Genomic DNA, 57671 nt, shown 5'->3' on the forward strand with positions numbered 1-57671 from the left:
GTGGAGGCAGTTTATAAGTACGGTTTTAAAAAACTTGTTGAAAGTAATTTTATTGGTGTTGGCTTTGGAAATTTCTCTAGTAGATCAGGCCAGATTTTTGAATCTGAAGTAACAGAAAACATACCAAAACAATTAATTAAATTTTGGTTGCCCTTGTTTGAGACTAAAGCTCCTTACGGGCTATCAAGCCTCTATGTTTTGATAGTAGAACTAGGTGTTTTTGCCCTTATCCCAATTTTTGTTTTATTACGCTGGTTAAACTCTATTTATCATAAAAGCAATTACCATATAAGGGTTATGATAGTGTTTATGTTTTTAATCATAAACTATAACCCTACATTTTTTGAATTTAACGAATGTGTTCTTTATCTGTTAACACTTGTAATTGCCCATAAATTAACTAGTATTGAAAAAACAAAAAATCTACATATCGCTACCAGCTAATATAAATTTTTCTGTTTTTGAGGCTACAAAGCTACACGGAGATTTGTTTGCATCTGTCGATGCGGAAGTGGTCTATCTGTCTAGAAATAAAACTATTGTTACTGAGGGAATAGTTTATTTTAATAACACATTTGCACTGTTAAATTATTTGCGAAAGTGTGACGAATCTATATTTTATGCCATAACGGTTTTTGAAGTTTTAATAGGTTTTATTGCATCCAGGCTTAACAGAAAATTGAAATTATATTTCTGGGTGCAAGGATTGATAGATGAAGAAGATTACCATTCTAATGAAAGTAAATTAAGATATATTGTATTTAATAAGTTGCTAAAGTTTTCTGTTAAGGTATCCTCAAAAATAGTTGTAGTAACAAATCATATGTTTAATGTTTTAATTGCAAACTATGGTTGCAAACCAAATAAGGATTATTTACTAGTAAACTGCAAGTCTAGGGTTCATTATAATCAAGCCGAGAAGATTCCATTTAGCTTATGTTATATTGGAGGCTTATCTAAATGGCAGAACGTAGATCAGGCTCTTCAGTTTTTTAATACTCTTTGCGAAGAAACAAATAATTACAAATTTTATCTTGCAACGTTCAATCATGAAGAAGCAAAAACTTTAATTGAAAATAATGTCCATTCTTCTTTCAGGGAGAGAATAGAACTTATAAGCGTTAAGGAGACCAACGAGGTTGAGGATTTTCTAAGCAAGATGGAGTTTGGTTTTTTAATTAGAGATAACATTTTATTAAACAATGTAGCCTCACCAATAAAATTGGCAGAATACTTGTCTTGTGGAATAAACCCAATTATTAGTTCAAGTTTGTTAGACTATATAAAGCCAATTAACAAAAACAATGCAGGCATTATTTTGTCAAATAATCAATCGGAAGATGTAGAATCCTTATTAAAACACAAACATTCTACTAAGAATGCAATAAAAACATATAATGAATGTTTTGGTGATATAATTACTAACGAAAAGTTGATATCTTTTCTTTCATAGCCAAATGAAGAATAATAGAATAGTTATAATATTGTTTGCCATAATAGTTTTGGTCAATACGATTTCAGTATTTGCCGACAAAGACCTTTTCAATGATTTTAAGGATTTAAATTTAAAGCGGGCAGAAATGTTGTCTACTATTGACATATATCAAGTTTTTTCTAATTCCTTTTTTTTTATAACGGAAAAACCAATAAAAAAAATAGACACCAGCTATACCTACAGGTTAGATAACAAAAATACAGGAGAGCTTATTTACTTTAAAGTAAAAACAGTAAAGTTTAAGGATTCATTGTTTTTCTTTCAGCATATAGACTGGTTAACTAAAAAAAATAGAAAAATAGAGGAGGGAAACTATAGCTTAAATAAAATTTTGAGCGATGATTAAAAACCTTGAAGAGAACACAAAAACGCAAATAATTGGCTATTTAGTCTTTATGACATTAGGCTCTCTATTACTGAGAGGCAGTTTTTTTTCCGCATTGTTTAATGGTATACTTATAGTAACACTGTTAGTTTTTTTAAAATGGAAAATCAACAAAATTGATTTCAAGGAATTTGTTTTACTATCAATTCTATTTTTGCCCACATTAATCGGTTTTCTATATTCAGAAGACAGACTAAAGGCAATAGAGTTTGTTTACAGGTCTGCACCCTTAATTTTAATCCCATATTTATATCTAAAAACCGATACCAAAGCAATACTAAATGGGTTTAGCTTTATTGAGAAATACCTACCGTTATTGACTGTTTCGGTCTTTTTAGGCTATATAATTATTGGTTACTATTATTTCCGTACCGGACTAGGAGATTTTTTGTATTACTCTAATTTTTCTAGATTAACGGATATACACCCAACTTATGCAGGATGCATAGTTAATTTAGCATTGATTTTTTGGCTTAAAAATTACAAAACACACACACATGTTATTTATAGAGCCGTTGTAGTACTTTCTTTTATATTAATTTTGTTTGTTATAGGTTCTAAGGCTACCATTTTTATCGCCCTTATAATTACGGGCTGGTTTACATTTACATCTAAAATAAGTCTATTTACGAGGCTATTTTTAATAGCTACACCATTTTTTTTACTGATTTTGTTTAAGACTAATATTGAGAATCGACTTTCAGACAAAAAATTAGAGTCTAATGAAAATATAAATACCATTGAGTTGCTTAACAACTTATATGATAACGACATTAAGCCAAGAGTTTTGCTTTGGAAAAGTAATATAGCTACCGTATCTGGATTAGAAATAATTTTTGGTAAAGGCACTATAGCCAATGAGGAGGACAGATTGAAACAGTATAAGAAAAATGGTCTCACATATGCCACAGAAAACAAATATAACGCCCATAATCAATATGTTGAAATTTATTACCACTATGGTCTGTTTGGCGTTCTCGCGTTTCTAGTACATTGCATATTTATGATAAGGATTATAATAGCTTCTAAAGAATCCTATTATCTGTTGATTTTCTCCTCATTTTTGTTTTATTTTTTGTTTGAATCATTACTTGTAAGGAGTTTTGGAATTATAGTATATGCATTTGCTATAAGCTATATTTATATTAAAGTAAAGAATGCAAAAAACCTCCCTACATAAAATTGTATTGTTTGCATCACTTGTTCTGATTTTATTATCAGTTCCGCTTGGGTTGATTGTCTTTGAATTAGGTCAAAACATAAAGGCAATCGGTTTAATTCTTATAGTGCTTGGCATAGTTTATTCTAACCGAACAAATGTTTTTTTTTATGCGCTTATTTTATTGATATTTTATATCGTTTTCTTAGGTTTTTATAGAGAAATTCATATTAATCAATTATTTGAATCTGGTATAAGGTACTGTTTGCCCATAATCGCATTGCTTTATGGTCTCCAACTTAGAACTTATAAGAAACCAATATTAACAATACTAATTACTTTCATTGTTCTTAATGATGTTTATCAACTTTTAAATTGGCTAATTTCTCCAATCTTCAATAATACTTTCTCGTATCATTTAGAAAGAGCTTCGGGATTTGTTGGTTTTTTTGATTTTTTTGGATTTATAAACATGATAGGATTGGTTCTAATAAATCATACTAACGAATTAAATTTCAAAAAGAAAACAAAACTGACATTAAGCATTTTCTTTACCCTTTTTGTTATCTGGTCTTTATCCTTAAAAATGATTGTAATTCTGGTATTTTACATTTTATTTTTTCAACGAAGATTATTGTTTTTAGCTATACCAACAATACCGCTTATCATTATATTTCATGGACGTTTAAAAGATGCTATATCAATTAGGTTAAATAGATACATTATCAAGCCATCATCTGCAAGAAGCGAATCTTATCGTGTCCTAAAAGATTATTATGAGGATTTTATCACGTTTGGGCAAGGACCAGGTACTTTTGGAGGTCCAGTATCAACGAAGTACAACAGTTTACTTTATGAAAAATATAACTTTAATTGGTTCGGAGAACAAGCAATGGCAACAACTGACACTTATTATCCGCATTTATTTGTAGAATTAGGGTTATTTTTCGGAGTTTTCTATTTATTCATTTGTTTAATATTGCCAATAATAAGTCTAAAAAAGAAGATGTTGGCTTTTTTAATCTTATCAATATTAGCGATTAATAGCGTATTTAGTTTTGCTTTCAATTCCTTACCATATTGTTTGTTCAGCTTTATGCTTATTTATTTAATAAACGAGGTAAATTTTGACCTAAATGCACTTAAATTTTATAAAGGAAAAAAAAATAAATAATGAACCTCTTGTAAGTTTAGAATTTAACTAAAGAAATAGCATATTTTTCAGTGGAACAACAGAAGATTAGAGTACTATTTATAGGCAACAAAACATCAAACAACAATAAGTCAATTGGTGGCGCTAATACTTATACAGAAGCCTTACACTTTCATTTAAGTAATAATGAGGAGATTGAGGTTTACTTTCTCGAGATTAGAAAAAGGTGGTACAAAGGAGGCCAAATACTCGATTACATAACTTTTCCGTTTAAGTTCTTGAGCGTTTTTCACAAATTTGATGTTATAAGTATTCATGCAACCTGGGATTTTCATATCACCCTAGGCCCTTTATTAGTATTAATTAGTAAGCTCTTTAAGAAAAAGATAATCTATCATTTCTTTGGTGGCCAATTTCACAAGCTATATAATTCTTTTCCTTCCTTATTGAGAAAATGGTTAGACAAAACAATTCTAGCATCAAACTTTAAGCTTATGGAAACAAAACGAATGATACGATTTTTTTCTGACCTTAATTTTAAAAACTTTGTTTGGTTTCCTAATAGTCGAATGCCACAATCAGTTAATCTGAGTTTAAAGGAGTATTCGAAAAAATTTGTTTTTATTTCTAGAGTTTCACCAACAAAAGGTATTAATGAGATTATAAATGTAGCAGGAAGATTAGACTCAAGTTTTACAATTGATATATACGGACCTTTAGATCAAAGTTACAATAGAGATAGTTTTGCAGAAGCAAATTATAGAGGTGTGCTAAAGCCAGAAGATGTAGTTGCCACACTAAGAAAGTATGATGTTTTGCTTTTGCCTACATTTCATGATGGTGAAGGATACCCGGGAATTTTTATAGAAGCTATGTCTATTGGAATGCCAATAATTACAACGAAGTGGAATGCGCTCGATGAATTGGTGGAAGATAATTTTAATGGTAAATTAATCAAACCAAAATCAGCTGACGAACTGTACGATGCAATATTATCTATTAATCAAAGTAATTTTAAAAAGTATTTAAATAATGCCTTAGAAAAATTTGATGAATTCAATATTGAATTAGTCGTAGCACAACTGGTAAAACTATATAAATCATGATAAACGCTTATTATTTCTATAAAATAGCTCACAAATTATACTTATGGAAAGTACCTTTATTGCCTAGCTTGATAAAACTCAGTATTTTTTTGTTGTTTAATTCCAATATACCATTTCAATGTATTATTGGCAAGGGCACTAAATTTGGCTATGGAGGCATAGGCGTTGTAATACACAAGCGATGCGAAATTGGAAGAAATTGTTCAATTGGTACAAACGTTACAATAGGAGGCAAATCACCACATTATGATGTTCCCAAAATTGGAAATAATGTTTATATGGCTACTGGTTCAAAAATTTTAGGTCCCATTACGGTTGGTGATAATGTTATTATAGGCGCAAATGCAGTAGTGGTAAAGAATATACCAGATAATTGCACCGTTGCAGGTGTACCTGCAAAAATTATAAAAAACGGTTAAAACTAATCAAGAGAAATGCATCATATAAAATCACTTATTGAGTTTAATCTAAAACATAATTCCTTACTAGATCGCAAGATTAGTGAGATTGACACATTCTATCAAAATGAAAATATTGAGGAGCAAAAAAACCAAAAATTATTACAACTGATAAATAAAACATCAAAGAACAAGTTCTACAAGGATTTTTACAAAAGTCATGATGTTGATATTACAAAAATTAAAGATTTTAGAGACCTGGGCAAATTGCCCATAATTACAAAGAATGACGTTAAAAATAATGCTGACTTAATAAAACAAAAACCATTCTTAATAAAAGGCTACACAAGTGGTACGACAGGGAGTCCACTCGTTGTGTACAGAGATTTAAAGTCTATAGTTGCAGAAAACGCATATGTCTGGTGGTATCGACTACAATATGGGCTTTCACCAAAGGACAAAAAGATTTCGATAAGAGGAGATTTGGGGAAGAATAAATTGTTTTATTACGATTCTGCATCAAAAACTCTTCATATATCTAGTTTTAACATTAATAGTAATACATTTAAACAAATTGAAACTAAAATAAAAGAGTTAAAACCAAAGGCCTTATTAGGCTATCCGAGCTCACTCTTAACCTTAGCATCAATTTATAAACAGAATAATCAATATATTAAAATACCTCTGGTTTTTACCAGTTCAGAAACCCTTTATGGCTATCAAGAAGATTTAATTTGTGAAGTTTTTAGTAGTAAAATTGCAGATTGGTACGGAAATTCAGAAAGAACAATTGCGCTTTATAGAGATGGTAAAAAATACTATGAGCCTTTATTATACTCCATAAATGAATATAGGTCTAATTCTATTTTAACAACATCTCTTATTAATGATGCTTTTCCGTTAATAAACTATATTGTTAATGACACTGTAAAAACAGATTTAAAATATTCTGAAAGAAATAAATCAATTGTCATTGACGGTATTTTAGGGAGATCAGAAAGTTCAATAACTTTAGAGGACGGCAGTAAAATAGGGGCGGCAGCTTTAAGCCTAATTTTTAAAGATATGGATATTTTAAATTCTCAAATAATTCAAAAATCTCCAAATTCATTTACTTTTAATATTGTAATCGGAACCAGTTTTAAAAGTAAAAAAGAATTGTACAAGAAAATAATACAGAAGTTAGGAACTGAAGTAAATATTGAAATCAAAATCGTCACAGAGGAAGAAATTGTTTACACAGACTCTGGCAAGTATAGTCTGGTAATGAATTCTCAAGAATAACCGTTATGTCATCGTGATTATATTGCGAATAGAAATTCAATTTACATATCTTTGTCAAGCTACTTGAAAACAAGAAAAATTAAAGAAATGATTTGAATCATATATTTCTTTTACTTTAAAAAAATTAATGGTTAGAGCTTCTTTTGATAAATTAAAATCCTTTTGCGAAAACGAGGGTTTTAAAGGATGGGATCCTTACGATGGATTAAATAGTTGTGTAATACAAAAAACACCATTAGGAAAATCTCGATTTCTAAGACTAGTCTGGATTCAGCTTTTTAAACGTAGCCCAATTAATTTAAGAAATCTTTTTTTTGTTAAAAAAGATTACAACCCTAAAGGTTTGGGTCTATTCCTGATTGGCTATTGCAATCTTTACAAGAAAGAAAAAGACCCTAAATTATTAGAAACAATAGATTTTTTAGCTTCAGAGATTATGAAGTTAAGAACCAAATCATATAAACATTATTGTTGGGGCTACAATTTTGACTGGCAAGCTAGGGCATTTTTTCAACCAAAATATACGCCAACCGTAGTTGCAACAACATTTATATCGGAAGCACTGATTGAGGCCTACAGAATCACCAATAATCGAAAATATTTAGAGGCTACCATTAGCGCATCTAAATTTATTCAAGCCGACCTAAATAGGTCTTTTGACAGCGATGGAGATTTTACATTCTCATATTCACCGCTCGATAAAACGCAAGTGTATAATGCTGGACTTCTAGGCGCTAAGCAATTATCTATGGTTTATAGTTTTATCAAAGACGAAAACTTATTAAAAATTGCCAAATCCGTTATTAATTATGTTTGTAAAAAACAAAATAAGGACGGATCGTGGGCTTATGGTACTTTACCCTACCACCAATGGGTAGATAATTTTCATACCGGATACAACTTAGAATGTATTAAAATATACCAAGACATATCAGGTGACTTAAGTTATAAACACAATTTACTCAAGGGTATGTCCTACTATCTAAATACTTTTTTTACCGAAGAGGGACTTTCAAAATATTATAATAACCAAACATATCCAATAGATATACATTCTCCAGCCCAACTTGTTGTTACTCTTTATAAGAATGAAAATTTGACTTCAAATAAAAAGTTGGTGGATAATGTTTTAAATTGGACTATTGACAACATGCAAACTAAAAAAGGGTATTTTATTTATCAAAAACGGAAGTTTTTTTCATCTAGAATACCCTACATTAGATGGGCCCAAGCATGGATGTTTTATGCGTTGAGCTATTATTTATTGGACGATGAATAGAGTAAAATTACTAAATACAGTAGTAGATAATCTCACCGTTGATGAGACTATAGCTTTGATTACCGATTCTGTTAAATTAAATAAACAAATTCACCATGTTGTAGTTAATGCTGGGAAAATAGTTGCAATGCAAAAAGATCTACAGCTTAGAGAAAGTGTTAACAATAGTGATCTAATAAATGCAGATGGGCAGGCTGTTGTTTGGGCTTCAAAAATTTTGGGAAAGCCATTAAAAGAAAGAGTCGCAGGTATTGATTTAATGGAAAAACTCGTTGATTTAGCCCATCGCGAAGGCTTTAAGATATTTTTCTTAGGAGCAAAAGAAGATATTGTAAAGTCTGTCGTAGAGAAATATACCAATAGATATTCTCCGTCAATTATTGCTGGTTATAGAAATGGATATTTTAAAAAAGAAGACGAACAAAGCATAGCAAAACAAATTTCTGAAAGTGATGCTAATATATTATTTGTAGCTATAAGCTCACCTACAAAGGAAAACTTCTTGTATCAAAATAAAAAGGCTCTAAAAAATGTAAATTTTATAATGGGAGTTGGTGGAAGTTTTGATGTGGTTGCCGGCAAGGTAAAAAGAGCACCTGTTTGGATGCAAAAATCTGGTTTAGAGTGGTTTTATAGATTCAGTCAAGAACCGCAGCGAATGTGGAAAAGATATTTAATAGGGAATTCAAAATTTATTTTTTTAGTTTTTAAAGCAAAATTTCGCCTAAGTAAGAAAAATTAGATACAGAAATATTTAAAAAAATTATCCCTTTCTCCAGCTTATTTATTCGACTTTGATATTTTTGTTAAACAGTCAAGCAGGTAATCTTTAAGATTACGCTTTCACATTAATTCAAAGCAATAACATTAAAAATTGAGTTTATTTAACCAAGGAAGATTCTCAGGGTTTTTAAGGCCTATTTCTTACTTAATAGATTTAAGCATTATTAATGTTTTGGGGACTTACTACCTGTTACAAGATAAAGATCCTCTAATTTTTACATTGTTCATTTCAATTGGCTGGGTGTTGCTTTCAATTTATTCAAAGTTCTACGAAGTTTACAGATATACAAGACCTGTCAATATTTTTGCATTGATCTTAAGGCAATCCATCTTGTTTCTATTGTTCGTTTTCGCGTTTTCAGGACTTTATCATGAATTTAAAATTTACCCAAGACCTATAGTATATTATACCCTCTTATGTTTTTTACTTATCACAATAGCAAAGTTTACAATTTATTATTTATTGCAGCGCTATCGTGTTTCATTTGGGGGGAACTATAGAAAAACTGTTATTCTTGGGTTTAACAAAAAAACACTTTCCTTAGAAAGTTTTTTTAACAAAAAACCCGAGTATGGTTATTCCCACCAAAAAACATTCGATATAAAAAAAGATAATATTTCTCTTAAGGAATGCTTTAAATTTATTTTAGATGAAGGAATTGATGAAATCTACTGTTCAATTTCGGAATTGTCTAATGGACAGATTGCAGACATAGTTGATTTTGCAGATAATAATCTTAAAATCTTAAAATTTATTCCGGACAGTAAGGAAATCTACTCAAAGAGATTGAAATATGAATACTACGATTATATACCAATTTTAACCCTTAGAACAATCCCTTTAGAGGATCATTTTAATATGATAATTAAAAGAGGTTTTGATATTGTTTTTTCTAGTATTGTTATTGTGTTTGTGCTTTCTTGGCTTACACCGATATTAGCTATATTAATTAAGTTAGAATCCAAAGGTCCAGTATTTTTTAAACAGTCTAGAAATGGATTTAATTACAAAGAATTTGATTGTTATAAATTTCGTTCTATGACTCCCAATAAAGTTGCTAATTTACATCAAGCTACCAGAGGGGATCAAAGGGTAACGAAAGTTGGTAAATTTATAAGGAAGACGAGTATCGATGAACTTCCACAGTTTTTCAATGTGCTTTTTGGTGATATGTCAGTAGTAGGACCAAGGCCTCACATGGTAAGCCACACTAACATGTATGCAAAAAAAATTGATAAGTTTATGGTAAGACACTTCGTAAAACCTGGAATAACAGGTTTGGCACAAACCAGTGGTTTTAGAGGCGAGGTTGAGACGGATAAAGATATAATTGGACGGGTTAGATATGATATATTTTATATTGAAAACTGGTCCTTGCTTTTAGACCTTAAGATTGTCTTTCAGACTTTTATAAATGCCGTTAAAGGAGAAGAAAAGGCATATTAGTCGCTTGTGTGAATCCAATAGTATCCATAATAACTCCCATTTACAATAAGGCTTCGGTTGTTAACCAAACCATAGAGAGTGTTTTAAATCAAAGTTATCAAAATTGGGAGCTTCTTTTGATTAATGATGCTTCGTTGGACAATTCTAAATCGATAATTAAGCCGTTTATTGATCAAGACAGCAGGATAAAATATTTTGAGTTTACCAAAAATAAAGGAGCCGCCGAAGCAAGAAATTATGGCACTAAAATGGCTAAAGGGGATTACATAGCATTTTTGGATGCTGATGATTTATGGCACAAAAACAAATTAAAGATTCAACTTGTAAAAATGACCGAGGAGACTATTGATGTTTGTTTTGGAAGCTATGAAATGATTAACGCAAAGAGTGAACCTATAAATATTAAAGTGAATGCCCTGCCTATACTACACTATAAAAAATTACTTAAAGCAAATTACATAGGCAATTTAACGGGTATCTACAATTGTAAAAAGCTAGGAAAAATTTACACTAAAGATCTGAAAAAGCGACAAGATTGGTTGTTATGGATAGAGGCTTTAAAAAGAAGCACAAAACCCGCAAAAGGAATTACAGAGACAATCGCATATTACAGAAAAATTGAGGGTTCACTGTCAGCTAATAAGTATAAATTGATTCAGCACAATTACAATGTGTACAGAAAAGGTCTAGGGTTTAGTATAGTTAAGTCTTGCGCCTATTTATTGCTGTTTTTTTATGAGCATTTCTTTGTGAAAAGCAAATTAGTAAAAACTATAAGCTAGATATAAATTGCTTCAATTTCCCGGCCTTAGTGCGTTTTAACACATCAACCCTTTTAAAGGTAATACTTAAATTAGGTTCTAAATATTTTTCGATCTCTTTTGTAATTACTGATTTTTTTTGATCTGTTAGAGGTGTTTTACTTGCGTAAGTAATTATAAATTGATCTAATGTCGCTTGTTCAATTACAAATTCAGAAATATTCGAATCATTTTCAATAACACTTTTCGTAATGTAGTAAAAAGTAAGACCAGCCGCTTTCTTACCACTTGGTAAAATAACTATGTCGTTCGTTCTTCCAAGAAGACTATTTAATTTTGGAAGTCTTTCAGAACTATCTAGGGTTAACGAACCAATATCCCCAATATCATATCTGATGAAAGGATGAGCTTTGTTGTAAAGAGATGTAATAATTACTCTGCCTTCTTCGCCATAAGGCAATACTTTATCTTTTTCATCAATAATTTCGATATAGAGCGTATCACTATTAACACGCCAATCGCCATTTGGTGTTTCAAAAGCAATTAAATCCAATTCAGAAGCACCGTATTCGTTCACAATTGGTACACCAAACTGCGATTTTATGAGCTTTCTATCCAAATCAAAGAGCATTTCAGAAGTTACAATACAAACTTTTAAACTTGGACAAATTTCTTTTAGTACAATGTTTTTTCGTTTTAAGAATTTCGCAAATTGAACAATGGGACTTGTATAGCCATTGATAAACTCAAAAGATATAGCTTTAAACTTATAAAGCACTTTATCAAAAGCATCATCACTAAGATTAAATACCGAAAATCGATATCTATTGCTAAATAGATCCTTTATACGTTCTTTGGTATAGCCTTTTCTGTCGAGCGGAATACCATAAAACCTCGCTTGCTTAGAGGAGTTAAAATCAATATTGTACCAAGAGAAACGATCCATTATTTGAGCCCACGTCATTGCATGACACCATTTGTCCTTTGCAAATATGAAGGGATCACCTGAACTGCCAGAAGTTTTATTGATATAAACGTTATTTGTGCTATACCCTTGAGAAAGTCGCTTTTCAATGGGTTGCTGTAAGTGGCGCTTTGTCATTATAGGAATAGAGTTCCAATTTTCTATATCAATGGCTTTTCCAAATGTTTTATAAAACGGATTGTAATTTAAATGATGCTGTAAGATGAGTTTTTTTTGTTCTTCAATGTAATCCTTAAAATCACTTTCTGTTTTTCCTTGAATATCGGCTAAGACCTTTTTGGCTTTATCGATTTCAAAACCATTTAATTTCAAAGAAAAGTCAAATAATCTCAAGCTGTATTGGGCTGTTTAAGGTTTACGTAAATTAATTGCTTTTTAATCTTAAAACCAATTATTTTTGCCCAAAGAAAAATACATCATGAACATCTTAGTACTTGGGTCGGGTGGAAGAGAACATACATTTGCCTGGAAAATTGCACAAAGTAAACATTGTAAAAACGTATTCGTTGCCCCTGGAAATTCGGGGACATCAGCACTAGGAAAGAACCTGGATTTAAATGTCAATGATTTTGAAAACATAAAAAAGGCTGTTTTAAAACATCAGATTGACATGGTCATTGTCGGCCCAGAAGACCCTCTAGTAAATGGGATACACGATTTTTTTCTGAATGACGAAGAGCTTAAGCAAATACATGTTATTGGACCTCAAAAAGAAGCCGCACAACTAGAAGGCAGTAAAGAATTTGCCAAAGAATTTATGTACAGGCACAATATACCAACCGCGAAGTATCAAAGTTTTACAAAAGATAACTTGGACCAAGGCATCATGTTTTTGGATACTTTAGAGCCACCCTATGTATTAAAAGCGGATGGATTAGCAGCCGGCAAAGGAGTTTTAATTTTGGAGGATTTAGATGAAGCTAAGTCCGAACTGAAAAATATGCTCTTAGATGCTAAATTTGGTCAAGCTAGCTCCAAAGTGGTGGTTGAAGAATTTTTGGATGGAATAGAACTGAGTTGTTTTGTTCTTACAGATGGAAAGAATTATAAAATACTTCCAACCGCAAAAGATTATAAAAGAATTGGCGAAGGTGATACAGGATTAAACACCGGAGGAATGGGTGCCATATCTCCTGTGCCATTTGCCACAAGAGAGTTTCTAGATAAAATTGAAAACAAAATTGTTAAACCAACAATCAAAGGCTTAAAAAAAGACAATTTACCTTATAACGGCTTCATATTTATTGGTTTAATTAAAGTTGGAGATGAACCCAAAGTAATTGAGTACAATGTAAGAATGGGAGACCCTGAAACAGAAGTTGTATTTCCAAGGTTAAAAACAGATATAGTTGAAATTTTTACTGCAATTTCAAAACAGACACTTTCTGACATTAAACTAGAAATTGATTCCAGAGCAGCAACAACTGTAATGCTTGTCTCTGGCGGTTATCCAGAAGCATACGAGAAAGGTAAAGAGATATATGGTTTAGACGAGATCGAAGATTCTTTGGTTTTTCATGCTGGAGCACAAAGGCAAAATGACAGGATCGTTACAACTGGGGGGAGAGTGTTAGCAGTTACATCCTACGGGAATACTTATCGAGAGGCCATAAAAAAATCTTATCAAAACATCAATAAAATATGCTTTGATAAGATGTATTATCGTAAGGATATCGGATTCGATTTATAGATAGGAATGTGCCGTCACACTCTTATCTTCTTCGTTATTTTTGTTATATTTTGCTAGTTCCATCATCCAATACACAAAAGCAACAAAGCCAATTAGCATAAAAATCCAAGAGAACGAATTAGCTAAAGTCCAGTTTTCTAATTCTAAGCTCCTAAGAGCATCAAATGGGGCGAAAAGCGTATTTACAAATAAATCTTCTATTCCGTAAAAGAAATCTTTCATAACTTTTTAAATTTACAAAGCAAAAATACAAAAAGAGTTAATGATTACAAGTGTTTTTAATAAATCTAAACCGGTTAATTTTTTAATTGTATTGACATTTGTACTCCTAATTATAGCCATCTCAAATTACAATTCTCTTTTTAATGGTTTCGACAACACTCTTATAGTATTGTTTAAGATTTTAGTCATAGTCTTTAAAATATTTTTATTTGACTTTATTGTCGGTAAAAATAATCTAACCAAAAGGAATAGTTTTGCAATATTGGCTTTTGGAATTCTTATATCTTTTTTTCCGACAATTTTTAACAATATTGATCTCCTTCTATCTAATTTATTTATAATTCTTGCTCTCAGAAGGATAATAAGTCTAGGTTCAAAGAAGAACATAAAGAAGAAACTTTTTGACGCATCGTTTTGGATTGCGATGGCAACTCTTTTTTATTTTTGGGCAATTTTATTCTTTGCAATTATTATTGTGGGTTTAATATACTACTCGCAAAATGACATTAAGAATGTCATAATTCCATTAATTGGAGTCATTACGGTTCTAATCTTACTTGTAGCATATAACATATTAATACAAGACAAGTTTTTTGGGTCCTCTAATTTTGAAATAACTGCAAGTCTTGATTTTACACCTTACAATAAGAAGGCTACCGTTTTTAAACTTACAATACTAATAACCTCTTTTCTTTGGACAATTGTATACTACTTTAAATCTATTGCCGATAAAAATAACAAACTAAAACCTTCTTATTTTTTAATAGCCTGGACCTCTATTATAAGTATTTTAATCGCTTTAATTGCACCAGTAAAAAATGGTAGTGAATTTATTTTTCTGTTTGCACCTCTGTCAATAATATTGGCAAATTATATTGAAGTTATTTCAGAACGCTGGTTTAAAGAAATATTTGTGGGTATCTTATTACTTACACCTGTGTTGGGTTTATTTCTGTAATTTTGGTCCAAATGCAAGATCACCAGCATCACCTATTCCGGGAATAATATATCCTTTATCATTAAGCTTTTCATCTATTGTTGCAATCCATAAATGAACATTTTCACTAACGTTTTTATTTATATAATCTACACCTTCTTGTGAACCAATAACACTAATAAGGTGAATTTCTTTAGGAATTCCATAGGGTTTTAAGACTTCCATTGTAGATAACATTGATTGGCCAGTAGCTAACATTGGGTCTGCAATTAACAGTGTTTTACCTTCAATGCTAGGGCAAGTTAGATATTCTATAATTATCTTAAAATTCTCAGTATTAGCATCGTGCTTTCGGTATGCCGAAATGAAGGCATTATCTGCATCATCAAAATAATTTAATAATCCATCGTGTAATGGCAACCCTGCTCTTAAAATTGAACATATCACTATTTCATTAGCCATGATTTCTGTTGATTTTTGACCTAATGGGGTTTCAATTTGTTTTTGAGAAAAGTTTAGAGTTTTGCTCATTTCAAAACCCAAAATTTCTCCAATGCGCTCAATATTTCTTCGAAATCGCATACTGTCCTTTTGGATTGTTTTGTCTCTTAATTGAGCAACAAAAGTGTTTAAGATTGATCGCGTTTCAGAGAGATTGTGTATGTGCATATTAAAGATGTTTCAGTAAAGGCTAAGTTAATAATTCAGAGTATATTTGCATATCCTAAATTTTTATAACAATGTTCTCAGATAAAGCTAATGCAATTTTTCAGGATGCGATTAAAACCTATAAAGTTTTAAATACCGTAGATCAGCCCTTTAAAAACAAATATGATAAAAACCAGGATTTAATTGCACATTTATTATACAGAAAATGCTGGATAGATACCGTTCAGTGGGCGTATGAGGATATTATAAGAGATCCAAATATAGATCCAGTAGATGCCTTGGAGTTAAAGAGAAAAATTGATGCCTCAAACCAAGACCGAACGGATACAGTAGAATATATAGATAGCTATTTCCTAGAAAAGTTTGATGATGTTGAAGTTAAGCCTTATGCAAAAATAAATTCCGAGAGCCCAGCATGGGCAATCGATAGACTTTCAATATTGGCCTTGAAAATCTATCACATGCATCTTGAAACAATTAGAGAAGATGCTACTGAGGCGCACAAGCAGGCATGCGAGAAAAAGTTAAATGTACTTTTAGAACAACGTGTTGATTTAAGTAAAGCAATAGATGATTTGCTTGAAGATATCGCCAACGGGGACAAGTATATGAAAGTCTACAAGCAGATGAAAATGTACAATGATGATGAGCTAAATCCTGTTCTAAGAGGTCAGAAATAAGCAACCAACCAACTTATTTTCAGATTATTTACAAATGCCAAAACCCAAACACATACTGGTAATTAGGTTTTCGGCAATGGGAGATGTTGCTATGGTAGTCCCGGTTTTAAGGGCTTTATCCAACCAATATCCTAATTTAAAAATAACTGTTTTAACTAGGGCATTTTTTAAGCCCTTATTCCAAGGCATCCGCAATGTGGAAGTTTACCCAGCTGATCTTAAAGGTAAGCACAAGGGCTTGGTAGGGCTTTATAAACTTTCAGAAGAGCTTAAGAAACTAAAGTTTGATGCCGTTGCTGATTTGCATAATGTATTAAGAAGTAAAGTCTTAAAGATCTTGTTTTATGGCAAAAATATTGTGCAACTAGACAAGGGCAGATCTGAGAAGAGAGCCTTGGTTTCTGGAGCGTCTTTCCGTCAACTAAAGACAACTCATGAGCGTTACGCAGATGTATTCAGAACTTTAGGGTTTCTGTTAGATTTATCAAAAACGGAAATCCCACCAAAGTTGCCCTTAAAAAACGAATTAAAAGGCTTATTGCCTAAGGACAATCTACCTTTAGTGGGAATTGCACCATTTGCGGCGCACAAGAGCAAAATGTATCCACTTAATAAAATGGAGAAAGTTATTGCAGAGCTGTCAAAGTTTTATCAAGTTTATTTGTTTGGAGGTGGCGAGAACGAGATCAAGATATTAAGAGATATTGCCGCTAGGTATGATGGCGTTGTTTCGGTTGCAGGACACTTGTCTTTTGAAAATGAATTAAAACTTATTTCAAACCTAGACTTAATGTTGTCCATGGATTCTGGCAATGCACATATAGCATCCATTTTTGGTGTAAAGGTTATTTCTATTTGGGGTGTAACACATCCTTATGCTGGTTTTGCACCATTTGGCCAACCAATAGAATTTGCTATGTTGGCAGATAGATCAGAATACCCCTTAATACCTACATCAATTTATGGGAATAAATATCCGGAAGGCTATGAGGATTGTGCCGGAAGCATTCCCATTAACAACATAGTATCAAAAGTTAAAGAGCAACTTTCGAGTAAATAATTTTTAAATTAGACATCGTCGTAATCTACAACAACCATATCTGAGGTTGGATGAGCTTGACACGTCAAAATTAAACCTTCAGCAACTTCGCTGTCGGTTAAAATATTATTTTGACGCATTTCTGCCTTACCTTCTGTAAGCCTTGCAATGCAACTACTGCAAATACCACCTTGGCAAGAATAAGGTGCGTCTATATCTTGTTTTAATGATGCTTCTAAAATCGTTTGTTTTTTTGACATTTCAAACTCAAATTCTTCATCATCTACAATGACTTTAATATTAGAATTCCCTTCTGCTATGGAGTTAGTTGCTTGCACACTTTCTTCAGTTGGAGAAGTAAAGAGCTCGTATAAGATATTGTTTTTCTTTATTTGATTTTCTAATAGTGCGTCTGTAACTGTATGGATCATTTGCTCAGGACCACACAAATAAAACTTTTCAATACTTACGTCTTTGTATTTATTTTTTAAAATGAGATTAACAATACCTTTATCTATACGGCCAAAAAGTGCATTTTCCTCTTGTGTTTGGCTGTAAATAAAATGAACATGAAATCTATTGCCATAAACGTTTTTTAGTTGTATTAAATCTTCACTGAACATTGCCTCTTTAGCAGTTTTATTTCCGTAAACCAAAATAAAATTACTAAACGGTTCGTCTTCCAATAATGTTTTTGCGATACTTAAGATGGGCGTTATGCCACTACCCGCCGCAAAAGCCGCAATAATTCTTGTTTTAGCTTGGTTTGCCTTAAATATAAAACGACCGTTAGGTTCAGCTACTTCTATTAAATCATCTACTTTGAGTCTTTCATTTGCGTATGCTGAGAAGGTTCCATTTTCAACTGCTTTAACAGCTACAGTAAGGTTGCCACTATTTTTTGATGAACAGATAGAATAGTCTCTGCGGATTTCTTCTCCATTTATTTTGACCTTAAGTGTAATATACTGACCCGCATCAAAGCTAAATTTTTCAATCAACATTTCTGGAATATCGAATGTTATAGCAACAGACTTGTTTGTGACTCTATCAATGGATTTAATTTTCAGGGAATGAAATTGTGACATGGCAATATTTTTTACAAAAATAACGAATATGTGAACGAAGAAAGGCCAATTCAAGTATGGGAACCTTTAAATTTTTCTTAAAATACACCTAAGTTGCTTATGCATAGGAAAATTATGTATATTTGAGCCTTTAATTAAACGTGATGAGTAATTCCAAATTATATAAAGGAAGTTTAAACACTATTATTTTAAAGTTGCTTAACGAACACGATAGAATGTATGGATATGAAATTACCCAAAAAGTTAAAGCCATAACTAAAGGCGAACTAAATATCACAGAAGGGGCTTTATATCCAGCTTTGCACAAACTAGAGGCTGAAGGATTATTAGATGCAGAAGTAGTAAAAGCGGATAACCGCTTGCGCAAATATTACAAGCTAACCGACACAGGCTCGAAAGAAACAGTTAATAAGTTACAGGAGTTAGCAGATTATATTAAAACGATGCAGACTTTAATAAATCCTAACCTGGTATAAAACCTCATCTGTATTTAAAGAATTTTTATAAAATGAAACTCACAAAAGAAGAAGTACAATTTATTGACAAATACCTAAAGGAAGGCGGTATTAAGTACTGGGATATTAGATTAGAAATGGTAGATCATCTTGTTTCAGATATTGAGTCTTATGAAGGATCTGCTGATTTTAAAACTCTTTTTTTACAAAGTCTTAAAAATGCCAATTGGGCCAAAAACCTGAATGAGGTAAATACAAATAGCTGGAAAAGTACAAATAAAATATACAGATCAAAGCACACCAAAGAACTATTGTCCATTTTAAAAAATCCAATTTACATTATCGGGATTTTGGGGTTTTATTCTGGTTTCACTTGGGTTACCAACCTTTTCCCATTAATATTAAGGCCCTTATCATTTGCTGTTTTATTGGCCCCTATGATAGTAATGGTCTACGAACTTATTAGATCATGGAGAATGAAATTGGGGCACTCCATTAATATGAACTATGGTTTTTTTTATTTTTCATTTGGAATAATAATGATGAATTTGCCCATTCAATTTTTACCAAAGGAGTACCTAAATATTTGGTTGCCAATTGTAATGACTGTTTACTTAATATTAGCGATTGCAGGTTACAGAGTATATAAGTTTGCTTTTAAAGAAGTGCTAAAAATGAAAAATTAGTGTAACAATGAGTTTGATGACACATATTAGATGAGATTAAACGGAAGCAAATTTTAAAACTATAATTTAAGGAAATTATGTAACAAATTATCTCTAATACCTACTAACACAGAAAACTAAGCTAACCTCAACATGATCAAGCATTTTATTAACTTAGAATGGAAGCAGTATTTTCGCTCTTCCTACTGGCAAAAGAATTTGGCGCTCAATATCTTAATGGTATTTTTAGCACTCTATTTTATTGTTGTCTTTCTTATTTTAGGTTTTGCACTTTTGCCTATTCTCAAAAAAGTATATCCAGATCAAGATCCATTTATAGTTGCAAATGGATTTGTTTTTTTCTGGATTATGGTTGATCTGCTTATGCGCTTTTTTCTACAGAAACTGCCTGTAATGAGCGTTAAACCGCTACTTACACTACCAATAAAGCGGTCTACTGTTGTTCATTATGTTTTGGGTAAGTCAGCATTATCGTTTTTTAATTTTTTGCCTCTGTTTGCCATAGTGCCATTCGGTATTATGCTAATTGTTAATGATTATGCAACGCCTAGTGTACTTATATGGATGTTAGCCATGGTAATAGTAGTCCTCATAATTAACTTTCTAAATTTTATTATCGAGGCATTCTCATCAGAGACAGAATTGTCGTTTTTACCTATAATATCGTTAGTTGCAGTATTATATGGTCTAGATGCTTTTGGGTTTGTGTCCTTATCTACTTTGCTTGGAGATGCATTTCTTGGTATAGCAAGTAACCCTATTCTTATAGTGGCACCTCTGGCTATATTAGCCATTTGCTATAGTTTTAATTTTAAGATTCTAAAGGACAAGTTGTTCTTGGATAGTTCTTTAAAATCTAAAGTAACTGAGGTAAAGGTGGCAGACTTGTCGTGGACTAAACGTTTTGGTGACATAGCGCCATTCATGCAACTCGATTTAAAATTGATATGGAGGAATAAAAGAACAAAATCATCGGTTTTTATAATGGTAATTGGATTGCTGTATGGCTTATTCTTTTATCCGCAACCCATCTACAGGGATATGGTGTGGTTATTCCCATTTATTGGAATTTTTGTTACGGGAATTTTCCTAATAAACTTTGGTCAGTTTATACCTGCTTGGGATAGTAGCTATTATAAAATGCTAATGAGTCAAAATATAAAATACGAGCAATACTTAAGATCCAAGTTTATTCTTATGGTGCTCAGCGTTGGGATTATGTTTGTACTGAGTATTCCGTATGTTTATTTTGGTTGGAAGATATTAGTAGCACACTTTGCGGCTGCAATTTATAACATTGGTGTTAATTCGCACGTAATGCTGTTTGGCGGTTCGTTTAACCGAAAGAAAATAGATCTCAATCAAAGGGCAGCTTTTAACTATCAAGGTACTGGTGCTGTGCAATGGATTATAGGATTACCATTAATGGTATTGCCTATGGTAATTTTTGCAATATTGAATTGGCTTTTTGGATTCGAAACAGGTATTGCGGTGCTCATAATTATGGGTGTAGCAGGCATTGTGTTTCATAAAAAACTAATGAAAATAATTACCCAACGCTATTTAAATTCAAAATATAAAATGATCGACGCCTTTAGTCAAGATAATTAATACATAGATTAGCCATGATATATACAAAAGACATTTCAAAATCTTACAACAATACAGTTGTTCTTAAAATTGATGAACTAACCATACCAAGAGGTCAGAGTTTTGGTTTAGTTGGGAATAATGGTGCTGGTAAGACCACATATTTTAGTTTGCTATTAGATTTAATAAAACCAACTACTGGAACTATATCAAACAATGAAATTGTAGTAGATAAAAGTGAAGATTGGAAACCATTTACCTCTTCATTTATTGATGAAAGCTTTCTAATAGGTTACCTAACTCCAGAAGAGTACTTTTATTTTATAGGCGATTTGAGAGGCCAAAACAAAGCCGATGTGGATGCATTGACATCCAAGTTTGAAGATTTTTTTAATGACGAAATAATAGGTAAGAAGAAATATCTTAGAGACTTAAGTAAAGGAAACCAGAAAAAGGCCGGTATTGTTGCGGCTCTGATCGGTAATCCAGAGGTGATTATTTTAGACGAACCTTTTGCCAACCTCGATCCAACCACACAAATAAGGCTCAAACAAATCCTTAAAGACCTAGCGGAGAAGCAAGGTGTCACTATCTTAATATCCAGTCACGATTTAATGCACGTTACTGATGTTTGTGAGCGTATTGTAGTATTGGAAAAAGGGGAAATAGTCAAAGACTTGGAAACCAATCCAACAACCCTAAAAGAGCTCGAGGCTCACTTTGCTGGACGAATGGAGCCTGTGGAAGAGGAAGAGTAAACCATAACTGCTAATACATAAGGATTATAAATAATTAGGATTAATTACTTTTTTGCTCTTTATTGAAAAGACAGAGGAATAGGTATGGCTAGATATTAAATTTTGTTGTGAATGCCCTTAGATTCCTAAAATTTCTTCAAATAGGAGGCTAGCATATTGAAATTTTTGCCTGAATTTATAAAAGCGGCGTCTTAGATAGTGTGTTTCAATACCATGCAGATTGGCATTTGTAATATCACTTTTGGGATTATCTCCAACCATTAAAACATTTTTAGGATTTATATTTTCCTGTTCTAATATTTTTTTAAAAATGAGTCCGTTGTTTTCCTTGCTTGCTTTTTGTGATGCCGAAACAAATACCTTATCATATAGGTCGTCAATTTTATGAACCTCCATAAGACGTAATAACATGTCCTCATCTGCATGGAAATCAGATACGCAGAAAAGAGTATATCCTTCTGCCTTAAGTTGGCGTAACACTTTGACAGTTAAATTGTTCAAATATTGAACACTGGCTTCTGCTTTAAAATCGGCCTCGTAAGCCTTCATTATAAAATCTTTTAAGGAACTGGTTTTGTCTAGGTTTAACTCATAATATAATTCTTGCATTACTGTTTCGTATCTAATTTCAGATTCAGTTACATTTAAAGACCTAGACATATTACTCATGATATGTCTCCGCAGATGGTAAAGTTCATTAACCTTAAGGTCAAGTCTCAAATGCTCAATTAAGGACCTCGCCCAAATTTTGAAGGGCTTAAGAGGGTGCACTCGTCTATGAACGATAGTGTCGTAGTAATCGCAAAAGATATATTCAATTGACTGTGAGTTCCGTACTTTCTTGAGTATTGGGTCTTTCATAAAAAATGTCTAATAAGTTTAACTAGCCCCTTAATAGCTTTTGATTATTGTAGCATAATTAAAAGAACAGTTTTTAACACTGTCTAACGGACTATAAATAAAGGTGTATAATAGATTTAATTTCTTAAGCATAGGTTGATCCGACCTTCATTTTCATCGATAATTTAATTTGAGCTAAAATAGTACAAAAGAAACAATTGTCCTTTGTCGTAAGGTTTTGGGCTTAAAAAGTTTCATAATCTATTAGCATATTTTACACTTTAACTTCTTAAATGTGCTAATTATCTAATTTATATTCAGTAATATAAATTTTTATGAGCTATTGTTTTAACTTCACTTTTGTTAAGACTCAGATTATACCAAAACTAACCGAAATGAATGGTAGAGCTATGTCTAAATTAACCGCTAGCCGAGAGATAAAATTACTTTTTATCAATTTTTTCGACTATGTGGTTTTTAGGAAATTTAAAGAGCAGAAAAAGGATATGCTCTTGGCAAAATTAATGATACGAGAGTTAGGAATAGATTTACAAACAAACCAATTATTCCTTATACTTAAAGACTGCAAAGCTAATGCAGGTATCCAAAATTTAGATGATTGTTCGAGTTTAACTTACCAAAGAATAATAGATGAAGTTTATGCACGATTAATATCTAATAAGGTATTGCCCAGACCAGCAAAAACCAACTTTGTAAATTGTTTCAAGCTGGCAGATGTCCATTCGAAAGTATTAACAAGTGCTCCCAACCAGTCCTTCATAAAATTATTGACCAAATTGAAAAATAAGGGGTTCAAGCTTTACTGTTATTCAGAATCTAAAGATAATTATCAGGCCATAAAAGACTATATCGAAACACAAGGGCTGCAGCATCTTTTTGAGGACGTTTTAATGTATGATGCAAAAGAGGCTAAAGCTCAAAAAACGCTATTTTTCCAAAGAACTTTAGATGAGAAGGCGGTAACTGACGAGGAAACTCTTGTTATTTCAAAGGAGAATAAAAATTGGTTTAACGAATTAGGGGTTACCCCGACCAGTTTAGAGACTAACTCTACAGAAACATTAAAATCCCTACCTGAGTTCAAAGAGTACCAGGGCATAGTAGACAATCTTTATAGAGCTTGCAATAATAAGTCAGCGCCTTGCCATAGTGATTATATCTTATTCTATTATGTATATATAGAGCGTTTGTACAAAAAAGCCAAAAGGGACAACATTAAAAATATTTGTTTTCTAGCGAGAGAAGGACTGTTTTTAAAAAAGCTTTTTGATCACTATCAAAACCAAATTGCTTTAGACAAAGACAACCTGATTAAATCTCACTATTTTAAGGCTTCACGAAACTCATTGATGCTAGCCTCGTTCAAAGACATAAAAGAAGAAAAATTTGAATATTTAAGAAGACGCTGGCCAAACTTATCTGTAGACAGTTTTTTGAAAAACTTCAATTTTCCAAAGGAAACGAAGGAGGGTATAGTCAAAGCTGCAGGATTAGAAAATTCGCATTCAACTGTAATTGAGGGCTTTTTGGATACAGAAACATTTTCAGTGCTAAAACGTACTCCAGAATTTGTTATCGCTTACAATAAAACCCGTCATGAACAAAAAAAGTATTTTGAGGCTTATCTAAACTCTTTTAATCTAGACATAAAGACTGAAGGTATTCATTTAGCTGACATTGGTTGGGTAGGAACTATGCAAAATCGACTCTACGAGTTTTTTAATCACGAGATAAAGGTAAATGGCTATTATTTAGGTTTGCGTGAGGTTCATAAAATCAAAGAAAACAACCTAAAATATGGACTTAACTTTAGTTTGTATCCTGAGATTGATTTTTTTGATTACATCCTCAAGGCCAATGTAGAACTTAATGAACAACTTTTGGCAGCAGGTCATGGAAGTACTATTGCATACACAAGTAAAAAAAACGGTTACACTATTGAGGAGTTTGAAGAGAGTGAAAAAAGGTGGTTTAAGAAATACATAGGCCCCACCCAAGAATTTATGTTTGAACGTTTCAAGGAATTAACGCAGTTACTCAAAAACGTTTGTTATGATTATAATGACGAACAATATGTTATGGCAGACTATGCTCTTAAGATAGGGCTTTTTGCCGATAAGAGAAAAGTAATGCGAGAAGTAAAAATATATGAAGGGTTTTACGAAAATGTTGGTAATTTTTCGGTGGGTTTGGCGTTTGGACAGAACCTAGACAGGGCCCAAAAAATAGAACTTTTTAAAAACTTCTTCATTTATCCGGAAAAAGCCTTTAGGTATGTACTTCGTTTAAAGCCAATGCTCTTAAGGCGAGAGATGTACTTCTTAGCCTATTTCATTCCAACGTATCTTATTTATTATTATATTAGGTTTAGGATGAAGAGGAAGGGATTAATTCCATAAAAAACATCTTTGCTTCGCATTTCTTTTAAACTTCTCTGCTGAAACTATAAAAATGTTTTTTGCATTGATGATTTCTTTAATATTCAATGCTCGATTCTTTTATACTAAATACGCTTTTAACGTTTTTTAGATGGTGTTGTTTAAGTTGATTAATATTTCTTAAAACTTGTGATTCTTTTTGTCTATTTCAAGACATGAAAAATAAATCAATTCAGTGCTAGTTTACAAAAGATGTTTATTTTTACCATCTAGCATACTAAAAACCTAATAGTTTAGTTATGTAATTGCCAAATAGAACCAACATTGAAAATTTACAATAAATCAATATCACTTCTTTTTGCAATAGCACTTGTTGCCCAAAGTTGCTCACGAAAAAAAGACACCTTTATAAATCGAAATTTTCATGCAATGGGGACAAAATACAATGTCCTTTACAATGGCAATTTGGCCCTGCAACGTGGCATTGAGACTGTAAATGATGCCTATTCGGAAAACTTTTGGGAACTTCTTCCTGTAGAACGCATGAAGGTTCAAGAAGATGTCTTTTTACCCGGCCAAACAAAAAATGCTGATTTTGAAAGGGCTGAAGAAAAGGCCATCAAGGCAGTTCAGGTTCATGGAATGAATATTGACGGTAAAGAGAAGAACCCTCAAATTGATGAGGCCTATCTTCTACTTGGACAAGCAAGATACTACGATCAGCGTTTTGTTCCTGCACTAGCCGCATTTAACAATATCCTAAACAAATATCCAACAAGCGATAAGATTAATCAAGTTAAAATATGGCGTGAAAAAGCCGATATGCGACTTGATAATAACGAGGTAGCAATAAAAAAATTAAAGAGATTACTTGAAGAAGAAGAACTGAAAGGGCAAGATTTAGCAGACGCTACCTCAACATTAGCACAGGCTTACATAAACACAAAATACAAGGATAGTGCAATGGTGCAATTAGCTATTGCGGCAGAGCATACTAAAATAAATAGGGAAAAGGCACGATATCATTTTATACGAGGGCAACTTTACAATGAGTTTGGACATAAGGATAGTGCAAACATTGAATTTGATAAAATAATCGAAATGCACCGGCAAGTACCAAGGGCATTTTACATAAATGCTCACCTCGAAAAATCCAAGAATTTTGATGAGCTTGATGGAGACTTAGTGGCGTTTCAGGAATACTTAACAGAGCTTGAAGAGAACAGAGAGAATAGACCATTTTTAGATAAAATTTACCACAGAATTGCAGAATTTCATCGCAACAATATGTCAGATAGTTTGGCTGAGGCTTACTATAACAAATCTTTGAGCAAGACTACTACAGATCAGTATCTTAAAGCGTTGAATTATGAAACTTTGGGTAACATGTATTTTGATCGAAATAGTTACAAAATAGCAGGAGCATATTTTGATAGTACCATGACTGCAATGGAGCCCAATACAAAGGAGTTCAGAGTACTTAAACGAAAACGTGAAAACCTTGATGATGTAATTTACTACGAGGGCATTGCTGAAGTTAATGATAGTATTCTTAATATAGTAAACATGCCTAAGGAAGATCAAATAGCAGTATACTCAGAATATGCGCTGGCTTTAAAAGCTAAAGCTGAAGAACAGGAAAAGCTAAAGAAAGAAAAGCTTCAAAAGCGTGCTATAGTAACGGACGGTCGCGCAATAGCAAACGCTAATAATAACAAACAAGGCAGAGCCATAAACCCAGGAGGTTTACCAGGAAATTTTGGAAACAACAGCAATAGTAGTTTTTACTTTTACAACCCAACTACAGTGGCGTATGGAAAAAATGAGTTTTTAAAATTTTGGGGCGACAGAGAATTGCAAGATAACTGGCGCCTTTCAGACCAACGGAAAAACATAGGAGGTACAGATAGCGAGGAAAAAATTGCAGAAACTAAAGGTGAAGACAAAAGGTATACGGCAGATTATTACATCGCACAATTGCCAACGGATCCTTCAGAGATAGACAGTATAGCCAAAGAAAGAAACTATGCTTATTATCAGCTAGGTGTGATTTACAAGGAAAAATTTAAGGAACTGGAATTAGCAAAATCTCGCTATGAAACCTTGTTAAAAAACGATCCTGAAGAGCGCTTAATATTACCTTCTAAGTATAATCTTTATCGCATTTATGAAGAACTGGGTCTCAAAAGAAAGGGAGATGCGATGAAAATGGATATTGTACAAAATTATCCAGACTCAAGATACGCTGAGATACTTTTAAATCCAGAGTCTGCATTAGCCAAAGACGAAAATAGTCCAGAAGCTATTTATACTGGTTTATATGATATGTTTAATAACGAGAAATATGCAGAGGTAATTTTAGAAGCAGATGCGAATATTAAAAAATTTGAAGGCGACGATTTTGTGCCAAAGTTTGAGATTCTAAAGGCCTCGGCGAAAGGCAGGCTCTATGGTTTTGAGGCCTACAAAGAAGCAATAAATTTCATCTCTCTTAATTATGCAAATACAGCCGAAGGCAAAAAGGCACAAGCCATACTTGATAATGCAATACCCGATTTAGCTAAGAAAGATTTTATTGCAGATGATATTTCTAAAAACTTTAATGTGATTTATCAGTTTAAAAACTATTCTGGTGAGAATATTGATGAGTTTGTTAAGGTATTAGATGAAGAAGTTGCTAAGATTGAGTATTTTGATTTAACGACTTCAAAAGATGTCTACGATGAAAACACTACTTTTGTAGTGGTGCATGGATTAAAAAGTATTGGTGGCGCAAGAGGATTTGCTGAGTTGCTCCGTTCTAAAGAAAAAGACAAAAGAGGTAGACCAATTCCTCCCAAGATAACTAGGCCATTCTTCGCAATTTCGTCACCAAACTATGCTATTATTCAACGCCATAAAAATGTAAATGCATATTTAGAACAACAATAAAACCTACATAATGTTTTCTCCAGATAACAAGAAATCTAAAAAGCCAGTAACTATGGAAACAAGTACACAACAGAATATAATAGCACACGGAACAAAAATCGTTGGTGATATAACAAGCCAGGGTCCTTTTAGAATAGATGGCTCCGTAGAGGGAAATGTAAAGACATCGGGTAAAGTAGTCATTGGTAAATCCGGTTATATTAAAGGAACTCTACAAGGTGAGAATGCAGATTTTGAAGGAAAGTTTTCAGGAAAACTAGTGTTGTCCGGGACCTTATCTCTTAAATCTACAGCGCATATAGAAGGAGAAGTACACACAAGTAAGCTTGCAGTAGAACCAGGAGCAACATTCAATGCAACCTGTAGCATGAAGGGCACAGTAAAAGCCTTATCAAATGAGCCAGTCAAAGCACAACCACAACAAGCACAAAAGTCAGAAAGACAAGCTTAATTCTTATGCCCATTATTCTGGTTTGGTAATCCAAATGATGGCTATTATTGGCATAGCCACGTTCATTGGTATTAAACTAGATGAAAGGTACCCTAATAACAAAGACCTCTATACTTTAGCTTTGTCTTTAACAGGTGTTATTCTGTCCATCGTTTATGTGATAAGACGTATCATAGCCATATCCAAATCAAAATAACCAAAAGAAATTTTAATGGAAGAGTTTAAAAAAAGACAAACCTTATTCTTATTGCAGCTAATTGCAGTAACAGCGGTTTTGTTTGGTATACATAGCTACTTACTTCACTATTTTGCAAAAGAAGTACTTTTCTTTTTTCCTGTTTGGCAGATTTATGCCTTCCACGTTGTAATTACGTTATTGTTTTATTCAATTATAAATTACCGGTACTCTTCTGGTAAGAAAGAAATTTTTAACCTATTTATGGTTTTAACATTTATGAAAATGTTTGTAGCTATATTGTTTTTGTTACCCCTGTTGTTATCGGATTTTGAAAACAAGCAACCAGATGTTTTCAATTTTTTTATCCCATATTTCTTATATCTTTTCTTCGAGGTTTTTACAATCACAAGATTTCTTCAAAAGCTATAAAATATTAATTTGTGAAGTTGCATTAAAGAAGCATTGTTTTCAGTTCACAAACTTTCCAAATAAGAGCATAAATAATGTTTGTCAATTCATTTAATGTATGTACATTTGCAGCGAATTAAAAATAAGGTATTTTAAAGCCGTAGAGAATGACATTAAACACCTTTAGAAATTTAGCACTTACAGCTCTATTTTTATCAGCTAGTTTTATTGGTTTTGCAAAGGAATCTGGCGAAGGCGAAGAAGGGAATAAGTTCGACCCTAAAGAAATGATTTTGCATCACGTAAAAGATGCTTACGGAATGCACATTGCTACCTTAAACGAAGGCAAAGAAAACGAATCACATATTACAATTCCACTTCCGGTAATTGTATACACAGACAAAGGATTAACTACATTTTCATCAGCTGCATTTCACCATGATTATCACGGACATGAAATTGTTGAGAGAAATGGTGAAAAATTTGTCAATGTTCACGAGAAGGTTTATGTGTTGGACGAAGGTGCAACAGAGGTAGCTTATGATGCTGAAGGGCACCCAACTAATGCACATAGGCCAACTTTAGATTTATCAATAACAAGAAACGTATTTATGATGTGGGTGTCTATAGCATTGCTGCTATTTATTTTCTTGTCAGCAGCACGCAGATATAAGAAGGCAGATAACTATGTCCCATCAGGCATTGCAAGTTTTGTGGAGCCATTAATTGTTTTTGTGAGAGACGAGATCGCTAAGCCAATGATTGGAGACCATAAGTATAAGCGATATATGCCTTACTTACTTACGATATTCTTTTTCATCTGGATCAACAATATTTTTGGATTAATACCAATTTTAAACGGTGCCAATGTGAGTGGTAATATTGCTTTTACGTTTACGTTAGCTGCAATTACGTTTATCATAACAACATTTAGTGGCAATAAACATTATTGGCAACATATTTTCTGGATGCCAGGAGTACCTGTGCCAATGAAAATATTTTTAATGCCTATTGAGATTATTGGGATGTTTGTAAAACCAATTTCACTAATGATACGTTTGTTTGCAAACATAACTGCAGGTCACGTAATCATATTAGCATTAATGTCATTAATCTTTGTATTTAAAACTGTTGCAATGGCTCCTGTATCTGTAGTGTTCTCACTATTCATTACAGTGATTGAGATTGTTGTTACAGCAATACAAGCATATATATTTACAATATTGTCAGCCCTTTATTTTGGCATGGCAACTGAAGAAGCACATCATTAATTTAAATTTTATATTATGACTATTACAGGAATTGCAGCGATTGGAGCAGGATTAGCAGCTATTGGAGCTGGTATGGGTATCGGTAGAATTGGTGGGTCAGCTATGGAAGCTATGGCACGTCAACCAGAGATGCACGGTAAAATTCAAACTTCTGCATTAATCTTAGCAGCCTTCGTAGAAGCAGTAGCACTTTTTGGTGTTGTTGTTGCTTTCTTACAAGGGTAAACAAACAAAATACAGAAGTAACGGTTGGTTGCTTCTGTATTTTAAAAATTTAAATTATCTAAACAAAATAGAATGGATTTAATTACACCAGAATTTGGACTTGTATTTTGGACGTTAATCACTTTTTTAGTCCTATTGTTCATTTTGAGAAAGTTTGCTTGGAATCCAATTTTGGGAGCGGTAAGCGAAAGAGAAGAAGGCATTAAAGATGCATTGGCTTCCGCCGAGAAAGCGCGTCAAGAAATGGAAAACCTTCAAGCGGACAATGAGCGTATATTGCAAGAGGCTCGTGCAGAACGTGAGGCAATGTTGAAGGATGCTCGTGACATGAAGGCAAAAATGATATCTGATGCCAAGGACGAAGCTCAGGCTCAGGCAAACAAAATGATAGAACAGGCTCAAGCAGCAATTGATAGTGAAAAGAAGGCAGCCATGGCCGAATTAAAAAATCATGTTGCCGGCTTGTCAATAGAAATTGCAGAGAAAGTTGTACGTAACGAATTATCTAACAAAGACAAGCAAATAAAACTTGTCGAGGATATGTTAGGTGAAACTACTTTAAACTAAAACTAAATGGCAGAATCTAGAGCAGCTGTAAGATACGCCAAGGCAGTACTAAGTTTAGCTACAGAAAAAAAGGTAGCAGACAAGGTTAATGCAGACATGAAACAAATTGCTACTGCAATAGCAGACAATATTGAACTAGATGCGATGCTTCAAAGTCCTGTCGTGAGATCGTCAGATAAAGTAGCAGTATTAAAGGCTGTATTCGGAAATGCTAATGAGGCAACGTCTAATTTAATTGACGTTCTAATAACTAACAAGAGAATTGCCTTGTTAGGTGATGTGGCTAACAAGTACAATCACTTGTACGATGCGTTGAGAGAAACACAAGTTGCAAAAGTGACAACAGCTACACCGCTTACAAAAGACCTGGAAAAGAAAGTTTTATCAAAAGTTAAGGAGCTTACAGGTAAGACTACTGAAATAGAAAATATTGTAGATGAATCTATTTTAGGAGGGTTCATCTTACGTGTTGGTGATTTGCAATATGATGCAAGTATTACCAATAAATTGAACAAATTAAAGAGAGAATTTACATTAAACTAATAGCTAACAGTTAATAGCTAAAGACAATAAAAAATGGCAGAAGTAAAACCAGCTGAGATATCAGCAATCTTAAAACAACAACTATCAGGATTTGAAGCAGGTGCTTCATTAAACGAAGTAGGAACAGTATTAACTGTTGGTGATGGTATTGTTCGAGCTTATGGACTTTCTAATGCACAATATGGTGAATTAGTAGAATTCGAAGGTGGCTTAGAAGGTATCGTACTTAACCTTGAAGAAGATAATGTTGGTATCGTATTATTAGGCCCTTCTAAAGAGATTAAAGAAGGTGCGACAGTAAAGCGTACAAACCGTATTGCGTCTATCAAAGTGGGTGAAGAAATGGTTGGACGTGTTGTTGATACACTTGGTAACCCCATTGACGGTAAAGGACCAATTGGTGGCGACTTGTACGAAATGCCACTTGAGCGCAAAGCACCTGGTGTAATTTTCCGTCAACCAGTAGATGAGCCATTACAAACAGGTATTAAGTCTATAGATGCGATGATTCCTGTTGGTAGAGGTCAGCGTGAGCTCGTTATTGGTGACCGTCAGACTGGTAAAACAACAGTTTGTATCGATACGATTCTTAATCAAAAAGAGTTTTATGATGCTGGCGAGCCTGTATTCTGTGTTTATGTTGCAGTTGGGCAAAAAGCATCTACTGTTGCAAACATTGCAAAGACATTAGAAGATAGAGGCGCGTTAGCGTATACAGTAATAGTTGCTGCAAATGCATCAGATCCTGCTCCAATGCAGGTTTATGCTCCATTTGCTGGCGCTGCGATAGGTGAATACTTCAGAGATACTGGTAGACCGGCATTAATTGTATATGACGATTTATCTAAACAAGCGGTTGCATACCGTGAGGTATCATTGTTATTACGTCGTCCTCCAGGACGTGAGGCTTATCCTGGTGACGTATTTTATCTTCACTCAAGATTATTAGAGCGTGCAGCAAAAGTTATTGCAGATGACGACATTGCTAAAAACATGAATGATTTACCTGATTCACTGAAGCCAGTAGTGAAAGGTGGTGGTTCCTTAACTGCCCTACCTATTATTGAAACTCAAGCTGGTGACGTATCTGCATACATTCCAACAAATGTAATTTCTATTACAGACGGTCAGATATTCTTAGAATCCGATTTATTTAACTCTGGTGTTCGTCCAGCGATTAACGTGGGTATATCAGTATCTCGTGTTGGTGGTTCTGCTCAGATTAAATCAATGAAGAAAGTAGCTGGTACCTTAAAGTTAGACCAAGCACAGTTCCGTGAATTAGAAGCATTTGCTAAGTTTGGTTCAGACCTAGATGCCGCAACTTTAAATGTTATCGAAAAAGGTAGACGTAACGTGGAAATTCTTAAGCAAGCACAAAATGATCCATTTACTGTAGAAGATCAGGTGGCGATTATTTATGCAGGGTCTAAGAACTTGTTGAGAAATGTACCGGTTGAAAAAGTAAAAGAGTTTGAAAGAGATTATATCGAATTCTTAAACGCTAAGCACAGAGATGTATTAGACACATTAAAAGCTGGTAAATTAACAGATGAGGTAATAGATACATTGACAAATGTTGCTAAAGACCTTTCTGCTAAGTATAATGCTTAATTAATTTAAAATAGTGCTCTGAGCTAAACCTTAGGGACTTTATAAAATAGAAAATGGCAAATTTAAAGGAAATACGTAACAGGATATCGTCAGTATCTTCTACAATGCAGATAACAAGTGCCATGAAAATGGTTTCTGCTGCAAAGTTAAAGAAGGCACAAGACGCTATTACCGCAATGCGTCCATATTCTAATAAATTAACTGAGTTATTGCAAAGCCTGAGTGCTACTTTAGATTCGGACAGTGGTAGTAAGTATGCAGATCAACGCGAGGTAAAGAACGTTTTAATTGTTGCGATAACTTCTAATAGAGGACTTTGCGGTGCTTTTAACTCTAACATTATAAAGCAAGTAAATGCCTTAAAGGATGATACTTATGCAAACAACAACGTTTCTGTTTTAGCCATAGGGAAGAAAGCAAATGATGCCTTTTCAAAATCTGGTGTTGTTCTCGCAAATAAAAGTGAAGTTTTTGATGATTTAACTTTTGAAAATGTCGCTTCAATTGCTCAATTGATAATGGATAATTTTATTCAAGGTGAATTTGATAAAGTGGAACTCGTATATAACAGTTTCAAAAATGCGGCTACTCAGATTGTCTTAACAGAGCAGTTCTTGCCAATTGTACCTGTTGAATCTGATGCAATAGCAAATTTGGACTATATCTTTGAGCCATCAAAGCAAGAGATAGTTGAAACATTAATACCAAAATCATTGAAAACACAGTTGTTTAAAGCAATTAGAGATTCATTTGCTTCGGAACACGGTGCGCGTATGACAGCAATGCATAAAGCAACGGATAATGCAACTGAGTTGAGAGACCAGCTTAAGCTTACCTACAATAAAGCGCGTCAAGCGGCAATTACCAACGAAATTCTTGAGATTGTTGGTGGGGCTGAAGCACTAAATAATTAGAATATAATCATATTTATAATATAAGAACCAACTCAATTTTGAGTTGGTTCTTATTTTTATGAGGTTCTAAAGGGCTTCAGTTCATCGATAAAAATCAACATACATCGATGAAATTAAAATTTTTGTTTATATTACCAAACCAAATTTAACCTACTTTAGAATGAATAAGCTACTTAAAACAGCCTGGACATTAGGTATTCTGCTTACCGTTTCGCTATTATATCATTGTGGGAGCCCTAAAACAGCAACGGTCTTTCAAGAACAAACAGAATTTAAAATTAAGAAAGTATATTTTCAAGAGTGGTATGCCGGTATTGATGTTGGTGGTACTGGCGTAAACATTTTTGTACCTGTAGCAAACAAGCCAGATTATATTCAAATTGACAGCGTATTTTTTAGAAATCTAAAAGGAAAATTGGAAGAGAAGGGAGGGCGTTACACCGCTATATTAAAGAATAAATCCAAGGAATATGTTTTTAATCCCAATTATAATTCATCTCAATATCCATTCAAAATAAGAAACAATGAATGCGTGATTAGCTATGTTGAAAAGGGAGAAATTAAATATTTAAAAGTACAACAGCCCAAAGAGTTTGCGGGAACATACTATGAAAATGGTGCTCCATCAAAATATAGTAGACCAAAAGCAGACGGTCTTGCTACTTTAGATATTGAAAACGACAATTAATACTATATAGCGTTATAATTTAAGGCCTTACTAGATTTAGTGAGGCTTTTTTATTCAGTACAACACAAGACCAATTTATATTTAATATTTTTGGCCATCTATTTAACTATTTAATTGAGCGCATTTAAATCACTATTTAAGCAAACCTTTATTTATGGTTTGGCAACCGTTTTACCCAGGATGCTTAGTTTTTTGTTAGTGCCTTTGTATACCAGTGAGGCTGTTCTAGCAAATCCTGCGGAATATGGTAAAGTTTCAGTGATCTTCTCATATTTTGTACTATTCAATGTTGTGCTTGCCTATGGTATGGAAACGGCATTTTTTAGATTCTTCAATAAGGAAGAAGACAAAGAAAAGGTTATAGGAACATCTACCATTTCTTTACTAGTGTCTTCTTTAGTATTTTTTAGTATTGCGCTATTTTATAAAGACCAGATTTCCCATTACATAGATATAGACGTAAAATACATCCAGTTGGTTATATGGATATTATTACTCGATGCCTTGGTTATTATTCCATTTGCATGGCTTAGGGCTAATGAAAAACCTATGCATTACGCTATTATTAAGATTTTAAATATTTGCATTAATATTGGACTGAACCTGTTCTTTTTACTAGCATTAAAAAACTTGGCAGAAACCGGATCCTTTTTTGAAGCACTTTACAGACCTCATTTTGAAATTAACTACATTTTCATTGCCAATCTTGTGGCAAGTGCGTTTACTCTTGTGTTAATGCTTTGGTTTTATACAAAACTTAAATACAGATTTGACAAGCATCTTTGGAAACAGATGATGCGCTATGCTATGCCAGTATTGGTTGCAGGAATAGCATTTTCAATTAATGAGACTTTCGATAGAATACTATTAAAAGAACTACTACCAGAAGATGTCGCTGAAAATGATATTGGGATGTATTCAGCATGTTACAAATTAGCCTTATTTATGACACTATTTGCTACAGCTTACAGACTTGGAATTGAACCATACTTTTTTAGCCATGCTAAAACTGAAAATCCTCAAAAAAATTATGCGAATATTCTTGAGTTTTTTGTGGCATTTGGTTCCATTATTCTCCTATCTGTGGTTGTTTTTGCAGACCTATTAAAACCATTTATTATTAGAAGTGAAGCCTATTGGGAAGCTATGTGGATAGTACCAATAATATTACTAGCCAACTTTTGTCTCGGTATATACCATAATCTTTCGGTTTGGTATAAGATTACAGATCGAACAAAGTTTGGCGCATACATTTCTGTGATAGGAGCTATTGTGACTTTAGTTATCAATTTTATATTCATAAAAACATATAGTTACAAGGCTTCCGCTATTGCAACCTTGGTAGCTTATGCATCAATGATGGTTCTGTCGTATTATTTTGGCAGAAAATACTATCCAATACCGTATAATCTTAAAAAAATAGGATTATATCTGTCGGTTTCTGTTGGGTTATCTGCACTATCCTTTTATCAATATCGAGAGAACTATGTTATAGGAATTGCTATGTTAATTGTATTTTTGGTATTAGTTATTATGTTGGAAAAGAACCAGCTAAAACAAATCTTAAAACGTTGACATAATACCAATGATCAAACTCTTCAATAAAATAAGAAAGCAATTGCTCATTGAAAATAAAATGGGTCGCTATTTTAAATATGCTATCGGTGAGATTATTTTAGTTATGATAGGGATACTGTTGGCCTTACAGGTCAATAATTGGAACAATAACCGCATGCTTAAAAAAGAGGAGCTGAAAGTAATGAAAAGCCTTCATAAAGAGTTCAGCGAGAATTTGGTAAAATTCGATTTCGCATACAAGTTTCACACTAACAGGAAGAGGCTAATTGAGACAATAATGTCTGTAAATCCAACAGAGTTAGCAACCGACAGTTTGATTAATTTAATGCAAGGTGTTAATGGAAATTATACCTTTGACCCATATCAAGGAATATATAATTCAATAATAAATTCAGGTAAAATCGAGCTTATCTCAAACGATTCCTTAAAAAGTAAAATTGCAAGAATTCAGGATATTGTCAGAGATTACCAGGAAGAAGAGATAGGAGTAAGAGAGTTTACAAAACAAAATTTGTACCCATTTCAACTGGGAGAGCCTATGGGTTTTTTTATTTATGATCTTAATGACAAATCACAAAGTCTTAGTATCAAAACCAACTATGTCAAAATAATAGAATCTGTGAGATTTAATAACCTCATGCAACATATGAGAGGATGGATGCGTTCAATTTTCGAAGAAGGACCAATATTGAGAAAAGAATTGTTATCCATAATTAATCTCCTAAAATCAGAGATTGAAAGAAATAATTGAAAATGGAAATTAAGATAATAAATAAGTCCAGGCATCCCTTACCCCATTATGAAACGATGGCTTCAGCAGGCATGGATTTAAGGGCTAGTTTAACCGAATCTAGAGTGTTAAAACCATTAGAACGTACTATTGTGGGCACAGGTTTATTTATTGAATTACCAATAGGTTACGAAGCACAAGTAAGACCAAGAAGTGGTTTGGCGGCAAAAAAAGGTATTACGGTTTTAAATGCACCAGGAACCATTGATGCAGATTACAGAGGTGAAATAGGTGTTATTCTCGTTAATCTTTCAAAGGAAGACTTTACTATTCAGAATGGTGAGCGTATTGCACAATTAGTTATAGCAAAACATGAACGAGCAGAATGGGAAGAAGTAAAAGTCCTTTCTGATACGGAACGAGGAGAAGGCGGTTTTGGCAGTACTGGCACTAAATAAGAGCAACCAATCAAATCATTAAACAAATAGAAAATGAAAATAATAGTCCCAATGGCAGGTCGTGGCTCACGTCTTAGACCACATAGTTTAACTGTACCAAAACCTCTAATACCTGTTGCAGGCCAACCCATAGTTCATCGTTTGGTCAAGGACATAGCAAAGGTGTTGAAGCAACCCATAAATGAAATAGCTTTTATTTTAGGCGATCCTGCTTTTTTTGGCGATGATGTAGTAGAAAGTTTAACTGCTTTGGCCAAAGACCTTGGTGCTATAGCTTCAATCTATAGACAAGACCAACCTTTAGGAACAGGTCATGCAATAATGAGTGCAAAACCTTCACTATCTGGTCCTGCAGTAATCGCTTATGCAGATACATTAATTAGAGCAGATTTTGAACTAGATCCCATTGCTGACAGTGTGATTTGGACAAAACGCGTTGATAATCCTGAGGCCTATGGTGTGGTGAAGCTGAATGACAAAAACGAAATTGTAGAACTTGTAGAGAAACCAGAAAAATTTGTCAGTGATCAAGCTGTAATAGGGATATATTATTTTAAGGATGTTGCTGTATTAAAGGAAAAGCTTCAGGAAGTACTGGATCAAAATGTAATGAATGGTGGTGAGTACCAGATTAATGATGGCATAAAACGAATGATGGCAGATGGAAAAATATTCAAAACAGGTACTGTAGACGAGTGGATGGATTGTGGTAATAAAAATATTACTCTTGAGACCAATGCCAAGATGCTCGGATTCTTAAAAGCAGATAATGAAGAAGAACTTGTTCATAAATCTGTGGTACTTGAAAATTCTAATATCATCGATCCGTGTTATATTGGTGAAGGTACTGTTTTGCGCAATACTACTGTAGGACCTTATGTTTCTATTGGTAAAGACTGTGTCATAGAAAACAGTAGCGTTAAAAATAGCTTAATACAAAACCAAACCGTCATTAAAAATGCTAATTTAGATGATGCTATGATTGGTAATTACGTTAAGTATGATGGAAATTTCACCAAGATTAGCATTGGAGATTATTCTGTTTTGGAGTAGTTCCTGCCAAAGCTAAAGTCATATAAATCTGAGTTTGGAACGACTTTTGGAATAATCTGTAGTACAAATCATTACTGAACACTCTAATATGAAACCTACACAAAAAATAGCTATTCTTCTGATGATGCTTTTATTAGTACCGAGTTTTGGTATTGCACAGGTAGATTTTAATAAAAGACCAGATGACGATCTCGGTAATGTTGAAGATGAGTTCCAAGAGTATTTTTTTGAAGCCTTAAAGCAAAAAGGAATTGAAAACTACGAGCGTGCCGTTGACGCACTTCAGCAATGTTTAAACTTAGACAGCAAAAAACCTGTGATTTACTTTGAACTTGGCAAAAACTACAATTTACTTAAGAATTTTGGCGCTGCAGAAGATGCATTAAAAAAAGCGGTTAGCATGCAACCCGACAATGAATGGTTTTTAGATGAGCTTTATGATGTTTATTATCAGCAAGATGATATAAACAATGCGATAAAGACCATAAAACAACTCGTAAAATACCACTCGGATTATAAAGAGGATTTGGCAGCATTATACGTTCGAGAAAAGCGTTACAAGCAAGCATTGGATATTCTTGATGAGTTAGACAAAGAGTATGGACTAAGCGAATCTAGAGATGCTATGCGAAATGATATTTATAGTATCACGGGCAATGCAGATGATAGAATTGAAAATTTAGAACAACGTGTAGCCAACAACCCAAATAATGAAGAAAATCATCTAAAACTAATATATAGATATAGCCAAGTTGGTGATAAGAAAAAGGCTTACAAAGCTGCTAAAAACCTGCTAAAAGTTAAACCAGATTCAAAGTTTGTTCACTTAGCTTTGTACAAGTTTTATTTAGAAGACAATGAAGTAGAGCGCGCCATTAACTCCGTTAAGATTGCCCTGTCTAGCCCAGAGATAAACGCAGATGCAAAAGCTAAGGTATTGAAGGATTTTGTGAATTTCGTTTCTATGAATCCTGAATATGAATCTGATCTTGTTGAAATTACAGCACAAATAGATGAAAATAAAGACGCGCAGACCCATAGCGATTTAGGTCAGTATTATTTGAAGGCTGGTGATAAAGTAAAAGCTTTGGTAAATTTTAAGGAAGCACTAAAGCAAAATCCTAGTGACTTTAAATTAATAAAAGATGTGCTCCTATTACAACTAGAGATGAAAGATTATAATGCAGTTGTTTTAGGAAGTAATGAGGCTTTGGAGCTCTATCCTGCGCAACCAATCTTATATTTGATTAATGGAGTTGCAAAAAACCAAATAGGACAATATAAGGAAGCCATAGAAAATCTGGAAATGGGACTCGATTTTCTAATTGATAACCCAAACATGGAAGCAGATTTTTATTCAGAACTTAGTTTTGCCTATAAAGGATTGAATAATATTACAAAATCAGAAGCGTTTGCTAAAAAGGCACAAGCAATAAAAGCGCAACAGTAAATGAAAGTTTATTTATCATATAAAACGTTATTCTTAATTCTATTTGTTGTTTTGTTTACAGCATTATCGGGATGCAAGTCCGCAAAAAGTGTTCTTGCTTCAGGAGAGGTAAGTGATAAGCTGTCTGCGAAGCAGGTAATAAGGCAACACCAAAAAAAGGATGCTAATTTCAAAACAATGCAAGCCAAAGTAAGGATAGACCTTAGGCAAGGTAATAAAGAACAAGGTTTAACCTTTAATTACAGAATGGAAAAGGATAAAACCATTTGGTTAAGCGCACCTTTAGGGTTAGCTAGAATGATGATAACTCCAGATAAAGTCAGATTTTATAACAAACAAGACAATGAGTTTTTTGATGGTGACTATGCTTTGTTAAGTGATTTTGTTGGTGTAGAGCTCGATTTCAATAAGGTTCAGAATATTTTACTAGGTCAAGCAATTTATAATTTGAAAGAGGAACCACACAAGGTAGAAATCTCTGAAAATTCATATGCGCTTCAACCAAAAGATCAAAATACCCTTTTAGAGTTGTTTTATCTCATTAATCCTTCCCATTTTAAAATGGATAGCTTACAACTCTACCAACAATTAAAAAAACGATTTTTACAGGTAGATTATAAATCATACCAAGAAGTAAAGTCACAGGTACTTCCTAAAGACATTGAAATTATTGCCGTAGAAAACACAGATGAGGTTGGTGTATCCTTAGAGTTTAAATCGGTGTCAATAAATGAGGCTGTGAGATTTCCGTTTAAGATTCCAGCAGGATACAAAGAAATTGTGATAAAATAATGAATATCACACGCACATACGTTTTATTTTTATTTAGCCTATTTCTTTCCCTAAATGTTGTATATGCCCAAAGTTCAAAACAAAAGGAACTTGAAGCGCAGAGACAGCAAAAACTCAAGGAGATAAAACAGATAAATGCGCTATTATTTTCAAACAAGAAAGAACAAAAATCGGTTATTACACTTATTGAAGATTTAAACTATAAAATCAGTGTTAGGCAAAATCTTATTAGGATAACAAATGAGCAAGCCAACCTATTAACGCGCGAAATCAATACCAATCAAAATGAAATTTCCAATCTCAGAACTCAGCTACAGGAATTAAAAGCTGATTATGCCGCTATGATTGTAAAGTCATATAAAAGTAAGTCTGAGCAGAGTAGAATTATGTTTTTATTATCATCGGAGAATTTTAAACAAGCCTACAAAAGGTTACAGTACCTTAAACAGTATACGGATTATCAAAAAGAGCAAGGCGAAGCCATTAAAAAGAAAACAGCAGAACTACAAGAATTGAATATTGAGTTAACTCGTCAGAAGAAGGATAAACAAAAACTGGTTGAGGAAAACAGGATTGCAAAACGAAACCTAGAGGAAGAATTAAAAAACCGGGAAGTGTTAATGGCCTCAATAAAGGCCGATATGAGTAAGTTCAATGCTCAAATAAGGAAGAAGAAACAAGAGGTAAGGGAATTAGATAAGGAAATAGACAGATTGATCAGGGAAGCTATTGCAGCTTCAAATAAAAAAGCAGGTAAAAAGACCTCGACCGGAAAGTTTATTCTAACACCAGAAGCTAAAAAACTCGCAGCAAATTTTGAATCTAATAGAGGCAAACTTGGTTGGCCCGTTTCTAGAGGTGTTATAAAAGGTAAATTTGGGAGGCAACGCTCCTTAACGGATAACACGGTTACTCAAAATTATAAGAGTATCTACATTGCTACTGAGCAAAACGCAGAAGTAAAATCGGTTTTTAATGGCGAAGTGTCAGGTGTTTTAGTTGTTAAAAATGGTAATCCGGCTGTAATGATAAGACATGGTAACTATTTATCTGTTTATATGAATTTATCTAAGATCTATGTAAAGAAAGGCGACAAGGTTACAACAGGCCAAAGCATAGGACAAGTATTTACCAATAGAATTAAAGGTGAAACCTTACTTGGGTTTAGAATTTATAAGAACGATCAGGTTATAAATCCTGAGCCTTGGCTCGCTAAATACTAAAAAATTCCCCAACTATTCAGAAGGGGAATTCATCACTAAACTAACTCAATTTAAACTTAAACTCGTACTACTACAAAGCCATTTCGTGTTTTTCTATGATGTCTACCATTAAAAAAGTAGTAGCGTTTGCCGTTTACACGCACTATTTTATATTGTCTTGGTAATTTTTTTACAACGGTAACAGTTGCTGGTTGTTTCACAACTACCTGTCTTGCACAAGAAGTAGTGCTAAGTGCAAAGACTAAAACAAAAGTATAAACTAGGTATTTCATATCACTAATAAATTTGGTTTAATGATAAGACCTAGAAAAAGTAAAAAGGTTTAATTTGTCATTCAGAACGAAGTGAAGAATCTCACTCAAAAATAGCTTTAAGCTCAGAAGCCTCTTGAGGCTTCATTTTACCGGCAAGAACCAAACTTAACTGTTTTCTTCTCAATGCGCCTTCAAAGCGTTCTTTTTCAAGTTCAGTTTCTGGAATTAGCTCAGGAACTTTAACAGGTCGGCCCATTTCATCAACGGCCACAAAGGTGTAAATAGCTTCATTGGCTTTGATACATTCGCCAGACTCTCTGTCTTCTATCCAAACATCGAGATAAACTTCCATAGAGGATGAAAAAGCACGAGATACTTTAGCTTCAACTGTAACAACACTTCCTAATGGAATGGCTCGGTTAAAAGCAACATGATTAACGGACGCTGTTACTACAATGCGCCTAGAATGGCGCCTTGCAGCAATACTCGCAGCTCTGTCCATACGTGCTAATAATTCACCACCAAATAGATTATTAATAGGGTTTGTTTCACTAGGTAAAACGAGATCCGTAACTACAGTTTTAGATTGAAATGCTGTTTTGGGTTGCATAAAGTCTCAAAATTTATGCAAAGATACGGTGCTAAAACTTTAAATAGAGAAAATCTTAATCAAGTTTCTTTATTAACAACCAAGCGTCACGGTTGTGGTCTCTTCGTATTTTACGAAGTGCACGCTGCGCTTCTGCTCTAGTTTCATAACTCGCATAAACGACTTCGTGCAAGCCATAGCGGTTAACACCAATTTTTCTGGCCTTATAACCTTTGGCTTTTAGTTGATTTACTTTTTTAATGGAATTGGCTTCAATCCTGAAAGCACCTGCCACAATATGATAATTACCACTTTGTTTTTCAAGTGAAAGCGTAGCGGCTGGAAGTGGATTGCTAATCACAAAAGTGGCTTCTTGCACCTTTGCGTCTAATTGTGCATTTGCCTCTTCTTGGGCAATTTGGTTATGATTTTCAATACTATCGCTATAGTACTTATATCCAAAATAACCGCCCAATCCTATAACCAAAACAGCTGCAGCTGCATATTTTAGCCAATTGGTATTAGATCGTTTTTCTGGAGTTAATGCTAGAGGCACTGCAGCTTCAACTTCTTTGGCCTTTTCTTTGTAAACTTCTCTTACAACGGATTCAGAGGAAAAATGTGATAAACCAAAGGAATCTGTTAAATAATTAATATGATGAGAGGGTTCAAAAACAATTTTACCAACATTATTCAATATCAACTCACCAATATTATCGAATTGTATGGTTTCCCCTTCAATTAAATAAGACTTAATTGAGCGTACTTGTTTAGATACTTTGCTTAGCGCTGTATTGTAAGGTATTTTTTCTACTTCAGCAATGTAATTAGCCAACAAGCCGTCATTGCTCTGAAGCTGTTCATTAAACGATAACACTTTTTTTGGAGGATAAAATGTATGGGTAGACTCATGCACCTTAGCCGAAACACGGTTGGTTAAAAACGCACCAAAGCCTGGCACGGTAACACAATCGTAACGGTAAAGTAAATCGCTAATGTAAGTTTCTAACTGCATGTACTTAGACGATAAAAACGTAATTCTTGTTGCTTATAGCTTTTAGGTGTTAAATAAAAAATATTTTCTACGCTAAATCTCGAATCTCGAATAAAACAAAGTTAAAAATTTTTGTTTCCGAAGAAAGTTTGAATCTATATAGTTATTAACATCAGAAAATTTTAGTTTATTGCAGTTTACTAGCGCGTTAACAAACAATGACCGAACAAGAACTCATTTACACACTAGCTTTGCAGCATGTACCTAAAATAGGTTCAACAACGGCCAAGAAGCTCATTAATCATTGTGGTTCTGCAGAGGCAGTTTTAAAGGAGAAAAGGTCTAATCTGCTTAAAATTGATGGTATTGGAACCATCATTATAGAAGGTCTTTTTGATCGTATTCATATAGAAGAAGCAGAGAATGAGCTCCATTTTATAAAATCAAATAAAATTGAAGTCCATTATTTTACAGATGAATTGTATCCTGAAAGACTCAAACAATGCATCGACGGGCCAATATTGCTGTTTCAATCTGGTAATATCAATCTAAAGGAACAGTATATCATCAGTATTGTTGGTACGAGAAAGATAACAACTAATGGTATTGCGTTTTGTGAAAAGTTGGTTGAAACCTTATCGTCATACAATCCTGTAATTGTTTCTGGATTTGCTTATGGAACTGATATTACAGCACAAAAAGCTGCAGTTAAAAACAATTTGCAAACAATAGGCTGTTTAGCTCATGGACTTAATCAGATTTATCCAAAAGTGCACAAAAAGTATGTTGCAGATATTGAGGAGCACGGTGGATTCTATACTGATTTTTGGAGTACAGATGAATTTGACAGAAACAATTTTCTTAAACGAAATAGAATAATTGCAGGACTATCTGAGGCAACAATTGTTATTGAATCTGCTGAAAAGGGAGGAAGTTTGGTGACAGCAGATATTGCTAATTCTTACAATAGAGACGTTTTTGCTGTACCCGGAAGAACAACCGACAGCCAAAGTGTTGGATGCAACAACCTCATTAAACAACAAAAAGCACATTTACTATCAGACCCTTTGGACGTTCCGTACCTCTTAAACTGGAAGCTTGAAACTGAACCAAAACAAACAGTTCAGAAGCAACTATTTGTGGAACTCGAAGCAGATGAAAAAATTGTCTATAACTATTTAAAGAGCAAGGAAAAGGAACTTCTTGACGTTATTGCCTTAGATTGCGATATGCCGAGTTATAAAATTGCAAGCCTATTACTAAGCATGGAACTAAAAGGCGTTGTGAGACCTTTACCGGGTAAACTATTTGAAGTTATTTAGAAGGATAGGTAATTTTTATAAATGTGATATATACTCGCAATTATTATCGCAAGAGGACCATAAGCTAGAAAGTCCATTTCATTGGCAGTCAAAAAGCGCGATATAATTAAGAGAAGCATTGCTAAGATGCTTAGAATAGGACTAATCAGTTCTTTCTACATCTGCTATTAGTACCCAATTTTCTCCCTAACGCGCTCAAGTACTTTATCAGCAACAACCTTGGCTTTTGTAGCACCCTTTTCTAAAGCCACATCAATTTCACTTAAGTTCTCCATGTAATAAAAGTAGCGTTCTCTAGGTTGAGCAAAGCGTTCTAAGATGAGCTCAAATAATGCTTGCTTTGCGTGACCATAACCGTAATTGCCACCTTCATAATTGGCCTTCATAGTTGCCACTTGTTCGTCATTAGCTAAAATGTTATACAATCCAAAACAATTGCAGGTTTTCCAATCTTTAGGATCTTCAAGAGGAGTACTATCCGTTTTAATGGACATTATTTGCTTACGGAGCTTCTTTTCTGGTAAGAAAATATTAATAGTATTGTTTTTACTTTTGCTCATTTTTGCGCCATCTGTTCCTGGTATTAGCATTGTATCTTTTTGAATATCTGCTCTTGGAAGCACAAAAACATTATCTCCCATTTTTGCATGAAATCGAGATGCCACATCTCGTGTCATTTCAATATGCTGCTCTTGGTCTTTGCCTACTGGGATTATTTCAGAATCATAAAGTAAAATATCTGCTGCCATTAGCATAGGATAGGTAAAAAGACCACCATTTACATCATCTAATCGATCCGCTTTATCCTTAAAACTATGAGCTAATTCTAAACGTTTAAAAGGAAAAAAGCAATTTAGGTACCAAGCCAGCTCAGTTACTTGAGGCACGTCACTTTGTCTATAAAAAACGGTTTCATCTATATCTAAACCAAATGCTAACCATGTCGCCGCAGTAGAGTAAGTGTTACTTCGTAATAATTCAGCATCTTTTATTTGGGTTAGGGAATGGAGATCTGCAATGAATAAAAAGGAGTCGTTATCTTCATCTTTCGCTTTTTCAATTGCAGGAATAATTGCTCCTAAAATATTGCCGAGGTGAGGTGTTCCTGTACTTTGAATTCCTGTGAGTATTCTTGCCATAATATATCCTTCTAATCTAAGTACTCTATCAAATTAAATGTCATACTAAAATTGAAAGGCAAAGATAATTTTTTTAAAGGAACTAATTAATTAGTTTTGGTGTTATGGCTTTTATAAAATACCCTTTTTGGATACTTTATAGGGTTTGGTTTTATATACTTGTGGCTTTGCCAATTATTGTATTAATGCCAATACTTCTAGTTTCGATTTCTCGAGAGAAATGGTATCCTTATTTTTTTAGATTAGCGCGGTTTTGGGCAAAGTTTATACTTATTGGCATGGGATTTAATTATAAGATTATCAGAGACCAAACACCAAAGCCCAAGAAGAGTTATATGTTTATTGCTAATCATACGTCCATGGTAGACATTATGCTTATGCTGGTGTCAGTTAAAAACCCTTTTGTTTTTGTAGGTAAAAAAGAATTGGCCAATATTCCTTTATTTGGTTTTTTTTATAAGCGTACGTGTATTTTGGTAGATAGAAGCAGCGCAAAGAGTAGACAGGCGGTTTTTATGAGGGCTCAAAAACGACTAAAACAAGGGCTTAGTATATGTATTTTCCCAGAGGGTGGAGTGCCTGAAGAGCACGTTGCTTTAGATGATTTTAAAGATGGTGCATTTAGATTAGCAATTAACCATCAAATACCCGTAGTACCCTTAACATTTTACGATAATAAAAAACGCTTTTCGTATACTATATTTAGTGGTGGCCCAGGGAGAATGCGAGCTAGGATTCATTCCTTTTTATCGACAGAAGGATTAAAGATTGAAGACACTAAGCTATTAAACAAAAAAGCGAGAACTGTTATTTGGGATGCACTGCATAAACCCTTAAAAACAGAAAAGCTACCTTAACCACGGGTAGCTTTTGTCATCATTGCATTCATCATTGCTTTTTGTATTGCAATAACCTAACCTAATTTAAATTTACCTAAAACTTAAAACTTAATCCTGTATACACTCCAATAAAGAATGGCCTAAAATTGCCAGAAGTATTATTGAATGTATTCAGTTGATACTTGAACGTTGGCTCAAGGTTGAAATTCCATTGTTTGGACAGGCTGTAATCTAGACCTAATCCTAAATTGGCACTAAAACTAGTGCTGTTAATGTTGTTTGCTTCGCCGATCATTGTACTGCTTCCATTGATGTCTGCATATATTTCATTTTCACTTAAAAAGAAGGTACTAAAACCACCAATGAAGTTTAATCCAAATCGTTTATCTATTAATTTATACTCTAATTCTAATGGCACTTCAATAAAGCCAAATTGCTGATCTAAATCTCCAACGAACTGAGTGTTAAAAGCCTCAGGCATAGTAGCTCTATTCATCATTGAGGAACTTACTAATGATACGGACTGTACACCACTGCTCAAGTCTAGATTTTCAAATTGAGCGCTGACACCTCTTGACACAGCCTCTGAGCCAATGAAACCAATAACATCAGAAGTAGTATAATTTAGGTTAACTCTATTTACGCCTGCCCTAACTTTTAATCTCTTATTAATAGCATAAGTACCAGCAATACCATAGCTCATATTTATGTCACTACTTTTTGCATTTTGGTTAAATTGGCTATGCACAGGAGAACCTTGCCCTAAAGAACTAAAATAAACAGGTGCAACATTAGGCGCTATGCTCCACCTGTTCTGCTTATCCTTTTCTTTTTCATTCGTTGTTTTGTTATTCGCGGCAATGGCGTCCTCAATAGATTGTTTGTTTATGTCTTCAACAAGTATTGTTTTGTCGTCCTCTATTTTGTTTAATAATTTTGAGTCGTTTTCAGATGTTTCTGTTTTATCTACCTTATTATCTGCAACGGCTTCTTTCGTTTTATCTAACTCATTCTTTATAACAGCTTTCATGTCATTCTCTGTGATTACCGCACTGTTATCCTTTTGAATAGTTTTTGATTTGTCTTTATTATTTATCGCAACTTTGGCCGTAGCGTCATTTTTAGCTCTTTTTATTAGTTCATCAGTCGTTTTTGAATCTTTGATTTTTTCTTGAGCCTCAGTATGTTCAACTAACCTATTTGTCGGATTGATTTTAGTGGCCTTATTAGCGCTTGGGTTCTTACTAATTTTGTTGTTAAAATTAGAGCTTTTAAGGCTTTCAGGGTTTTCTGTATTATCCGTAACGGCAACTTTAGTCTTATTTTTATTTAAAGACTTAAGTTCTTCTTGTTGTGTTTGGAGAAGATCAGTTTCTGATTCGTTATTATTCTCTGGTGTTGATTTAATCGTATCTCCATCTCTATTTTCAATATCAACGATAGGTGCGTTTTGGTTCTCCGTTGTGCTGTCATTAAATACAGATACACCAACAGTTAATAATAGAACAATAGCAGCTGCAACGCCTCCAATTTGCCACCATAACGCAATGACTCTGCGCTTCTTTTTCTTATTAGGCAAACTTTCACTAATGCGATTCCAAACCGCATCATTTGGCGTAACTTCAAAATCTTTAAACTTCTCTTGAAAAAGTCTATCTATGTTTTTCTTATTACTCATTTTATATCGATCGCGAACTTGAATTCGCTTTGTAATCTTCTATTCTTTCTTTTAAAATCATTCTTGCTCTTGCAAGATTAGATTTAGATGTTCCCGTTGAAATATTAATTAATTCGCTTATTTCAACATGAGAATAGCCATCTAACACATACAGGTTAAATACCAGTCTATATCTATCAGGTAATTCCTGTATTATCTCTAACAAAAAATCAATACTTACATCACCATCATCAATATCTACCGTTACATCTTCTATACGGTCTTCGTTTACTATATCAAAGACACCTCCATTATCTCTGTAGCGCTGCAATGATGTATTAATTGCAATTCGTTTTAACCAACCTTCAAAAGAACCTTTATTGTTATACTGATCTATTTTACTAAATACAGTTATAAATGCATCGTGCAGATTATCTTCTGCTTCTGCATAATTTCTAGAGTACTTAAGACAAAGCGAAAATAATTTACTTGCAAATTGCTTGTATAATTGACTTTGTGCTTTAGCATCTTGATTTATACAATTTTTTATGAGTTGCTCTAAACTCACATTGTTTTGGTAATTGATTAATAATTAAAGTACTACAGGCACTTCTACCAAATAATACTTGTCCTGTCCGTTTTCATCCTTGCCCTGATAAAACTTGAATATGTAAGTTTCTGTTCCGGTTACTGAAAATTCAAAATTTACGGTAATAGATTCTGAAAATTCAGAACAATTAATATTTGTGTAAACTGTATTTACAATTGCTATTGTTCGTTCGTGCCCATTGATGTCATAGGCAAAGTTGTTGAACTCGTAGCAAAACGTAGGGCGCGTATAGGTTAACAGTATATTGTACGTTTCGCCATAAATAAATTCGTCAGGCATTTCTACCGAATCTACAGGCAATACCTCAAGGTAAAAACCTTGTTCATTTTCATCTTCTATACTACAAGACCACAAAAATGGAAACAGCAATACAACTATTAAACCTAATTTTTTCACGATTAATTATAATCAATTTCACCCTATAGATGCAAAAACTATCAAATGGTTGCGTCTAAAAATGAAAAAATCCTGAAATTTTTCAGGATTTAATTTTTTAACGATCTTCATTTATGAGAGCCCTCACTTTTTCTTCAAGTTCATCCATTAAATCTGGATTGTCTTTTATAAGGATTTTGACAGCATCTCTACCTTGACCAAGTTTTGTGTCTTCGTAACTAAACCACGAACCACTCTTCTTTACAATGTCGTGTTCTACCGCTAAATCCAGTATTTCACCAACTTTTGAAATTCCCTCGCCATACATAATATCAAATTCGGCAGTTCTAAAAGGTGGCGCAACTTTGTTTTTAACAACCTTTACGCGGGTTTTATTACCCATTACATTACTGTTACTATCCTTAATTTGAGTAGATCGTCTAATATCTAATCTAACTGAGGCATAAAACTTTAGTGCGTTACCTCCAGTGGTCGTTTCAGGGTTACCAAACATTACACCAATCTTTTCACGTAATTGGTTAATGAAGATCATGGTACAATTGGTTTTGCTTATCGAAGCGGTTAATTTTCGCAATGCTTGTGACATCAAACGTGCATGTAATCCCATTTTAGAATCGCCCATTTCGCCTTCAATCTCACTTTTTGGGGTCAAAGCCGCTACAGAATCCACAACCACAATATCTATAGCACCAGAACGTACCAGGTTGTCTGCGATTTCTAATGCTTGTTCACCATTATCTGGTTGAGAAATAATAAGATTTTCAAGGTCAACTCCAAGTTTTTCTGCATAAAAACGATCAAACGCATGTTCTGCATCAATAAATGCAGCAATACCACCAGCTTTTTGAGCTTCTGCAATGGCATGTAAAGTCAAGGTGGTTTTACCAGAAGATTCCGGACCGTAAATTTCTATTACTCTACCACGTGGATAGCCACCAACTCCCAAAGCAATATCTAAGCCTAAAGAACCTGAAGATATGGCATCAACATCTTCAATGGCTTGGTCGCTCATCTTCATTACCGTTCCTTTTCCGTAGGCTTTATCCAACTTATCTAAAGTAAGCTTTAGTGCCTTTAATTTTGCGTCTTTTTCACTACTCATTTATTCAAAAATCTTAATTATTAGGATACCAAAAATACCACTTATTTTATTTTTTTTAATGTTATGACGCAACCATTTTACACTTTTTACATCTACTAAATGAAAAAGGAAATAATTGCTATGAAATCCCTTTTAAAAAGTTGAGATAAGTCTTTAAAAATTTTCTACTTTTTAAACAAACCAAGTTTAGCAAAACATTAGGTAATTCAGCTACTGATAATTCAGTAGCTGTTTAACCAATGTGAAGTGACCTTTTATTTAGTTTTAGTTATAGTTAGTTGATCTAAAAAAGCACTCTGAGTATTTCATAGTGCTTTTTTATGCTAATACGCTAAAAATAATACCTTTGCACTATATTCTTTAACCTTAAAAAATTAGTATAGCATGCAACTGTACAATAACTTAAGTGCTAAAGAAAGAGCAGAACTTATTAAACAAGCGGGGAAAGATCGCTTAACCATCTCTTTCTACAAGTACGCCAAAATTGGCAATCCAGAACTATTTAGAAACCACATGTTTTTGGCTTGGGATAATCTTGATGTCCTCGGCAGAATATACATAGCCAACGAAGGTATTAATGCCCAGCTATCTGTGCCAGCCGAGAATTTTGATGCCTTTAAAGACCATTTAGATACAATAACCTTTTTAGAAAACGTAAGATTAAATATAGCAATTGAGCACGATAATTATGCGTTTTTAAAACTTAAGGTAAAAGTGCGTCATAAAATAGTTGCAGACGGATTAAATGACCACACGTTTGATGTAACAAACAAAGGTATTCATGTCAATGCAGAGCAGTTTAATGCGCTTATCGAAGACCCAGATACAGTTTTGGTAGATATGCGAAACCATTACGAAAGTGAAATAGGTCATTTTAAAAACGCAATTACACCAGATGTAGATACGTTTAGAGAATCTTTAGATTTAATAGAAGAAGATCTTAAAGAGCATAAAGAAGATAAAAAACTCGTGATGTACTGTACTGGAGGGATAAGATGTGAGAAAGCTAGTGCCTATTATAAGCACAAGGGGTTTAAAAATGTATTTCAGTTAGAAGGTGGTATAATTAACTATGCTAGACAGGTTGAAGCTGATGGCCTCGAGAATAAATTTATTGGTAAAAATTTTGTTTTTGACCAAAGACGGTCCGAACGGATAAGTGAAGATGTAATTGCAAAATGCCATCAGTGCGGCCAACCTGCAGACACGCATACCAATTGTGCAAATGAGGCTTGTCATTTATTATTTATACAGTGCGAAGCATGTAAAGAAAAAATGGAAAATTGCTGCTCCTCACATTGCCAAGAAATAATAAAATTACCATACGAAGAGCAGAAAGCGTTGCGAAAAGGTCAGGGTAATAGCAATGACATCTTTAAAAAAGGAAGGGCAGACCATTTGCCATACAAAAAAGACTTAAGAAATATTTTCGAAGGTTCTAATACTGACGCAATGTAATCAATAATGAAAAAAATTGAACTCATGGCACCTGCAGGAAATTTTGAATCCTTGCAGGCAGCTTTAGATAATGGTGCAGACTCCATTTATTTTGGAGTGGAACAGCTTAATATGCGAGCAAGAGCCTCTATAAATTTTACTTTGGAAGATTTATCCGAAATAGTAAATCGATGTGAGGCTAAAAATGTTAGGACGTATTTGACGTTAAATACGATAATTTACGACCATGACCTTTCTGTAGTAAAGACATTAATTAAAAAGGCGAAAGAAGCAAATGTTACAGCAGTTATTGCTATGGACCAAGCTGTTATAGCTGTTGCGAGGGAATTTGGTATAGAAGTTCATATTTCTACCCAGATAAATATAACCAATATAGAGACTGTTAAATTTTATGCGATGTTTGCAGACACTATGGTGCTGAGTAGAGAACTTAGTCTGCGCCAAGTCAAGCACATCACTGAACAAATAGAGAAAGACCAGATTAAAGGTCCTTCAGGTAACTTGGTAGAAATAGAAATATTTGGTCATGGCGCTCTTTGTATGGCAGTTTCCGGCAAGTGCTACATGAGTCTACATGCTTATAATTCTTCTGCAAATAGAGGTGCTTGCAAGCAAAATTGTAGAAAGAAATATACTGTTATTGATCAAGAAACAGGAATTGAGATGGAGTTGGATAACGAGTACATTATGTCTCCAAAAGATTTATGTACAATAGACTTTTTAGATCAAGTAGCCGATGCAGGTGTAAAAGTCTTAAAAATCGAAGGCCGAGGAAGAGCACCAGAATATGTCGCCAATGTTACTAGGTGCTACAGAGAAGCGCTTGATAGTATTGAAAACAAGACTTACTCAAAAGATTTGGTTAGTTCTTGGATGAATACATTAGAAAAAGTTTATAACCGAGGATTTTGGAGTGGCTATTATTTAGGACAACAACTTGGTGAATGGAGTAAGGGTTCTGGCAGCCATGCCACACAAAAGAAGGTATATATTGGTAAAGGTTTACATTTTTATCCAAAAGCAAAAATAGGGGAGTTTAAGATTGAAGCTTATGATATTTCTCTAGGCGATAAAATTTTAATTACAGGACCAACAACAGGAGCTAAAGAGATAGAGCTAAAAGAAATGCTTGTAAACGACAAATATCAAGAAAAAGGAAAAAAAGGAGATTCAGTTACTATTCCTTTAAATTTTAGAATTAGACCTTCCGATAAATTATATAAGATTGTAGAGACTAAGGTCCAAGCCTGATGATAGTTATTACATTACAAAGAAAAAAATGTATTGGATGTAATTATTGTGTCGAGTTAGCGCCACAGCAGTTTCAAATGTCAAAAAAAGACGGCAAATCAGTTTTATTACATTCCTCAGAAAAGAAGGGATTTCATACACTTAAAACTAGAGATTACGAATCTTTTGAGCCAAGCCAAAATGCTTCTAAGGCATGTCCTGTTAACATAATTACGGTTAAAGTCACTTGAGTAAACTATCATAAGTCAGTATTTGTCAATCCAAGAACCAAATATTTATCTTTTAGTTTACTAAATAAATATTGGTATCTTTACTTTTTAATTATGAATCCTTTATCTAGATAGGATATCTAGACTTTATATATATAAATTTTTTATGGCTTGTAACAGTTGCTCAACTGGAAAAGATGGTCAACCTAAAGGATGCAAAAACAATGGTACCTGCGGTACTGATAGTTGTAATAAACTAACTGTTTTTGATTGGTTGTCTAATATGTCATTACCAAGCGGACAAGAGCCTTTTGAAGGTGTTGAGGTACGTTTTAAAAATGGCAGAAAGCATTATTACAAAAACACAGAAAATCTAACCTTAAGCATTGGTGATATTGTTGCTACTCAGGCTAAATCTGGACACGATGTTGGTATGGTAACGTTGACAGGTGAGTTAGTACGCGTTCAAATGAAGCGTAAGAAAATCGATATTAACGATTCTGAAAATGTCCTCAAAATTTATCGCAAAGCCACTCAAAAAGATATTGATGTTTGGTCAGCTTCTCGAGATAAGGAGGATCCAATGAAAGTTAAGGCACGCCAGTTTGCTATAGACCTGAACCTTAAAATGAAAATATCTGATATTGAGTATCAAGGCGATGGTAGCAAAGCAACATTTTATTACACGGCAGAGGAACGGGTAGACTTTCGGGAACTTATAAAAGTATTTGCCAGAGAATTTAGAACCCGAATAGAAATGCGACAAGTAGGCTTTAGACAAGAGGCAGCAAGACTTGGCGGTATTGGGTCTTGCGGAAGGGAGCTTTGCTGTTCAACTTGGTTAACCGATTTCAGGTCGGTAAGTACTTCTGCGGCACGTTATCAACAGTTATCATTAAATCCATTAAAGTTAGCTGGGCAGTGCGGTAAACTTAAGTGTTGCCTAAATTATGAATTAGACGCATATCTCGATGCTTTAAAGGCATTTCCAAAGAACGATACGAAGCTCTATACAGAAAAGGGTACTGCAGTATGTCAAAAAACAGATATTTTTAAAGGGTTAATGTGGTATGCTTATGAGGGCGAATGGATGACTTGGCATGTAATATCTGCAGAACAAGCCAATGAAATAATAGACAAAAACAAGCGCAAGGAGAAAGTTGCAAGTCTTGAAGAATACGCAACAGAGCACATACAAGACACTAAAACTGAGTTTGAAAACGTTGTTGGGCAAGACAGTTTAACACGTTTTGATAGTCCAAAACCTAAAAGAAAACGTAAAAACAATAGAAAGAAACGCAATCGAAACCGAAATACAAATCAAAGAACCAATGAAAAAAAGAACTCTTAAAACAGTTTTAGTTCTAAGTTGTTTTTTGATCTTGGGCTGTGACTCAAACGCAGTTTATGATATTTACAAATCGGTTCCTAATCAGTGGCATAAAGACACTATTGCAAATTTTAAATTAAGCGCGCCTGACACTACGAGCAATTACAATTTATTTGTGAATGTTAGAAATACAAACGATTATAAGTTTAATAATCTCTTTCTAATAGTAGAACTAAATTATCCTAATGGTAAAACATTGAAAGACACATTGGAATATAAAATGGCAAAGCCTAATGGCGAACTTTTAGGAACAGGGTTTTCAGATATTAAAGAAAATAAACTTTGGTATAAAGGTTTTGATGTACCATTCAAATTTACAGAAGAAGGAGACTATAACGTAAGCATACAGCATGCTATGAGGGAGAACGGTCGGGTTAATGGTGTTGAAAACCTCGAAGGAATTACGGATGTTGGATTTCGGGTTGAATACGCTCAAAAATAAGACACAATTATGGCAAAAAAGAAAAAAACACCAACCAAGGCCCAAGCATTGGATTTTTCGAAATACACCAGATGGTTTTGGATTTTATTTGCAAGTGGAATTTTGGCATTTGTGCTTTTATTTCTTTTAGCTTCTTGGGGTGTTTTGGGTGAAATGCCAGATCATACCAGATTAGAAAATCCTGAAACTAATCTAGCTACAGAAATTATTTCGTCTGATGGTAAGACTTTAGGTAAATTCTATTTTAATGACAATCGAACTCCCGTTGGATATGAAAACTTACCAAAACATCTTGTAGATGCATTGATCGCTACAGAGGATATAAGATTTTATGATCACAGTGGTATTGATGGTCGAGGTACATTGCGAGCCCTTTTCAAAGCGGGCACTGGTGGTGGTGCAAGCACAATCTCTCAGCAATTGGCTAAGCAATTGTTTACAGATCAAGTTTCAAAAAATAAAGTAGAAAGGGCACTTCAAAAAGTAAGGGAATGGATTATTGCCATACGTCTAGAACGACAATACACCAAGGAAGAAATTATAGCACAGTATTTTAATATTTATGATTTTGGTAACAACGGTGACGGTATACGATCTGCTTCAAGAATTTATTTTGGAAAAGAACCTCAAGATCTAGACTTAAAGGAATCGGCCATGCTTGTTGGTATGTTCAAGAATTCATCACTTTATAATCCAAGGAGAAATCCGGAAGGGGTAAGGAATAGAAGAAATGTTGTCTTAGCACAACTTTATAAATATGATTATATCTCAGAGGAAGTCAAAGATTCTTTGCAGGCTACCGAGCTCGATTTAAATTTTACACCTGAAACACATAGTCAAGGTATTGCCACTTATTTTAGAGAGTACCTAAGATCGTTTATGAAAGATTGGGCCAATGACAAGAAAAACAGAAAGCCCGACGGGAGTAAATACGATTTATATAGCGATGGCCTAAAAGTCTATACAACCATAGATTCTCGGATGCAAGCGTATGCTGAAAAAGCCATAGAACAACATATGCCAAGATTACAAGCAGAATTTGATCATCAAAACACACCGAAAAGAAATCCAACAGCACCTTTTTTAGAACTTGATAAATCTGAAATAGATAAGTTGTTAAAAGATGGCATGCGAAGAGGTGAGCGCTGGAGAATACTTAAGTCTCAAGGTAAGTCGGATAAAGAAATTGAAGCATCGTTTCATGAACCACTTGAAATGACTGTTTTTAAATGGATTGATGGTAAGCCAGGAGAAGTAGATACGGTTATGAAACCTATTGATTCTATGCGTTATTACAAATCGTTTTTAAGACCAGGTATGATGTCAATGGATCCACAAACAGGTCATGTCAAAGCTTGGGTCGGAGGTATGGATTACAAACATTTTAAATACGATATGGTAAAACAAGGAAAGCGCCAAGTTGGTTCTACATTTAAACCATTCGTTTACGCAACAGCGATTGATCAGTTGCAACTTTCACCGTGTGATTCGTTTCCACGTTCACCAATAACAATTGAAGCGGAGAAATATGGTAATCCCGAACCATGGACAGTTCAGAATTCTGATGGAAATTATTCTGGCATTCAAACTTTAAAAGATGCCCTAGCAAGCTCTACCAATACCGTAACCGCTAGGTTAATGAATGAAATAGGGCCTC

60 protein-coding genes (2 of these 60 only partly in view) are annotated in these 57671 nt (G+C 33.7%); 47 read left to right on the plus strand and 13 right to left on the minus strand.

What is annotated here, in order from left to right:
* From LBU54_RS01775 to LBU54_RS01830, 12 genes are all read left to right on the plus strand, one after another.
* Positions 1 to 444 carry the 3' portion of a hypothetical protein gene (locus tag LBU54_RS01775; RefSeq protein ID WP_224524783.1) on the plus strand. 441 nt of this gene lie to the left of the window's left edge, so 444 of the gene's 885 nt are visible here — the last part of the coding sequence; the start codon falls outside the window, past its left edge; it ends in the stop codon at positions 442 to 444.
* Positions 407 to 1453 (plus strand): glycosyltransferase family protein, encoded by a 1047-nt coding sequence (locus tag LBU54_RS01780; RefSeq protein WP_224524786.1) that lies wholly within the window; start codon positions 407 to 409, stop codon positions 1451 to 1453. Before LBU54_RS01775 ends, LBU54_RS01780 begins: the two co-directional genes overlap by 38 nt.
* Before the next feature lie 4 nt (positions 1454 to 1457).
* Complete coding sequence (locus tag LBU54_RS01785; RefSeq protein WP_224524789.1) at positions 1458 to 1841, plus strand: hypothetical protein; 384 nt, start codon at positions 1458 to 1460, stop codon at positions 1839 to 1841.
* Positions 1834 to 3060 (plus strand): O-antigen ligase family protein, encoded by a 1227-nt coding sequence (locus tag LBU54_RS01790; RefSeq protein ID WP_224524792.1) that lies wholly within the window; start codon positions 1834 to 1836, stop codon positions 3058 to 3060. The genes LBU54_RS01785 and LBU54_RS01790 overlap by 8 nt, the downstream gene beginning before the upstream one ends.
* Complete coding sequence (locus LBU54_RS01795) at positions 3038 to 4213, plus strand: hypothetical protein (RefSeq protein WP_224524807.1); 1176 nt, start codon at positions 3038 to 3040, stop codon at positions 4211 to 4213. The genes LBU54_RS01790 and LBU54_RS01795 overlap by 23 nt, the downstream gene beginning before the upstream one ends.
* A gap of 50 nt (positions 4214 to 4263) precedes the next feature.
* Positions 4264 to 5298: a glycosyltransferase family 4 protein gene (locus LBU54_RS15410; RefSeq protein WP_224524809.1), complete on the plus strand. Its 1035-nt coding sequence runs from the start codon at positions 4264 to 4266 to the stop codon at positions 5296 to 5298.
* On the plus strand, positions 5295 to 5717 hold the full coding sequence (locus LBU54_RS01805) for a serine O-acetyltransferase (protein ID WP_224524811.1): 423 nt from the start codon (positions 5295 to 5297) through the stop codon (positions 5715 to 5717). The genes LBU54_RS15410 and LBU54_RS01805 overlap by 4 nt, the downstream gene beginning before the upstream one ends.
* A gap of 15 nt (positions 5718 to 5732) precedes the next feature.
* Complete coding sequence (locus LBU54_RS01810; protein WP_224524816.1) at positions 5733 to 6980, plus strand: phenylacetate--CoA ligase family protein; 1248 nt, start codon at positions 5733 to 5735, stop codon at positions 6978 to 6980.
* Positions 6981 to 7107: 127 nt separating this feature from the next.
* Positions 7108 to 8259, plus strand: coding sequence for a delta-aminolevulinic acid dehydratase (locus LBU54_RS01815; RefSeq protein WP_224524824.1), 1152 nt, complete (start codon positions 7108 to 7110; stop codon positions 8257 to 8259).
* A complete protein-coding gene (locus LBU54_RS01820) occupies positions 8252 to 9001 on the plus strand; it encodes a WecB/TagA/CpsF family glycosyltransferase (RefSeq protein WP_224524827.1) in 750 nt (249 codons plus the stop codon). The genes LBU54_RS01815 and LBU54_RS01820 overlap by 8 nt, the downstream gene beginning before the upstream one ends.
* A gap of 132 nt (positions 9002 to 9133) precedes the next feature.
* The gene (locus LBU54_RS01825; protein WP_224524849.1) at positions 9134 to 10489 is read left to right on the plus strand and encodes an exopolysaccharide biosynthesis polyprenyl glycosylphosphotransferase; all 1356 of its coding nucleotides are present in this window, start codon (positions 9134 to 9136) and stop codon (positions 10487 to 10489) included.
* A gap of 8 nt (positions 10490 to 10497) precedes the next feature.
* Entirely contained in the window at positions 10498 to 11271 is a 774-nt protein-coding gene (locus LBU54_RS01830) for a glycosyltransferase family 2 protein (protein ID WP_224524852.1), read from the plus strand.
* On the opposite strand, the gene LBU54_RS01835 is transcribed toward LBU54_RS01830, so the two are convergent.
* Entirely contained in the window at positions 11261 to 12568 is a 1308-nt protein-coding gene (locus LBU54_RS01835; RefSeq protein WP_224524854.1) for a phenylacetate--CoA ligase family protein, read from the minus strand. The two genes, LBU54_RS01830 and LBU54_RS01835, sit on opposite strands and share 11 nt — an antisense overlap.
* Positions 12569 to 12653: 85 nt before the next feature.
* Between LBU54_RS01835 and purD the strand changes: the two genes are divergently transcribed.
* Positions 12654 to 13925 carry a phosphoribosylamine--glycine ligase gene (gene purD / locus LBU54_RS01840; protein ID WP_224524857.1) on the plus strand — a complete coding sequence of 424 codons (1272 nt, stop codon included), beginning with the start codon at positions 12654 to 12656 and terminating at the stop codon, positions 13923 to 13925.
* Here the strand turns inward: purD and LBU54_RS01845 are convergent.
* On the minus strand, positions 13920 to 14147 hold the full coding sequence (locus LBU54_RS01845; protein WP_224524860.1) for a DUF6341 family protein: 228 nt from the start codon (positions 14145 to 14147) through the stop codon (positions 13920 to 13922). The two genes, purD and LBU54_RS01845, sit on opposite strands and share 6 nt — an antisense overlap.
* A gap of 40 nt (positions 14148 to 14187) precedes the next feature.
* Here LBU54_RS01845 and LBU54_RS01850 point away from each other — a divergent pair, with 40 nt between their 5' ends.
* Positions 14188 to 15105, plus strand: coding sequence for a DUF6427 family protein (locus tag LBU54_RS01850; RefSeq protein WP_224524862.1), 918 nt, complete (start codon positions 14188 to 14190; stop codon positions 15103 to 15105).
* Here the strand turns inward: LBU54_RS01850 and upp are convergent.
* Positions 15094 to 15753 carry a uracil phosphoribosyltransferase gene (gene upp, locus LBU54_RS01855; protein WP_224524864.1) on the minus strand — a complete coding sequence of 220 codons (660 nt, stop codon included), beginning with the start codon at positions 15751 to 15753 and terminating at the stop codon, positions 15094 to 15096. The two genes, LBU54_RS01850 and upp, sit on opposite strands and share 12 nt — an antisense overlap.
* A gap of 71 nt (positions 15754 to 15824) precedes the next feature.
* Between upp and LBU54_RS01860 the strand changes: the two genes are divergently transcribed.
* The gene (locus LBU54_RS01860; protein WP_224524867.1) at positions 15825 to 16433 is read left to right on the plus strand and encodes a DUF4254 domain-containing protein; all 609 of its coding nucleotides are present in this window, start codon (positions 15825 to 15827) and stop codon (positions 16431 to 16433) included.
* Positions 16434 to 16467: 34 nt separating this feature from the next.
* Positions 16468 to 17493, plus strand: a complete 1026-nt coding sequence (locus LBU54_RS01865) for a glycosyltransferase family 9 protein (protein ID WP_224524878.1) — start codon at positions 16468 to 16470, stop codon at positions 17491 to 17493.
* Positions 17494 to 17501: 8 nt separating this feature from the next.
* On the opposite strand, the gene LBU54_RS01870 is transcribed toward LBU54_RS01865, so the two are convergent.
* Positions 17502 to 18560, minus strand: coding sequence for a ferredoxin--NADP reductase (locus tag LBU54_RS01870; RefSeq protein WP_224524879.1), 1059 nt, complete (start codon positions 18558 to 18560; stop codon positions 17502 to 17504).
* Between the two features lie 143 nt (positions 18561 to 18703).
* On the opposite strand from LBU54_RS01870, the gene LBU54_RS01875 reads away from it, so the two are divergent.
* The 4 genes from LBU54_RS01875 to LBU54_RS01890 all read left to right on the plus strand — a co-directional run bounded on the left by LBU54_RS01875 (position 18704) and on the right by LBU54_RS01890 (position 22049).
* Positions 18704 to 19036 carry a PadR family transcriptional regulator gene (locus LBU54_RS01875; RefSeq protein ID WP_224524881.1) on the plus strand — a complete coding sequence of 111 codons (333 nt, stop codon included), beginning with the start codon at positions 18704 to 18706 and terminating at the stop codon, positions 19034 to 19036.
* A gap of 32 nt (positions 19037 to 19068) precedes the next feature.
* On the plus strand, positions 19069 to 19701 hold the full coding sequence (locus tag LBU54_RS01880; protein ID WP_224524884.1) for a hypothetical protein: 633 nt from the start codon (positions 19069 to 19071) through the stop codon (positions 19699 to 19701).
* A 132-nt stretch (positions 19702 to 19833) separates the two neighbouring features.
* Positions 19834 to 21312 carry a DUF5687 family protein gene (locus LBU54_RS01885; RefSeq protein ID WP_224524887.1) on the plus strand — a complete coding sequence of 493 codons (1479 nt, stop codon included), beginning with the start codon at positions 19834 to 19836 and terminating at the stop codon, positions 21310 to 21312.
* A gap of 14 nt (positions 21313 to 21326) precedes the next feature.
* On the plus strand, positions 21327 to 22049 hold the full coding sequence (locus LBU54_RS01890) for an ABC transporter ATP-binding protein (protein ID WP_224524890.1): 723 nt from the start codon (positions 21327 to 21329) through the stop codon (positions 22047 to 22049).
* A 117-nt stretch (positions 22050 to 22166) separates the two neighbouring features.
* Here the strand turns inward: LBU54_RS01890 and LBU54_RS01895 are convergent, their stop codons facing one another.
* Entirely contained in the window at positions 22167 to 22910 is a 744-nt protein-coding gene (locus LBU54_RS01895) for an HAD family hydrolase (protein ID WP_224524893.1), read from the minus strand.
* Between the two features lie 314 nt (positions 22911 to 23224).
* On the opposite strand from LBU54_RS01895, the gene LBU54_RS01900 reads away from it, so the two are divergent.
* The 19 genes from LBU54_RS01900 to LBU54_RS01990 all read left to right on the plus strand — a co-directional run bounded on the left by LBU54_RS01900 (position 23225) and on the right by LBU54_RS01990 (position 42362).
* Positions 23225 to 25309: a hypothetical protein gene (locus LBU54_RS01900; RefSeq protein WP_224524896.1), complete on the plus strand. Its 2085-nt coding sequence runs from the start codon at positions 23225 to 23227 to the stop codon at positions 25307 to 25309.
* A 303-nt stretch (positions 25310 to 25612) separates the two neighbouring features.
* Positions 25613 to 28219, plus strand: a complete 2607-nt coding sequence (gene porW / locus LBU54_RS01905) for a type IX secretion system periplasmic lipoprotein PorW/SprE (protein ID WP_317196319.1) — start codon at positions 25613 to 25615, stop codon at positions 28217 to 28219.
* Between the two features lie 10 nt (positions 28220 to 28229).
* The gene (locus tag LBU54_RS01910; protein ID WP_224524899.1) at positions 28230 to 28670 is read left to right on the plus strand and encodes a bactofilin family protein; all 441 of its coding nucleotides are present in this window, start codon (positions 28230 to 28232) and stop codon (positions 28668 to 28670) included.
* Complete coding sequence (locus tag LBU54_RS01915) at positions 28615 to 28866, plus strand: AtpZ/AtpI family protein (RefSeq protein WP_224524904.1); 252 nt, start codon at positions 28615 to 28617, stop codon at positions 28864 to 28866. Before LBU54_RS01910 ends, LBU54_RS01915 begins: the two co-directional genes overlap by 56 nt.
* Positions 28867 to 28881: 15 nt before the next feature.
* Positions 28882 to 29277 (plus strand): hypothetical protein, encoded by a 396-nt coding sequence (locus tag LBU54_RS01920; protein ID WP_224524906.1) that lies wholly within the window; start codon positions 28882 to 28884, stop codon positions 29275 to 29277.
* A 146-nt stretch (positions 29278 to 29423) separates the two neighbouring features.
* Positions 29424 to 30527 (plus strand): F0F1 ATP synthase subunit A, encoded by a 1104-nt coding sequence (atpB, locus tag LBU54_RS01925; protein ID WP_224524909.1) that lies wholly within the window; start codon positions 29424 to 29426, stop codon positions 30525 to 30527.
* A 15-nt stretch (positions 30528 to 30542) separates the two neighbouring features.
* Positions 30543 to 30752, plus strand: coding sequence for an ATP synthase F0 subunit C (atpE, locus tag LBU54_RS01930; protein ID WP_181855271.1), 210 nt, complete (start codon positions 30543 to 30545; stop codon positions 30750 to 30752).
* A gap of 72 nt (positions 30753 to 30824) precedes the next feature.
* Positions 30825 to 31319, plus strand: coding sequence for a F0F1 ATP synthase subunit B (locus LBU54_RS01935; protein WP_224524911.1), 495 nt, complete (start codon positions 30825 to 30827; stop codon positions 31317 to 31319).
* A gap of 6 nt (positions 31320 to 31325) precedes the next feature.
* Positions 31326 to 31862: an ATP synthase F1 subunit delta gene (atpH, locus tag LBU54_RS01940; RefSeq protein WP_224524914.1), complete on the plus strand. Its 537-nt coding sequence runs from the start codon at positions 31326 to 31328 to the stop codon at positions 31860 to 31862.
* 33 nt (positions 31863 to 31895) lie between these two features.
* Positions 31896 to 33476: a F0F1 ATP synthase subunit alpha gene (gene atpA, locus LBU54_RS01945; RefSeq protein WP_224524916.1), complete on the plus strand. Its 1581-nt coding sequence runs from the start codon at positions 31896 to 31898 to the stop codon at positions 33474 to 33476.
* 53 nt (positions 33477 to 33529) lie between these two features.
* Complete coding sequence (gene atpG, locus LBU54_RS01950) at positions 33530 to 34390, plus strand: ATP synthase F1 subunit gamma (protein ID WP_224524920.1); 861 nt, start codon at positions 33530 to 33532, stop codon at positions 34388 to 34390.
* A 160-nt stretch (positions 34391 to 34550) separates the two neighbouring features.
* The gene (locus LBU54_RS01955; protein ID WP_224524922.1) at positions 34551 to 35078 is read left to right on the plus strand and encodes a hypothetical protein; all 528 of its coding nucleotides are present in this window, start codon (positions 34551 to 34553) and stop codon (positions 35076 to 35078) included.
* 114 nt (positions 35079 to 35192) lie between these two features.
* Positions 35193 to 36653, plus strand: a complete 1461-nt coding sequence (locus tag LBU54_RS01960; RefSeq protein ID WP_224524938.1) for an oligosaccharide flippase family protein — start codon at positions 35193 to 35195, stop codon at positions 36651 to 36653.
* Positions 36654 to 36663: 10 nt separating this feature from the next.
* Entirely contained in the window at positions 36664 to 37407 is a 744-nt protein-coding gene (locus tag LBU54_RS01965; protein ID WP_224524941.1) for a DUF6090 family protein, read from the plus strand.
* Positions 37408 to 37409: 2 nt separating this feature from the next.
* Positions 37410 to 37844, plus strand: coding sequence for a dUTP diphosphatase (gene dut, locus LBU54_RS01970; RefSeq protein ID WP_224524944.1), 435 nt, complete (start codon positions 37410 to 37412; stop codon positions 37842 to 37844).
* Between the two features lie 33 nt (positions 37845 to 37877).
* On the plus strand, positions 37878 to 38897 hold the full coding sequence (locus LBU54_RS01975; RefSeq protein ID WP_224524946.1) for a sugar phosphate nucleotidyltransferase: 1020 nt from the start codon (positions 37878 to 37880) through the stop codon (positions 38895 to 38897).
* An 88-nt stretch (positions 38898 to 38985) separates the two neighbouring features.
* Entirely contained in the window at positions 38986 to 40347 is a 1362-nt protein-coding gene (locus tag LBU54_RS01980) for a tetratricopeptide repeat protein (RefSeq protein ID WP_224524949.1), read from the plus strand.
* A complete protein-coding gene (locus tag LBU54_RS01985) occupies positions 40348 to 41139 on the plus strand; it encodes a DUF4292 domain-containing protein (protein WP_224524952.1) in 792 nt (263 codons plus the stop codon).
* Positions 41139 to 42362, plus strand: a complete 1224-nt coding sequence (locus LBU54_RS01990) for a murein hydrolase activator EnvC family protein (protein WP_224524954.1) — start codon at positions 41139 to 41141, stop codon at positions 42360 to 42362. Before LBU54_RS01985 ends, LBU54_RS01990 begins: the two co-directional genes overlap by 1 nt.
* A 56-nt stretch (positions 42363 to 42418) precedes the next feature.
* On the opposite strand, the gene LBU54_RS01995 is transcribed toward LBU54_RS01990, so the two are convergent.
* The 3 genes from LBU54_RS01995 to LBU54_RS02005 form a co-directional block, all read right to left on the minus strand.
* Positions 42419 to 42634: a DUF6515 family protein gene (locus LBU54_RS01995; RefSeq protein WP_224524956.1), complete on the minus strand. Its 216-nt coding sequence runs from the start codon at positions 42632 to 42634 to the stop codon at positions 42419 to 42421.
* An 82-nt stretch (positions 42635 to 42716) separates the two neighbouring features.
* Complete coding sequence (locus tag LBU54_RS02000) at positions 42717 to 43226, minus strand: acyl-CoA thioesterase (protein WP_224524958.1); 510 nt, start codon at positions 43224 to 43226, stop codon at positions 42717 to 42719.
* Between the two features lie 55 nt (positions 43227 to 43281).
* Positions 43282 to 44220 carry an HU domain-containing protein gene (locus LBU54_RS02005; RefSeq protein WP_224524959.1) on the minus strand — a complete coding sequence of 313 codons (939 nt, stop codon included), beginning with the start codon at positions 44218 to 44220 and terminating at the stop codon, positions 43282 to 43284.
* 197 nt (positions 44221 to 44417) lie between these two features.
* Here LBU54_RS02005 and dprA point away from each other — a divergent pair, with 197 nt between their 5' ends.
* Positions 44418 to 45521: a DNA-processing protein DprA gene (gene dprA / locus LBU54_RS02010; RefSeq protein WP_224524961.1), complete on the plus strand. Its 1104-nt coding sequence runs from the start codon at positions 44418 to 44420 to the stop codon at positions 45519 to 45521.
* 167 nt (positions 45522 to 45688) lie between these two features.
* Here the strand turns inward: dprA and trpS are convergent, their stop codons facing one another.
* A complete protein-coding gene (gene trpS, locus LBU54_RS02015) occupies positions 45689 to 46660 on the minus strand; it encodes a tryptophan--tRNA ligase (protein WP_224524963.1) in 972 nt (323 codons plus the stop codon).
* Positions 46661 to 46764: 104 nt separating this feature from the next.
* Here trpS and LBU54_RS02020 point away from each other — a divergent pair, with 104 nt between their 5' ends.
* On the plus strand, positions 46765 to 47517 hold the full coding sequence (locus tag LBU54_RS02020; protein WP_224524965.1) for a lysophospholipid acyltransferase family protein: 753 nt from the start codon (positions 46765 to 46767) through the stop codon (positions 47515 to 47517).
* 76 nt (positions 47518 to 47593) lie between these two features.
* On the opposite strand, the gene LBU54_RS02025 is transcribed toward LBU54_RS02020, so the two are convergent.
* From LBU54_RS02025 to recA, 4 genes are all read right to left on the minus strand, one after another.
* Positions 47594 to 49177 carry a hypothetical protein gene (locus LBU54_RS02025; RefSeq protein ID WP_224524967.1) on the minus strand — a complete coding sequence of 528 codons (1584 nt, stop codon included), beginning with the start codon at positions 49175 to 49177 and terminating at the stop codon, positions 47594 to 47596.
* Between the two features lies 1 nt (position 49178).
* Positions 49179 to 49724, minus strand: a complete 546-nt coding sequence (locus LBU54_RS02030; RefSeq protein WP_224524971.1) for an RNA polymerase sigma factor — start codon at positions 49722 to 49724, stop codon at positions 49179 to 49181.
* 24 nt (positions 49725 to 49748) lie between these two features.
* Positions 49749 to 50162 carry a hypothetical protein gene (locus LBU54_RS02035; RefSeq protein ID WP_224524974.1) on the minus strand — a complete coding sequence of 138 codons (414 nt, stop codon included), beginning with the start codon at positions 50160 to 50162 and terminating at the stop codon, positions 49749 to 49751.
* A gap of 97 nt (positions 50163 to 50259) precedes the next feature.
* The gene (gene recA / locus LBU54_RS02040; protein WP_224524976.1) at positions 50260 to 51264 is read right to left on the minus strand and encodes a recombinase RecA; all 1005 of its coding nucleotides are present in this window, start codon (positions 51262 to 51264) and stop codon (positions 50260 to 50262) included.
* A 384-nt stretch (positions 51265 to 51648) separates the two neighbouring features.
* Between recA and trhO the strand changes: the two genes are divergently transcribed.
* From trhO to LBU54_RS02070, 6 genes are all read left to right on the plus strand, one after another.
* Entirely contained in the window at positions 51649 to 52722 is a 1074-nt protein-coding gene (gene trhO, locus LBU54_RS02045; RefSeq protein WP_224524978.1) for an oxygen-dependent tRNA uridine(34) hydroxylase TrhO, read from the plus strand.
* A gap of 6 nt (positions 52723 to 52728) precedes the next feature.
* Positions 52729 to 53973 (plus strand): peptidase U32 family protein, encoded by a 1245-nt coding sequence (locus LBU54_RS02050; protein WP_224524980.1) that lies wholly within the window; start codon positions 52729 to 52731, stop codon positions 53971 to 53973.
* Entirely contained in the window at positions 53973 to 54203 is a 231-nt protein-coding gene (locus tag LBU54_RS02055) for a ferredoxin (RefSeq protein ID WP_224524982.1), read from the plus strand. The genes LBU54_RS02050 and LBU54_RS02055 overlap by 1 nt, the downstream gene beginning before the upstream one ends.
* A 145-nt stretch (positions 54204 to 54348) precedes the next feature.
* Positions 54349 to 55533, plus strand: coding sequence for a PSP1 domain-containing protein (locus LBU54_RS02060; protein ID WP_224524985.1), 1185 nt, complete (start codon positions 54349 to 54351; stop codon positions 55531 to 55533).
* Positions 55514 to 56014, plus strand: coding sequence for a gliding motility lipoprotein GldH (locus LBU54_RS02065; protein ID WP_224524987.1), 501 nt, complete (start codon positions 55514 to 55516; stop codon positions 56012 to 56014). Before LBU54_RS02060 ends, LBU54_RS02065 begins: the two co-directional genes overlap by 20 nt.
* 9 nt (positions 56015 to 56023) lie before the next feature.
* Positions 56024 to 57671 carry the 5' portion of a penicillin-binding protein 1A gene (locus tag LBU54_RS02070; RefSeq protein WP_224524990.1) on the plus strand. The gene runs 704 nt beyond the window's last position, so only the first 1648 of its 2352 coding nucleotides appear in the window; it begins with the start codon at positions 56024 to 56026; its stop codon lies beyond the right edge, outside the window.

Source organism: Winogradskyella alexanderae, from assembly GCF_020166335.1.
Classification (GTDB): Bacteria; Bacteroidota; Bacteroidia; order Flavobacteriales; family Flavobacteriaceae; genus Winogradskyella; species Winogradskyella alexanderae.

Coding starts and splice junctions, on each gene's coding strand:
- LBU54_RS01785 (WP_224524789.1), top strand. CDS start 1,458: ATGAAGAATAATAGAATAGTTATAATATTGTTTGCCATAATAGTTTTG.
- LBU54_RS01790 (WP_224524792.1), top strand. CDS start 1,834: ATGATTAAAAACCTTGAAGAGAACACAAAAACGCAAATAATTGGCTAT.
- LBU54_RS01795 (WP_224524807.1), top strand. CDS start 3,038: ATGCAAAAAACCTCCCTACATAAAATTGTATTGTTTGCATCACTTGTT.
- LBU54_RS01805 (WP_224524811.1), top strand. CDS start 5,295: ATGATAAACGCTTATTATTTCTATAAAATAGCTCACAAATTATACTTA.
- LBU54_RS01810 (WP_224524816.1), top strand. CDS start 5,733: ATGCATCATATAAAATCACTTATTGAGTTTAATCTAAAACATAATTCC.
- LBU54_RS01815 (WP_224524824.1), top strand. CDS start 7,108: ATGGTTAGAGCTTCTTTTGATAAATTAAAATCCTTTTGCGAAAACGAG.
- LBU54_RS01820 (WP_224524827.1), top strand. CDS start 8,252: ATGAATAGAGTAAAATTACTAAATACAGTAGTAGATAATCTCACCGTT.
- purD (WP_224524857.1), top strand. CDS start 12,654: ATGAACATCTTAGTACTTGGGTCGGGTGGAAGAGAACATACATTTGCC.
- LBU54_RS01845 (WP_224524860.1), bottom strand. CDS start 14,147: ATGAAAGATTTCTTTTACGGAATAGAAGATTTATTTGTAAATACGCTT.
- LBU54_RS01850 (WP_224524862.1), top strand. CDS start 14,188: ATGATTACAAGTGTTTTTAATAAATCTAAACCGGTTAATTTTTTAATT.
- upp (WP_224524864.1), bottom strand. CDS start 15,753: ATGCACATACACAATCTCTCTGAAACGCGATCAATCTTAAACACTTTT.
- LBU54_RS01860 (WP_224524867.1), top strand. CDS start 15,825: ATGTTCTCAGATAAAGCTAATGCAATTTTTCAGGATGCGATTAAAACC.
- LBU54_RS01865 (WP_224524878.1), top strand. CDS start 16,468: ATGCCAAAACCCAAACACATACTGGTAATTAGGTTTTCGGCAATGGGA.
- LBU54_RS01870 (WP_224524879.1), bottom strand. CDS start 18,560: ATGTCACAATTTCATTCCCTGAAAATTAAATCCATTGATAGAGTCACA.
- LBU54_RS01875 (WP_224524881.1), top strand. CDS start 18,704: ATGAGTAATTCCAAATTATATAAAGGAAGTTTAAACACTATTATTTTA.
- LBU54_RS01880 (WP_224524884.1), top strand. CDS start 19,069: ATGAAACTCACAAAAGAAGAAGTACAATTTATTGACAAATACCTAAAG.
- LBU54_RS01885 (WP_224524887.1), top strand. CDS start 19,834: ATGATCAAGCATTTTATTAACTTAGAATGGAAGCAGTATTTTCGCTCT.
- LBU54_RS01890 (WP_224524890.1), top strand. CDS start 21,327: ATGATATATACAAAAGACATTTCAAAATCTTACAACAATACAGTTGTT.
- LBU54_RS01895 (WP_224524893.1), bottom strand. CDS start 22,910: ATGAAAGACCCAATACTCAAGAAAGTACGGAACTCACAGTCAATTGAA.
- LBU54_RS01900 (WP_224524896.1), top strand. CDS start 23,225: ATGAGCTATTGTTTTAACTTCACTTTTGTTAAGACTCAGATTATACCA.
- LBU54_RS01910 (WP_224524899.1), top strand. CDS start 28,230: ATGTTTTCTCCAGATAACAAGAAATCTAAAAAGCCAGTAACTATGGAA.
- LBU54_RS01915 (WP_224524904.1), top strand. CDS start 28,615: ATGAGCCAGTCAAAGCACAACCACAACAAGCACAAAAGTCAGAAAGAC.
- LBU54_RS01920 (WP_224524906.1), top strand. CDS start 28,882: ATGGAAGAGTTTAAAAAAAGACAAACCTTATTCTTATTGCAGCTAATT.
- atpB (WP_224524909.1), top strand. CDS start 29,424: ATGACATTAAACACCTTTAGAAATTTAGCACTTACAGCTCTATTTTTA.
- atpE (WP_181855271.1), top strand. CDS start 30,543: ATGACTATTACAGGAATTGCAGCGATTGGAGCAGGATTAGCAGCTATT.
- LBU54_RS01935 (WP_224524911.1), top strand. CDS start 30,825: ATGGATTTAATTACACCAGAATTTGGACTTGTATTTTGGACGTTAATC.
- atpH (WP_224524914.1), top strand. CDS start 31,326: ATGGCAGAATCTAGAGCAGCTGTAAGATACGCCAAGGCAGTACTAAGT.
- atpA (WP_224524916.1), top strand. CDS start 31,896: ATGGCAGAAGTAAAACCAGCTGAGATATCAGCAATCTTAAAACAACAA.
- atpG (WP_224524920.1), top strand. CDS start 33,530: ATGGCAAATTTAAAGGAAATACGTAACAGGATATCGTCAGTATCTTCT.
- LBU54_RS01955 (WP_224524922.1), top strand. CDS start 34,551: ATGAATAAGCTACTTAAAACAGCCTGGACATTAGGTATTCTGCTTACC.
- LBU54_RS01965 (WP_224524941.1), top strand. CDS start 36,664: ATGATCAAACTCTTCAATAAAATAAGAAAGCAATTGCTCATTGAAAAT.
- dut (WP_224524944.1), top strand. CDS start 37,410: ATGGAAATTAAGATAATAAATAAGTCCAGGCATCCCTTACCCCATTAT.
- LBU54_RS01975 (WP_224524946.1), top strand. CDS start 37,878: ATGAAAATAATAGTCCCAATGGCAGGTCGTGGCTCACGTCTTAGACCA.
- LBU54_RS01980 (WP_224524949.1), top strand. CDS start 38,986: ATGAAACCTACACAAAAAATAGCTATTCTTCTGATGATGCTTTTATTA.
- LBU54_RS01985 (WP_224524952.1), top strand. CDS start 40,348: ATGAAAGTTTATTTATCATATAAAACGTTATTCTTAATTCTATTTGTT.
- LBU54_RS01990 (WP_224524954.1), top strand. CDS start 41,139: ATGAATATCACACGCACATACGTTTTATTTTTATTTAGCCTATTTCTT.
- LBU54_RS01995 (WP_224524956.1), bottom strand. CDS start 42,634: ATGAAATACCTAGTTTATACTTTTGTTTTAGTCTTTGCACTTAGCACT.
- LBU54_RS02000 (WP_224524958.1), bottom strand. CDS start 43,226: ATGCAACCCAAAACAGCATTTCAATCTAAAACTGTAGTTACGGATCTC.
- LBU54_RS02005 (WP_224524959.1), bottom strand. CDS start 44,220: ATGCAGTTAGAAACTTACATTAGCGATTTACTTTACCGTTACGATTGT.
- dprA (WP_224524961.1), top strand. CDS start 44,418: ATGACCGAACAAGAACTCATTTACACACTAGCTTTGCAGCATGTACCT.
- trpS (WP_224524963.1), bottom strand. CDS start 46,660: ATGGCAAGAATACTCACAGGAATTCAAAGTACAGGAACACCTCACCTC.
- LBU54_RS02020 (WP_224524965.1), top strand. CDS start 46,765: ATGGCTTTTATAAAATACCCTTTTTGGATACTTTATAGGGTTTGGTTT.
- LBU54_RS02025 (WP_224524967.1), bottom strand. CDS start 49,177: ATGAGTAATAAGAAAAACATAGATAGACTTTTTCAAGAGAAGTTTAAA.
- recA (WP_224524976.1), bottom strand. CDS start 51,264: ATGAGTAGTGAAAAAGACGCAAAATTAAAGGCACTAAAGCTTACTTTA.
- trhO (WP_224524978.1), top strand. CDS start 51,649: ATGCAACTGTACAATAACTTAAGTGCTAAAGAAAGAGCAGAACTTATT.
- LBU54_RS02050 (WP_224524980.1), top strand. CDS start 52,729: ATGAAAAAAATTGAACTCATGGCACCTGCAGGAAATTTTGAATCCTTG.
- LBU54_RS02055 (WP_224524982.1), top strand. CDS start 53,973: ATGATAGTTATTACATTACAAAGAAAAAAATGTATTGGATGTAATTAT.
- LBU54_RS02060 (WP_224524985.1), top strand. CDS start 54,349: ATGGCTTGTAACAGTTGCTCAACTGGAAAAGATGGTCAACCTAAAGGA.
- LBU54_RS02065 (WP_224524987.1), top strand. CDS start 55,514: ATGAAAAAAAGAACTCTTAAAACAGTTTTAGTTCTAAGTTGTTTTTTG.